Here is a 56908-nt window from a genome sequence, read left to right on the forward strand (position 1 = left end):
TCCTTTTTGCTCAGCGGTTTGCCTGCCGGATCCGGACGCTGTCGCTTTGGTGTTTTCATCCTTAGCCCTCTCACCAGGAGTCCGCACCATTGCCAGGCGCGAAAGGTGCCTGGATAAGCGAACAAACTTAAGGGCCGCAGCGTTACACAGGGACAAGATTAAACAAGTAAGGAAAACCACAAACAGGCATGGCCGACTTATCAACAGGCAACTTCCTACACGTCCTACAGACGTGCGTTGGCCATGATGTTAGTCCGCGATGGAAAGTCGGCTGACCGCGTGGGTTGCAGTCAGCCGTAGCCACTCAGAACGTGGCGGGATCGATTTGCGAGAAGCTGCTGACGTTCAGATGCCCGGCGAGCTCACCGCCTTCGCGTACCAGTCCGCAGGTGGCCATGCCGGCTTCACGGGCGGCATCCAGCTCCTGAACGATGTCGGAGAGAAACAGGATCTGCGCAGGCTCGCAGCCAATGGCTTGAGTAATGCGCTGATAGGACTGCGCCTCACGCTTGGGTCCCGAGGTGGTGTCGAAGTAGCCGCTGAACAGCGGCGTCAGGTCACCGGCCTCGGAACAACCGAAGATCAGCTTCTGGGCCTGGATCGAACCGGACGAGTAAACGAACAGTTGATAACCGGCCTGATGCCAGCGTTTCAGTGCGTCGACCGCATCCGGGTAGACATGGCCCTTCAACTGCCCGGCCTGATAACCCTGCTCCCAGACCATCCCTTGCAACGCCTTGAGTGGCGTGGCCTTGCGGTCTTCGGCAATCCAGCCCAGCAGGATTTCAATCACCCGTTCAACGTCAGCGCCAGGCTCGGCGCTGTCCTGGCGGACCGCGTCGATCTGCCGGGCTACGTCGGCCCGCTGTGCCTGTTGCCGGACAAAGTCCGGCAAATGTCTGGCGGCATAGGGAAACAGCACGTCGAACACAAAACTCACCGCGCTGGTGGTGCCTTCGATGTCGGTGAGAATGGCTTTGATCGTCATGCCATCAGTCCTCGAGACGCGGGAAGCGGCTGGCGATGTCGTCGCCGGTGAAGTTGGCTACCCAGCCTTCGGGATTGTTGAACAGGCGAATCGCCACGAAGTGCGGATGCTCGCCCATGTCGAACCAGTGTGCAGTGCCGGCGGGCACCGAAATCAGGTCGTTTTTCTCGCAGAGCACGGCGTACACGTAGTCGTCGATGTGCAAGGTAAACAGGCCACGGCCCGCGACGAAAAATCGTACTTCGTCTTCGCCATGGCGATGCTCTTCCAGAAACTTGGCGCGCAATTCGGCTTTTTGCGGGTGATCGCTGTTGAGGCTGACCACGTCGACGGTGATGTAACCGCGTTCGGTCATCAACTGGTCGATCTGCACCTGATAAGCGGCAATCACTTCTTCCTGGCTGGCACCCGGCTGGATCTTCGCCGCGGCTTGCCAACGGTCGAAGCGCACACCTTTTTCGGCCAGGGTCGAGGCGATATCGTCGAGATGGGTCAGGACCTTGTTCGGCAGGTCCGGGCTTGAAACGTGGTAAACGGACAGGCTGCTCATGTTGGCAATTCCTCGTTAGCGGCGCAGCCGTCCGGCTTTTACCGGCCGGTCAGGCAACGCGTTTCATCAGGCGGTTGGCGACTTCAGGTGAAGTAGGCCTTAACGGTTAATCAACGCGCGCATTTTCAGCTCGCATTCAAACAGGAACTCAAACGCTTCGATCTGCCGCAATGCATCGCTCATCTTCGGGCCCCACGTGTAGAGGCCATGACCGCGAATCAGGTAACCGACACAGTCGGGATGGTCGTCGAGCCATGGCTGCACTTTGGACGCCAGGCGCCCGATATCCTGATCATTGTCGAAGATCGGCACCCGCACCCTGGATTCATGGGTCGAGATCCCGCTGAAGGCTTTTTGCAGTTCGTAGTCTTCAAACGTAATGACCGGCCCCTGCAACAGCCGCGACAACACCGTGGCATTGACCGAATGGGTGTGCAGCACCGCACCGATGTCGGCACGCCAATTATATAACTGGGTGTGCAGCAGGGTTTCGGCAGACGGCTTCTTGCCGGGTTCCAGGCTGTTGCCCGACATATCCGTGGCCAGCACGTCATCCATCCCCAACTGCCCTTTGTGTTTACCGGAAACGGTCAACAGGGCTTCGGTGGCCGACAGTCGCGTCGAATAGTTGCTGCTGGTGGCGGGCGACCAGCCACGGCCATACAAAAAACGCCCGGCGTCGATGATTTGCTGGGCGAGTTGTTCACGGGTAAGGCTCATGGCCTGTCCTCTTGCATACGTGTGGCAATGATAACGGCTGCAGCGAACGCTGCGAGGCTGGCAATACTAAAGGTCAATGTAGCGCCCAGGGCATTCCAGCTGTAACCGGAATACAACGCGCCCAACGCACCGCCGGTGCCGGCCAGTGCTGCGTACAACGCCTGGCCCTGCCCTTGCTGGCGTGCACCGAAGCTACGTTGCACGAAATGGATGGCCGCGGCGTGAAAGCTGCCGAAGGTTGCTGCGTGCAGAATCTGCGCAAACAGCAGCACCCACAGGAATTCGGCGAACGAGCCGAGCAGCAACCAGCGTAACGCCGCCAGCAGGAAACTCGCCATCAGCACCCGGCGCACCGAGAAGCGCGCCAGGATATTGCTCATGAATATAAACATCACGACTTCAGCCACCACCCCCAACGCCCAGAGCATGCCGATCACACCACGGCTGTAACCCAGGTGTTCAAGGTGCAGGGTCAGAAAGGTGTAATACGGCCCATGGCTCATCTGCATCAATGCCACGCAGCCATAAAATGCCAACACGCCGGGGCTGCGCAGTTGCTTGAGAAAGCCCTCGCCCACCTGCCGGTTGCCTTGCGCCGGCTGGGCGTTCGGCACCCAGAGGCTGCTGACGACTATCCCGCCCATGATCACCACCAGCGTCACCGGGTAGATGTCCAGGCTCAACCATTCGAACAGCCGCCCCAACGCAACCACGGTGATGATGAAACCGATCGATCCCCACAAGCGGATCTGGCTGTAGCGCGAAGTCTGGCCCTGCAAATGCGCGAGGGTGATGACCTCGAACTGCGGCAATACCGCGTGCCAGAAGAACGCATGCAACGCCATGACCATCGCCAGCCAGGCGTAGCTTTTGCTGACGAAGATCAGCGAAAAGGTCAGCAGCGTACAGATCGCACCGAAGCGCACGATGGCCAGGCGCCGGCCGGTGTAGTCACCCAGCCAGCCCCAGATATTCGGTGCGACGCAGCGCATCAGCATCGGGATCGCCACCAGTTCGCCAATGCGCGCGCTGGAAAACCCCAGGTGATCGAAGTACAGCGCCAGGAACGGCGCGGTCGAACCGAGCAAGGCGAAATAGAACAGATAGAAACTGGACAACCGCCAGTATGGAAGCGCCGCCACGGCCGTCAGACCGCGGCGACGTCAGGGCACGGCTTCACAGCTGGCCCAGCACCGGGGTGCTGACGCGCACGTCGGCGTTTTGCCCGCGATTGCGCAGCAGGTGGTCCATCAACACGATGGCCATCATCGCTTCGGCAATCGGCGTGGCGCGGATGCCGACGCAAGGGTCATGACGGCCCTTGGTAACAACGTCCACCGGGTTGCCGTGGATATCGATCGAACGGCCCGGCGTGGTGATGCTCGACGTTGGCTTGAGTGCCAGGTGCGCGATGATTGGTTGCCCCGAAGAGATGCCGCCCAGAATCCCGCCCGCGTTGTTGCTGAGGAAACCTTCGGGGGTCATTTCGTCACGGTGCTCGGTGCCGCGCTGGGCGACGCTGGCGAAACCGGCGCCGATTTCCACGCCTTTCACCGCGTTGATGCTCATCAGTGCATGGGCCAGTTCGGCGTCGAGACGGTCGAAGATCGGTTCGCCGAGCCCCGGTTTCACGCCTTCGGCGACCACGGTGATCTTCGCGCCGACCGAATCCTGGTCGCGGCGCAGTTGATCCATGTAGGCCTCAAGCTCTGGCACTTTGTCCGGGTCGGGGCTGAAGAAGGCGTTTTGCTCGACCGAGTCCCAGGTCTTGAACGGGATTTCGATCGGCCCGAGCTGGCTCATGTAGCCGCGAACGACGATGCCCTGGGTCGCCAGGTATTTTTTCGCAATCGCCCCCGCCGCCACACGCATGGCGGTTTCCCGCGCCGAGCTGCGACCACCGCCACGGTAATCGCGCTCACCGTATTTGTGGTGATAGGTGTAGTCGGCGTGGGCCGGGCGGAACAGGTCCTTGATCGCCGAGTAGTCCTTGGACTTCTGGTCGGTGTTGCGGATCAGCAAACCAATCGCGCAACCGGTGGTGCGGCCTTCGAACACGCCGGAGAGGATTTCGACTTCGTCGGCTTCCTGACGCTGGGTCGTGTGACGGCTGGTGCCGGGCTTGCGGCGGTCCAGATCACGCTGCAAGTCTTCCAGGGACAGCTCAAGGCCCGGCGGGCAGCCGTCGACAATGGCGACCAACGCCGGACCATGGCTTTCGCCCGCGGTGGTGACAGTGAACAGCTTGCCGTAGGTATTGCCGGACATGCAGGGCGCTCCGTGAAATCGCTGAGTGACTCAACCTGAATTCGTAATGCGCGCCAGTATACGCAGGCTATCCAACTAGTTCATCCTCGAACCTTATTGGTGCCTTCGAGTCCAACCGACACCTTCTGAATGATGGCGTGATGATGCTGCGAGTTATTGCCTTGAGCCTTACCCTGTTTACCGGCCTGCTTTCCAATGCAGTCCAGGCCTCTGTTGTTCTGCAACGGCCAATCAGTCTGGATACCGGCAGCGGTGAGCTTTTCGGCTCGATGTTGCTGCCAAAGTCCGACAACCCGGTGCCGGTTGTGCTGATCATTTCCGGCTCGGGCCCTACCGATCGTAACGGCAATAACCCGGAAGGCGGCAACAACGACAGCCTCAAGCGCCTGGCCTGGGTGTTGGCCAAACACAACATCGCCAGCGTGCGTTACGACAAGCGCGGCGTGGCGGCCAGCCTCGCGGCGACCCCGGATGAACGCAATCTGACCCTTGAAGCCTACGTTGCAGACGCGGTGGCCTGGGGTCAAAAGCTCAAGTCCGACCCGCGTATGGGGCCGCTGATTCTGCTCGGACACAGTGAAGGTGCGCTGGTGGCCACACTCGCCGCCCCGCAAGTCGATGCCGCCGCGGTGATTTCCGTGTCCGGCAGCGCCCGACCGGTCGATCAGGTCCTGCGTCAACAATTGAGCAATCGAATGCCACCCGATCTGCTGCTGCGCAGCAATGAGCTGCTGGACAGCCTCAAGGCCGGGCATGTCGATGAACGCGTTCCGACGCCGTTGCAGGTGATCTTCCGTCCCAGCGTGCAACCGTACCTGATCAGCCTGTTTCGCCAGGACCCGGCGGCGGCTTTCGCCAAGCTGAAAATGCCGGCGCTGATCATCCAGGGCAGTAACGACATGCAGGTCGGCGTTGGTGACGCACAGATGCTCAAAGCAGCGAAACCGGATGCCCAACTGGCGCTGATCGAAGGCATGAACCACGTGATGCGTATCGTGCCCAACGACATCAAGCGTCAATTGGCCTCCTACAAAGACCCGCAACTGCCCCTCGCCGTCGAGCTCGGGACTCAGATCTTGAGCTTTATTGACGGACTTCGCGCCAGTTAAGCCGGTGTTACCCTCCAGTCCTGGAAAAAACGGCCGATAAGCCGGTGTCGGCAGCCCATTGGCTGCCGCCAAGCAGGGCTTGGACAGGATCTCGCCGTTATGACTGATACCCAGAATTCACCCGACACCGCGCCGCAAACCTCCGCTACTGAAGTGGTCGACCTGCCGTGGTCGGACGTCCAGGCCGAGCACCACAAGATGCTTCGCCTGGCGCCGCTGAAAACCGATCGAGCGACCGGTGGGCGGCCATTGCGCTTTGTCGAGTTCGGCTATGCCGAGCGCAACAGCAAAGAACGCAGCCTGCTGCGCATGAGCATTTCGCTGCCTGGCCAACGGGTGCGCAAGGAACAGAACCACCTGGACGTCTGGGTCGATCATGAGACCCGTCGTGTGCACTTCGGCCCCGACAGCGGTCTGCAGATTGAACCGCTGAACCGTGGCATTGGCCGTTTCCTGGCGGCTCAAGGCATTACGTGGGCGAAGAAAAAGTGGTCGAGCTACACCGTCGACGGTGCGGACCTGAACAACAAGGACGCCCTCAACGAAGACACCCGCCTGCGCCGCGACCACTTTCTGCGGGTGCACGGCTTTGACGTGGTCTACGCCGACGCCCAGCATTTGAAGGGCAGCGTCAAAGAGGTAAAAGTCGGCGATCTCCTCGGCGACTGGAATTCCGAAAAACTGCAGTTCGTGGAAATACTCGAAGCCGCGCAGATGCTGCAGCAAGCCGAGCAGAATCTGGCGGAGCAGGAAGTCAAACTGCAAAAGCAGGAAGAGAAAGTCAGCAAATACAAACGCGAGGACACCGGGCTACGCTTCACCATCACCTGTCTGGTGGCGTTTTCGGTGTTCCAGGCGGGACTGCTGATCTGGATCGCTACGCACCGCTAAAAACCCGAGTTTGCTCAAGCTCTTGTGGCAAGGGAGTTTGCTGAGGCTCTTGTGGCGAGGGAGCTTGCTCCCGCTCGAGCGCGAAGCGCTCGCAATCCTGTTACCTCATTGTTGAGATAAAAGGTCGGGGGCCGCTGCGCAGCCCAGCGGGAGCAAGCTCCCTCGCCCCGTTCACCACATTAAACCCTGGCGGCGAACAACGCCTGATGCTGGCGGCATTGCTCGGCGCTGAGCATGAACACACCGTGACCGCCGCGCTCGAACTCCAGCCAGGCGAAATCGACTTCCGGGTACAACGCCTCGACGTGCACCTGGCTGTTGCCGACTTCAACGATCAGCAAGCCCTTCTCGGTCAGGTGATCCGCCGCTTCGGCGAGCATGCGCCGCACCAGGTTCAAACCATCGTCGCCGCAGGCCAGACCCAGCTCGGGCTCATGCTGGTATTCGTCCGGCATGTCGGCAAAATCTTCGGCATCAACGTAAGGCGGGTTGGACACGATCAAGTCGAAACGCTGCCCTGGCAAACCGTCGAAGCCATCACCCTGAACGGTGTACACGCGCTCATCGACGCCATGGCGCTCGATGTTCTGATTGGCCACTTCCAGCGCTTCGAACGACAGGTCCGCAAGCACCACTTCCGCGTTCTGGAATTCGTAGGCGCAGGCTATGCCGATGCAACCGGAACCGGTGCACAGGTCGAGAATCCGTGCAGGCTCGGCGCCCAGCCACGGCGCGAAACGTTTTTCGATCAGTTCGCCAATCGGCGAACGCGGAATCAATACACGCTCGTCAACTATGAACGACATCCCGCAGAACCAGGCTTCGCCCAACAGGTAAGCCGTCGGGATACGCTCCTCGATTCGACGTTTGAGCAAGCGCTGCAGGTTGACCAGTTCGTCGTCTTCAAGACGGCAGTCCAGGTAGCTGTCGGCGATTTCCCACGGCAGGTGCAACGCCCCCAACACCAGTTGGCGGGCTTCGTCCCAGGCGTTGTCGGTCCCATGGCCGAAAAACAGATCCTCCCCATGAAAACGGCTGACAGCCCAACGAATGTGGTCGCGCAAGGTGCGCAGGCGGGAAGTGATCACGGGGCAAACTCCTGAAAAAACGACTGGCGATTCTAACAGCCTAAACTCGCCCCGACGACGCAAGAAAGATCACCGGACGAATGTAGGATTGATCCTGATTTTCAGCTTTTGATTGAACATCTGCTCAGCTCTTGACAGGCTGCAGGCCAGCAACGACGGTGCCTACGATGGTAGCGATTCACAGAAGCGCTCAGCCAGAGGACAATGTCGCAAAAGCCCCACTCGAAGGAGCCCCAGAATGTCCGTTCCAAAAACGATGTTTCAACTCAGCGGTCGTGGTTACGCGCCGGCCAATCTGGCCCATGCGACGCTGGTGATCATCGATGCCCAGAAAGAATACTTGAGCGGCCCCCTGGCCCTTTCCGGCATGGACGCCGCTGTCGACAACATCAAGCAATTGCTCGCGGCTGCCCGCAAGGCGGGTCGGCCGATCGTCCATGTACGCCACCTCGGCACCGTCGGTGGCCTGTTCGACCCACAAGGCGAACGCGGTGAGTTCATCCCCGGCCTCGAGCCGCTGGCTGACGAAACCATCATTGGCAAATTGCTGCCCAGCGCTTTCCACGGCACCCCGCTGGAAAAACGCCTGCAAGACCTCGGCTCGCTGGACCTGATCGTCTGCGGTTTCATGAGTCACTCCAGCGTCAGCACCACCGTGCGCGCCGCGAAAAACCTGGGCTTTCGCTGCACCCTGGTCGAAGACGCCTGTGCCACCCGGGACCTGCCTTTCAAAGGTGGCGTCCTCAGCGCCGAACATGTCCAGCAGACTGAAATGGCGATCATGGCCGACAACTTCGCGACCCTCGCCCAGACTCAAGACCTGATCTGATCGAGCGCTTGATGAGCGGCCAACGCAGCCGCTCATCCGCAAAAACCTCTCATTCCCTGCAATTGCCTTAGCCTCAGGAACCACCCGGTCAACTCCCGGTCGAAGGGCCGATACCCATTGAGGAAGGTCGGAATGAAGAAATCCGATGGTTTTGACGCTCGCCGCTTGCGGCCCAAAGGCCCACGCAACTGGCGTTATCGTTTTGGTGCGGCATTTTCCGCGCTGCTGGCAACCCTCGGCGTGTTGCTGATGATGGCCGGTGCAGCCAGCCTGTTGGGCCACCCGCCAGCGCTCGGCGAGTTGAACGCCAGCCCGGCCGGCGCGGCGGTGGTCCTGGCGATTGGCCTGTTGCTGCTGTATGTCGGTGTTGCCTTGTGGCGTCGCTGCCGCCGTCGGATGCGCCAACCGCGTGAGCTGAACCTGGCTCCGCACCTGATGAAAAAACATGACTGAGTGGCGCGCGTTGCGTTTTGACGCGCCCGATTCACCTCGACTTGGGTAAACTGGCCGCCCTTCGCGGAGGCTGACATGCAAGACGACGATTTTTCCCTGTTCAAAAGCGCGATCCAAGGCGTCAAGCCGATCAAGCACGATCGCGCCGAAACCGGCAAGCCCAAGGCTGACCGCGCGCACATCGCCAAGTTGCGCCAGGCCGCCACCGTGCGCACCGATGCCACCACCGTTGACGGCCTGTCCGATCAGTTTGTGATCGATGTCGGCCCGGAAGACGAGTTGATGTGGGCGCGTGACGGCGTGCAGGAAAGTCAGATGCGCAAGCTGAAGGTCGGGCAGATCCCGTTCGAAGGCAGCCTCGACCTGCACGGCATGACCGTCGAAAAAGCCCGCGAGACACTGTGGGCTTTTCTCGCCGAAGCAACAAAATTCGAAATTCGCTGCGTGCGCGTGACTCATGGCAAGGCTGTACGCCTGGACGGCAAGCGGCCGATGATCAAAAGTCACGTCAACACGTGGCTGCGTCAGCATCCGCAGGTGCTTGGCTTCACCTCGTGCCAGGCCAAACATGGCGGTGCCGGAGCAGTTTATGTGATGCTCAAACGGACCATGATGGAAGGTCGCGACGAGTAAAGCTGATGCGCTACGCTTGCAGCGCCGTGTCCGCCACCGTACCCTTGCCCTTTGCGTAAAATCCCACAGGTAGTTTCATGTCTCTGGAACAGAATTACACGGCGATCCTCGGCCAGCTTGGCGAAGACGCCACCCGCGAAGGTCTGCTCGACACGCCGAAACGTGCCGCCAAAGCCATGCAGTACCTTTGCCGCGGTTATGAGCAGACGCTCGAAGAAGTCACCAACGGTGCCTTGTTCAGCTCCGACAACAGCGAAATGGTGCTGGTCAAGAACATCGAGCTCTACTCGTTGTGCGAACACCACTTGCTGCCATTCATCGGCAAGGCCCACGTTGCCTATATTCCGAGTGGCAAGGTGCTGGGCCTGTCGAAAGTCGCGCGGATCGTCGATATGTACGCCCGCCGCCTGCAGATCCAGGAAAACCTCAGCCGGCAGATCGCCGAGGCGGTCCAGCAAGTGACTGGCGCCCTGGGCGTGGCGGTGGTGATCGAAGCCCAGCACATGTGCATGATGATGCGCGGTGTAGAGAAACAGAACTCGTCGATGATCACCTCGGTGATGCTCGGTGAGTTCCGCGAAAACGCGGCGACCCGCAGCGAGTTTCTCAGCCTGATCAAGTAATCCGCTGTACGAAGAAAACCGGCATTCATCGCCGGTTTTTTTTCGCCTGTGAAAAATCAGGTAAGCTGCGCGCCTTTCTTCATTCGCCCGAGAGGCTTATACCGTGTTAGTGAAAGCGCTTCGTGTCGGCCTCGGCCAGCTGATCATCTTCATCGACTTCCTCACCCGCCCGGGCAAAAAGAAGCGCCCCGCCGCTGCTCAGGCCCAGGTCGAAAACGCAGCGAAAGGCCTGACGCTGTATCAGTTCCACGCCTGCCCGTTCTGCGTGAAAACCCGCCGCACTCTGCGCCGCCTGAATGTGCCGGTGGCGTTGCGTGATGCGAAGAACAACGAACAGGATCGCCAGACCCTGCTTGAGCAAGGCGGCAAGATCAAGGTGCCGTGCCTGCGTATCGAAGAGAATGGCCAGACCACCTGGATGTATGAGTCAAAGGTGATCATTGATTATCTGGACAAGCGCTTCGCTGCAGCCTGATGGTTTTGTGGTGAGCGGACTGACGCCTTCGCGAGCAGGCTCGCTCCCACAGTGGTTTTGTGTTGTGGATAAGTTTTGTGTTCAAAACAGATCCCATGTGGGAGCGAGCCTGCTCGCGAAGACGTCGGCACTATCACCACAAATCCCGGACAAAAATAAACCGGCCCATTCGCCGGTTTATTTGCTTTTAGCCTTCCCTTACGCAGCCTGTGCAGCCTGCGCCTGACGCACCACCCCAGCCAATCGTTTAAGCCCTTCGTCCAGCCGCGCCGGATCGATATGGCTGAAGTTCAGCCGCAGATGCCCCGGATTGTTGTCCGGTTCAGAGAAGAACGGCTCCCCCGGCATGAACGCCACGTCCTGCGCCAACGCCTCGTTCAGCAAGGTCCGGGTGTCCAATGGCTGCTTCAGCGTCAACCAGAAAAACAGCCCGCCTTGCGGCACATTCCACTCGGCCAGATCGGAGAAATGGGTTTCCAGTGCCAACTGGAAGGCGTCACGCCGAACCCGGTAGAAGTCCCGCAGCTCACTCAGGTGATCGCGAAACTTCTCGCTGCCAATCCATTGCAACGCCTGCCATTGGCCGACACGGTTGGTGTGCAAGTCAGCCGATTGCTTGAGTCGCAGCAAGTGCGGGAACAGGTCCGGGCTGGCGATCAGATAGCCGACACGCAAGCCCGGCAGCAAGGTCTTGGACACGGTGCCGGTGTAGATCCAGCTGGCCTTCTTCAAGCGACTGACGATGGGCGTCGCGCTGCCGCCATCAAAGGTCAGTTCACGGTAGGGCTCGTCCTCGATCAGGGTCACGCCAAATTCATCGAGCAACGCCGCCACTGCATCGCGCTTGGCTTCGCTGTAGCGCACTGCCGAGGGATTCTGGAACGTCGGGATCAGGTAGATGAACGCCGGGTGATGTTTTTCCAGGCGCGCACGCAGCTCATTCAGGTTCGGACCGTCAGCCGCAAGCGGCACGGTCAGGCAGTCAGCGCCGAACAGCTGGAAGATTTGCAGCGCCGCCAGATAGGTCGGCGCTTCGAGCATGATCTCGGTGCCTTTGTCGATGTACAGCTTGGCCGCCAGATCAAGGGTTTGCTGGGAGCCGCTGACCACCAACACCTGACTCGCCTCACACGGTACGCCCAAGGCCCGGGCTTCAGCCGCCAGCGCTTCGCGTAATGCCGGTTCGCCTTCGCTCATGCCGTATTGGCCCATGGACAATGGCATGTCAGCCCATTCGACCTTCGGCAGCATGGCTTCGGCAGGCAGGCCACCGGCAAACGACATCACTTCCGGGCGCTGAGCCGCGGCAAGGATTTCACGGATCAAAGAACTTTTAAGGCGCGAGACACGTTCGGAAAAAGCCATGGGGGTCACCGGTAGCGAAGGCCAAGGGAATTAAGTCAAACTACTTGACCGAAATTACGACAGCGCGAGCAGATACGTCAATATGCTTGACCTTAAAAACCAGACCACCCAGCAAGCTGCCATGGAAGCGTTCTTCTTCGGCTACCAGGCCTTCACCGCCAAAGCCGACGAAATGCTTGAGCGGCGCGGCTTGAGCCGTGTGCATCAGCGCATCGTGTTTTTCATCGCCCGCTACCCGGCCCTGAGCGTCAAGGAATTGCTCGCGCTACTCGGTGTCAGCAAGCAGGCGCTGAACATTCCGCTGCGTCAGTTGGTGGAGATGCACCTGGTGGACAGCGTGGCGTCAGCGACCGACAAGCGTAAACGCCTGCTGGAACTGACCGTCGACGGCGCGCGGTTCGAGGAGTCGCTGCGGCGTGAGCAAGTGAAATTGCTTGAGCGAGTGTTTGCCGAGGCTGGCGAGGCGGCGGTAGATGGTTGGTTGGCGGTGAACAAGGCGCTGGGGCAAACCCAGGTGAGCGCTGACTAAGCAATCTGTCTGCTGGATGTGTATGAGCCGATCTGGCGCTTTCGCGAGCAGGCTCGCTCCCACACTGGATCGATACCGAACACAAATCCCATCCTCAACGCCAAACAACTGTGGGAGCGAGCCTGCTCCGGGCGGCGATCCGACGATGGCGTCCTTTCTGGCGATATATCCCTATTGCCAATCTTTTCGTCTACAAAATCAAAAACATTATTTGCTTTATTTGTATACAAAAGCATAATCCGTTTCGTGCGAGTTCCTGACCAAGCGGTCAACAAATTCGCAAGTACCTCAAAGAGCCGCTGCCCACCTCATGTGTCCGGCTCTGGAAATAACAATAAAACTCTTGAGGAGTACTCGCTGTGGAAAGCCGCAAATCCGAAGCCTCGACGCTGGAACTCTCGCCGCCATTACGCACTGGCTGGCTGGAGCGCATTTTTAAACTCAGCTTGCATGGCACCACGGTGAAGACCGAGTTGATCGCAGGTATTACCACCTTCATCACCATGGCCTACATCATCTTCGTCAACCCCAACATCATGGCGGACGCCGGGATCGACCACGGCGCGGCCTTCGTCGCGACCTGCATCGCGGCTGCCCTTGGTTGCCTGTTGATGGGTCTGTACGCCAACTGGCCTGTCGGCCTTGCGCCAGGTATGGGCTTGAACGCCTTCTTTACCTACACCGTGGTCGGCACCATGGGCTACCACTGGGAAGCTGCGCTGGGCGCGGTGTTCATTTCCGGTGTGTTGTTCATGTTCCTGACGCTGTCGCGCGTACGGGAATGGCTGCTCAACAGTATTCCGGTGAGCTTGCGCTTCGCCATGGGCGCGGGGGTCGGATTGTTCCTCGGGATCATCGGTCTGAAAACCGCCGGCATCATCGTCGCCAGCCCGGCCACGCTGATCAAGCTGGGCAATCTGCGTGACCCTGGCCCGCTGTTGGCCGCCGTCTGCTTCCTGATGATTGCAGTACTCAGTTACCACCGCGTGTTCGGCGCAATCCTGATCAGCATCATCGCCGTGACTCTCGCCGGTTGGGGCCTGGGCCTGGTGCACTACAGCGGCATCATGTCGACCCCGCCGAGCCTGGCACCGACCTGGATGGCCATGGACATCGCCGGCGTGTTCAACATCAGCATGATCAGCGTGGTGCTGGCGTTCCTCTTCGTGCACATGTTCGACACCGCCGGGACCCTGATGGGCGTTGCGCAACGGGCAGGCCTGGTCGGCGAAGACGGGAAGATCGAAAACCTCTCCCGCGCGTTGAAAGCCGACAGTGCGTCGAGCGTGTTCGGGGCGATGGTCGGTGTACCGCCGGTCACCAGTTATGTGGAAAGCGCCGCCGGTGTGGCCGCCGGTGGTCGTACCGGTCTTACCGCAGTAACCGTAGGTGTGCTATTTATTGCCGCGATGTTCTTCGCGCCTCTGGCTGGCATGATCCCCGCCTACGCCACCGCCGGTGCGCTGATCTACGTGGCCATGCTAATGATGAGCGGCCTGGAGCACATCAAGTGGAGCGAAGCCACCGACAGCATTCCGGCGATCGTCACGGCCATCATGATGCCGCTGACCTTCTCGGTTGCCGACGGTATCGCGCTGGGCTTTATCACCTACGTGGTGCTCAAGGCCGGTACGGGTAAACACAAGGAAATTTCCATCAGTCTTTGGGTGCTCTGCGCGATCTTTATCGCCAAGTTCATTTTCTTGTAAGCGGTACGCGTTTCAAACCAGCCTCACCCCGTCGGGTGGGGCTTTTGCACATAGGGAGGAAAGTGATGAGTCTGGAAACCTGGCTGCTGTTCAGCGGTGCTGCACTGGTGGTAATCCTGATCCCGGGGCCACTGTCGTTGCTGATGATCAGCAACAGTCTGAATTACGGTCTGCGGCGCTCTTACCCGGCGTTTCTTGGCGGCGTGTTCGCCTCGATCTGCCTGCTCAGTGCTTCGGCATTGGGTCTGGGCGCCCTGCTGCTGGCTTCGGAGCAACTCTTCAGTGCGCTGAAGATTGTCGGCGCGCTGTACCTGTTCTACCTCGCCTGGCAAAGCTGGCAGCAATCGCGCCAGCCATCGGTCGGCACCGAAGTGCCCCAGACCGCGCCGACACCGCGCTTTCGTGCACTGTTCGGGCGCGCGTTCGTGCTGGGTGCCAGCAACCCGAAAGACATTCTGTTCTTCGCCGCCTTCCTGCCACAGTTCTTGAGCGCACAGCAGCCCTTTCTGCCGCAGTTGCTGATCATGATCGCCACCTGGACCATGCTGGATCTGTGCTGCAAGGTGGCCTACGGCCTCGGCGCTCATGGTGCAGCGCGGTACCTGCGCAGCGGCAAGGGCCAGAGCTGGTTCAACCGGATCAGCGCCGGGTTGTTCAGTGGTGCCGGGGCAGCCTCCCTGTTGAGCCGCTAAAGAGCAAAAGCTTCGCGAGCAGGCTCGCTCCCACATTGGATTGTGGTGTTCACAAAACCTGTGGGAGCGAGCCTGCTCGCGATAGCGTCGGCACAGACACCACATTTCTCAAGACAAAAAAAAAGCCCGCAGTGTGAGCGGGCGAAAGACCAAAGAAGCTTATGCGCAGGATTCTTGGGGGGAAAAGTCCTAGCTTCCTCTGTAGGTCGAATAGCTGTAGGGCGAAATCAACAACGGCACATGGTAGTGATCCTGCTCTGCCGAGATGCCGAAGCGCAGCACCACCACATCCAGAAAGGCCGGCTCCGGCAGCTGTACACCGCGCGCGCGGTAGTAATCGCCGGCATGAAACTGCAATTGATAAACCCCGGAACGGTAGTCATCGCCTTGCAACAAGGGTGCGTCGCAACGGCCGTCGCTGTTGGTCAGTGCACTGGCAACCAATTCCAGCTGCGAACCCTCAACGCGGTACAACTCGACCTTGATCGAGCTGCCGGGGCAACCGTGTGCTGCGTCCAAAACGTGTGTAGTCAAACGTCCCATTGATTCTGCGCGCCTGCCTGCGTTTGCAGCAGTCAGGCCTTGCGCCTCCCGGAGTCAGTTAAAAAGGAGACCGCACCTTTTCGGAGCACGAAAAGCAGCGGCGAGCGACTGATTAAGACACTTTTCAAAAAAATTGTACACAATAAAAACGACATTTTTTACCACCACCTCCGTCATCCATGGTTTCTCTACACATCCGACGCTGAACCATAAGATCAGAGGACCTCCCATCCATTAGCTGACCACTCAGGCAGGTTTCTTGCTACACACTGAAATGATGACAGCTGATGAAAAATGCAAAAAATCAGGCTTACAAAGTGAATATAAAGTTGTATACAATCAGCCCATCGCTGTGACGCCAGCCTGTCACCTCACCTTCAGGCCGCCACACCCCCCTTATCGCGAATAAGCAACCCGAATAAGAAGGAAGACTGCAGTGAGCGCTGACTACCCACGCGACCTGATCGGTTACGGCAGTAACCCTCCCCACCCACACTGGCCGGGCAATGCCCGAATCGCCTTGTCCTTCGTGCTCAATTACGAGGAAGGCGGCGAGCGCAACATCCTGCACGGCGATAAAGAGTCGGAAGCCTTCCTCTCGGAAATGGTCTCGGCGCAGCCGTTGCAAGGCGAGCGCAACATGAGCATGGAGTCGCTGTACGAGTATGGCAGCCGTGCCGGCGTCTGGCGGATCCTCAAGCTGTTCAAGGAATTCGACATTCCGCTGACCATCTTCGCCGTGGCCATGGCCGCCCAGCGCCACCCGGACGTGATCCGCGCCATGGTTCAAGCCGGCCACGAGATTTGCAGCCATGGCTATCGCTGGATCGACTACCAGTACATGGACGAAGCACAGGAACGCGAGCACATGCTCGAAGCGATCCGCATCCTCACCGAAATCAGCGGCGAGCGCCCACTGGGCTGGTACACCGGCCGTACCGGGCCGAACACCCGTCGGCTGGTGATGGAAGAAGGCGGCTTCCTGTACGACTGCGACACCTACGACGATGACCTGCCGTACTGGGAACCGAATAACCCGACCGGCAAACCGCACCTGGTGATCCCGTACACCCTGGACACCAACGACATGCGCTTCACCCAGGTTCAGGGTTTCAACAAGGGCGACGATTTCTACCAGTACCTCAAGGACGCTTTCGACGTGCTTTACGCCGAAGGTGCCGAATCGCCAAAAATGCTCTCCATCGGTTTGCACTGCCGCCTGATCGGTCGCCCTGCCCGCCTGGCCGCACTCAAGCGGTTTATCGAATACGCAAAAAGCCATGAGCAGGTCTGGTTCAGCCGCCGGGTCGATATCGCCCGCCACTGGCACGAAACCCACCCGTACCCAGAGGCTTCGAAATGACTGCTTTCCAAACCCTGAAGCCATCGACCCTGAGCCGCGACGCCTTCGTCAACGCCTTCGCCGACATCTACGAACATTCGCCATGGGTCGCCGAAAAAGCCTTCGACCTGGGCCAGGACGCGGCGATCGACGAGATTGAAACCCTGCACCAGCGCATGAGCGATATCCTGCTCTGTGCCGATCACGCCAGCCAGCTGGCCTTGATCAACGCTCACCCGGACCTGGCCGGTAAAGCCGCCGTCCAGGGCCAACTGACCGAAGCCAGTACCAACGAGCAAGCTGGCGCCGGTATTCACCAATGCACGAGCGAAGAGTTCCAGCGCTTTACCGAGTTGAACGACGCCTACAAAGCCAAGTTCAAGTTTCCCTTCATCATGGCGGTAAAAGGCAGCAACCGGCATCAGATCCTCGCGGCGTTCGAAACGCGCATTCATAACTCGGCAGACACCGAATTCAAATGCGCGCTGGCGGAGATCAACAAGATCGCGCTGTTCCGATTACTGACTCTTTAGCGAACTTGGCCCGGACGTGAATGAACGTGAAAAACGCCCAGGGTCCTGCAAGCATCCCAAGCCACTTTAATTAAAGGCAGACAAGAAGAATGAAAGCTTACGCCGTACCTTTCGAGAAGTTCGTCAACCTGGCCGACGCCCGCCTGGGCACCAAAATCATCTCGGTCACCGATGACTGGTTCGCTGATGCCAACCGCCTGTTCCAGCCGACCCCGGCGGTGTGGAAAGAAGGCGTGTTCGATGACAACGGCAAGTGGATGGATGGCTGGGAATCGCGCCGCAAGCGCTTCGAAGGCTACGACAGCGCCGTGATCCGTCTCGGCGTGCCGGGCTCGATCAAGGGCGTGGACATCGACACTTCATTCTTCACCGGCAACTACCCGCCATCGGCCTCCCTGGAAGCCTGCTTCCTGGCCTCGGGCGAGCCGGACGAAAACACCCAGTGGACTGAAGTGTTGTCGGCCGTCGAGCTGCAAGGCAACAGCCACCACTACCACGAAATCAACAACGGCCAGGCCTTCAGCCACCTGCGTTTCAACATCTACCCGGACGGCGGTGTCGCCCGTCTGCGCGTGTACGGCATTCCGTACCGCGACTGGTCGGCAGTGGGCGACAACGAGCAAGTGGACCTGGCCGCAGCCCTGAACAGCGGTCGTGCCCTGGCCTGCTCCGACGAGCACTTCGGTCGCATGAGCAACATCCTCAACCCGGGCCGTGGCATCAACATGGGTGATGGCTGGGAAACCGCCCGTCGTCGTACCCCGGGCAATGACTGGGTGATCGTCGCGCTGGGCCACCCGGGCGAGATCGAAAAAATCATTGTCGACACCCTGCACTTCAAGGGCAACTACCCGGACACCTGCTCGATCCAGGGCGCGTTCGTCAAGGGCGGCACCGACAGCCAGATCGAAACCCAATCGCTGTTCTGGCGCGAACTTCTGCCGGCGCAGAAACTGGAAATGCACGCCGAACACACCTTCGCCGAGCAGATCAAGGCCCTGGGTCCGATCACCCACATCCGCCTGAACGTGTTCCCGGACGGTGGCGTGAGCCGCTTGCGGGTACTAGGCAAAGTCGCCAAGTAAGCGCTGAACCTGTGGCGAGGGAGCTTGCTCCCGCGGGGCTGCGAAGCGGCCCCGCTCTTTGTTTAAAAAGAATCGGGACTGCTGTGCAGTCCAGCGGGAGCAAGCTCCCTCGCCACAATAAACAACACAGAATTTTGGACAAGAAGACCAGCATGCGCACATTGACGATTGAACCGCTGACCAAAGAAGCCTTCGCCCCTTTCGGTGACGTGATCGAAACCGATGGCAGCGATCACTTCATGATCAACAACGGTTCGACCATGCGCTTTCACAAACTGGCGACGGTGGAAACCGCCACGCCAGAAGACAAGGCGATCATCAGCATCTTCCGCGCCGACGCGCAGGACATGCCGCTGACCATCCGCATGCTGGAGCGCCATCCGCTGGGCAGCCAGGCTTTCATACCGCTGCTCGGCAACCCCTTTCTGATCGTGGTCGCGCCACTTGGCGATGAACCTGTATCAGGCTTGGTCCGCGCCTTCGTCACCAACGGCAGGCAGGGCATTAATTACCATCGCGGCGTTTGGCACCACCCGGTGCTGACGATCGAAAAGCGGGATGACTTCCTGGTGGTTGATCGCAGTGGCACAGGCAATAACTGCGATGAGCATTTTTTCAAAGAGGATGAGCGTTTGATCCTCGCCCCCCACCAATAAGAGAAGGTCTGATCACTCGACAACAAGAGTGACAGGCGAGAGGTAAAGACTGTGGAAGCACATCTGTTGGAATGGCTGAACCTGAGCGTGCGCTGGGTTCACATGATCACTGGCGTGGCCTGGATCGGCGCGTCGTTCTACTTTGTCTGGCTGGAAAACAACCTTAATCGGGTCAACCCGAAAAACGGCCTGGCCGGCGATCTCTGGGCGATTCACGGTGGCGGGATCTACCACCTGGAGAAATACAAACTGGCTCCACCGACCATGCCGGACAACCTGCACTGGTTCAAATGGGAAGCCTACTTCACCTGGATGTCGGGGATCGCGCTGCTGTGCGTGGTGTTCTACTCCAACCCGACGCTGTACCTGCTGGCACCGGGCAGCAGCCTGAGCGGCCCTGAAGGCGTGGCCATCGGTCTCGGCTCGCTGTTCATCGGCTGGTTCATCTACTCCTTCCTGTGCGACTCGGCCCTGGGCAAACGCCCTGCCCTGCTAGGTGGAATTCTGTTCGTGCTGATCATTGGCGCCGCTTACGGCTTCAGCAAAGTGTTCAGCGGCCGCGGCGCATACCTGCACGTTGGCGCCATGATCGGCACCATCATGGTCGGTAACGTGTTCCGCATCATCATGCCGGCCCAACGGGCACTGGTGGCGGCCATCGCCGAGAACCGCACGCCGGATCCGGCACTGCCAGCCAAGGGCTTGCTGCGCTCACGGCACAACAACTACTTCACCTTGCCGGTGCTGTTCATCATGATCAGCAACCACTTCCCGAGCACTTATGGCAGCCAGTACAACTGGTTGATCCTGGCCGGGATCGCGGTACTCGCGGTGTTGGTGCGTCACTACTTCAACACCCGCCACGAAAGCCACAAGTTCGCCTGGACCCTGCCCGTCGCGGCAGTGGGCATGATCTGCCTGGCCTACGTCACTGGCCCAGCGCCGATGAACACCCCGGAAGTGGCCAAGGCGCCGGCGAAGATCGAGTACCAGCCGCTGCCGGAAACCGCCCTCGGCGGTGGTGCCAAACCCGCGCAAGCAGCGCCTGCTGCCCCGGCCGCCGCTGCTGCACCCGCGCAAGCTTCGACAGCAAGCGGTCCGGACTTCAGCAAGGTACACAGCGTGATTCAGGAACGTTGTGCGGTCTGCCATTCGGCCAAACCGACCAGCCCGCTGTTCAGCGCAGCACCGGCCGGCGTGATGTTCGATACCCCGCAGCAGATCCAGCAATTGGCCCCGCGGATCCAGGCCCAGGCTGTCGCCAGCCAGATCATGCCGTTGGGCAACATCACGCAGATGACCCAGCAGGAACGCGACCTGATCGGCGCCTGGATCAACCAGGGAGCCCGAACCAATTAAGCAATACAAAAGCCTGTGACAAGCGGGCTTTTGTGGCGAGGGAGCTTGCTCCCGCTGGACTGCGCAGCAGTCCCCTTTCTTCCTGGAGAAAAGCGGGGCCGCTTCGCGCCCCAGCGGGAGCAAGCTCCCTCGCCACAGGTCCACCTGATGCACAAAATCACAAGAATAAAAAAGATCCGAGGTGTTGCATGTCCGTGTCATCCGAAGCACGCATCCCCGACGCACCCGCGATTCAACGACTGCCGCTGTTGCAACTGATTCTGGTCGGCCTGCAACACGTTCTGCTGATGTACGGCGGAGCCATCGCGGTGCCGCTGATCATCGGACAGGCCGCGGGCCTGAGTCGTGAAGAAATCGCCTTCCTGATCAACGCCGACCTGCTGGTCGCCGGCATCGCAACCGTCGTGCAATCACTGGGCATCGGCCCCATGGGCATTCGCATGCCGGTGATGATGGGCGCCAGTTTCGCGGCAGTTGGCAGCATGGTGGCGATGGCTGGCATGCCTGGCATCGGCCTGCAAGGGATCTTCGGCGCGACCATCGCCGCCGGGTTCTTCGGCATGCTTATCGCGCCGTTCATGTCCAAGGTGGTGCGTTTCTTCCCGCCGCTGGTGACCGGCACGGTCATCACCTCGATCGGTTTGTCGCTGTTCCCCGTGGCCGTGAACTGGGCGGGTGGCGGCAACGCTGCCGCGCAGTTCGGCTCCCCCGTCTACTTGACCATCGCCGCGCTGGTGCTGGGCACCATCTTGCTGATCCACCGCTTCATGCACGGTTTCTGGGTGAACATTTCGGTGCTGATCGGCATGGGCCTGGGTTACATCCTCTGCGGCCTGATCGGCATGGTCGATCTCAGCGGCATGGCGCAGGCGCCGTGGGTGCAAATTGTCACCCCGCTGCATTTCGGCATGCCGCAATTCCATCTCGCACCAATCCTTTCAATGTGCCTGGTGGTGGTGATCATCTTCGTCGAGTCCACCGGGATGTTTCTCGCCCTGGGCAAGATTACCGGCCAGGAAGTCTGCCCACGGATGCTCCGCCGCGGTTTGCTGTGTGATGCTGGCGCGTCGTTCTTCGCCGGGTTCTTCAACACGTTCACCCACTCCTCGTTTGCCCAGAACATCGGCCTGGTGCAAATGACCGGCGTGCGCTGCCGTTCGGTGACCATCGTTGCCGGTGGTTTGCTGGTGGTGCTGAGCCTGCTGCCCAAAGCGGCCTTCCTGGTGGCATCGATTCCACCGGCGGTACTTGGCGGCGCGGCGATTGCCATGTTCGGCATGGTCGCGGCTACCGGGATCAAGATTCTCCAGGAAGCCGACATCGCCGACCGTCGCAATCAACTGTTGGTGGCGGTGAGTATCGGCATGGGCCTGATCCCGGTGGTTCGTCCGGAATTCTTCGCCCACTTGCCGTTGTGGATGAGCCCGATCACCCACAGCGGCATTGCCATGGCGACCCTCAGCGCCCTCTCGTTGAACCTGCTGTTCAACATCCTCGGCGGCGCAGAACGAGCCGCCAATAACGAGTGCCACGCTCATCAGCACTGACGGATGACCGGACGGTCCGCCCGTCCTTCCATCGTTATCCGGTTTCACCCGTGACACGAAATACCCGCATGACAGACCGGCCGGCGATATGCCCGGTCGCCGTCAGCGGCTGCCTGCGCCTTAACAATAAAAACAATCGAGGAGCAACACGATGACAGACTTGATAGCGGCGCTCCGTTGCGGGGCGCTTGAGCCATGGCCCGGGAGTCAGTATTCTCCGCGGCCGCCTGAATCGGCTCTAAAAAAAAGCCCGGATTTAATTCCTGACCAGATAGCCAGCTTATCCCGGCTCTGGACGGTCACACGGCACACTTCAACAAAAACCGAATGGACGCTTGATCGACTGTTTTCGAACAGCCGAACGGGCGTTCTTTTGCTTTTTAAAAGCTTTGGCTCAGCTCTTTCCGGAGTTTTTACTGACCGATCGGATGATTTTTTACAGCAACGAAAAAGGCGCCACACCAGAGCGCCGATTCAAAAAAACGTGGAATCACTTACTTTGGGAGCAACCGAATGAACCGTACGTGCACTAGCCTGATGCTCGCTGGATCCTTGCTGGCGGGGGGCCAGGCAATCGCCGGCGATCTGCTGCAGTGGCAGAACAACAGCCTGACCTATCTCTACGGCAAAGACTTCAAAATCAACCCGAGTATCCAGCAAACCGTGACCTTCGAGCACGCCGACGCCTGGAAATACGGGGACAACTTCCTGTTCATCGACAAGATTTTCTACAACGGCAAACCTGACGCCTACGTCGGCAATAACACGTACTACGGTGAGTTCAGCCCGCGCCTGTCGTTCGGCAAGATCTTCGACCAGAAACTCGAATTCGGCCCGATCAAGGACGTCCTGCTGGCCATGACCTACGAGACCGGTGAAGGCGACGTCAACTCCTACCTGATCGGTCCGGGCTTCGACCTGGCCATTCCCGGTTTCGATTACTTCCAGCTGAACTTCTACAATCGTCACACCGACGACAAACGCCCGGGTAACAACATCTGGCAGATCACTCCGGTGTGGTCCTACACCATCCCGGTGGGCAGCTCCAGCGTGCTGATCGACGGTTACATGGACTGGGTGGTCGACAACGACAAGAACAGCCAAGGCACCTACCACGCCAACCTGCACTTCAACCCGCAGATCAAGTACGACCTGGGCAAAGCCTTGCATTGGGGCGAGAAGCAGCTGTACGTCGGTGTCGAGTACGATTACTGGAAGAACAAGTACGCCATCGAAGACACGAAGGACTTCACCACCAATCAGAGCGCCACGAGCTTGTTGGTGAAGTACCACTTCTGATCCAGGGTTGAAAGATCGCAGGCTTCGCCAGCTCCTACATAAGCGCATCGAGTGTAGGGGCCGGCGTCGGCTGCGGTCTTTTGCTTTGCCGCCAACACATCGAACTTCCCGATTAAACCACCGCAAAATTCGCAACCATTGATCAGTCCGTCTGGCATAGCATGGCGCCATTCCACTCTGATCAAGGAGTTGCACCGATGACTCAATTTCGCAAAGTGCTTAGCCTGCATACCGGCCAACCCGCGTCCGATGGCGCCGGGGTCAAGCTGACCCGGGTATTTGGTGGCGCAGGCGTCGAACGCTTCGACCCGTTCCTGATGCTCGACGAATTCGGCTCGGAAAATCCCGACGACTACATTGCCGGCTTCCCACCCCACCCGCACCGCGGCTTCGAAACCGTGACCTACATGCTCGAAGGGCGCATGCGCCATGAGGACCATCTGGGTAACGTCGGTTTGCTGGAAGGCGGTGGCGTGCAATGGATGACTGCCGCCAAGGGCATCATTCACAGCGAAATGCCGGAGCAGGAAGAAGGCGTGATGCGCGGCTTCCAGCTGTGGCTGAACCTGCCGGGCAAGCACAAGCTCGATCCGGCCAGCTATCGGGATATTCAGCCGGCGGACATTCCACGACTGAAAACCGCGCAAGGCGTCGAGGTGGTGGTGATCGCCGGTCTGTTCGACGACGGCACAGTCAAGCAAGCAGGCGCGGTACAACGGCCAGACACCGAGCCGTATTACTTTGATTTCCATCTACCGGCCAGCACCCGCATCACGCCGAAACTGCCGGATGGGCATCGGGCACTGCTTTATGTGTATGACGGCAGCGTTGAATTGCCTGGGCAAACCCAGAGTGTCGGCGTCAGCAAACTGGTCCGTTTGTCGGATGAAGGCGAGTTGCAACTGAGCAGCGAGTCCGGGGCCAGAGTGCTGTTGATCGCCGGTAAACCGCTGGGCGAACCGATCGTGCAGTACGGGCCGTTCGTGATGAATACCCGGGAGGAGATCGAACAGGCGTTGCGTGATTTTCGCGATGATCGGTTGACTGCCTGAGTTTTGCATCGTCTGCAAGGACGCCATCGCGAGCAGGCTCGCTCCCACATTTGATCTTCAGTGCACACAGTATTTGTGCACAACAACGATCCCCTGTGGGAGCGAGCCTGCTCGCGATGGCCGCACCATAGATTTCAAGCCAGGATTGCCGGCTCTTCCAGCCCCAGAAACCGGCACAACTCTTCGCGCTTGGCCAAGGCATCGCGGCGGCCAAGCTCGATCAACTCGCTGCAATACCCCGCCTCGAACAGCAGATAACTCAGCACCCCGGCACCGCTGGTCCGGGTCGCACCCGGCCCACGCAAGAACAGTCGCAACGCGGCTGGCAGCTCTTGCCGATGCCGCGCGGCGATTTCATCGATCGGCTGACTCGGAGCAATCACCAACACCTCCACCGGCGCTACGCCGAGGCTACGGGCTGCGGTACTCGCCGGTAACAAGTGACTGAACTGATTCAAGCGTTGCAACAGCTCGATGTCACTCTCAAGGCTGTCAATGAACGTACTGTTGAGCAGGTGCCCGCCAATCTGCGCCAACGAGGGTTGCTGACCGGTGTAGGTGCGCTGCAACGGACTATCGGGGTCAACGCCGCGCGGGTTACCACTGACGCCCACCACCAGCACCCTGCTCGCCCCCAGGTGCAGGGCCGGGCTGATCGGCGCCGACTGACGCACCGCACCATCGCCGAAGTACTCGTTGCCGATCTTCACGGGCGCAAACAACAACGGGATCGCCGAACTCGCGAGCAAATGGTCGACCGTCAATTGAGTCGGCATGCCGATACGCCGATGGCGCAGCCAGGCATCGATACTCCGGCCCCCCTGATAAAAGGTCACGGCTTGCCCGGACTCATAACCGAATGCGGTCACGGCCACCGCATGCAGTTGTTTTTGTGCAATGGATTCATTGATGCCGGACAGGTGCAGGTTATCGTTCAACAGATCGCGCAGCGGGGAACTGTTGACCAGCGCCACCGGCACTTTTGCGCCAATCCCCAACAGGCTGTGACTGACGAACCGAGTGGCCTGGCTGATGACTCCCGGCCAATCGCTGCGCAGCACCAGGTCGCTGCGAAAGCCCTGCCAGAACGCGGTCAACCGCTGGATGGCGGCGGTAAAGTCCGTCGCCCCGCTGGCCAGGCTGACCGCATTGATCGCCCCGGCCGAAGTGCCGACGATCACCGGGAACGGATTGGCGGAACCTGCCGGCAGCAGTTCGGCAATCGCTGCCAGCACCCCGACCTGATACGCCGCCCGAGCCCCGCCGCCGGAAAGAATCAAACCTGTAACCGGCTCAGTTGAACTCATCGCAACGCTCCATGGTGCCTGGGCCTTTCAATCTAGTCTGACGAAATGGATTCAACCGCGCTTGGCATACAATTTCGGCTCGCCAGGCGGACGGCTCTTGAAGCGGCGATGGGTCCAGAGGTATTGCTCGGGGCAATCGCGCACGCAACGTTCAACCCACTGGTTGATCCGGAGGCAATCGACCTCGTCGCTTTCACCCGGAAAGTCGTTCAGCGGCGCATGGATCACCAGACGGTAACCACTGCCATCGGCCAGGCGTTCCTGGGTGAACGGCACCACCAGCGCCTTGCCCAGCTTGGCAAACTTGCTGGTGGCGGGGACGGTTGCCGCCATAATGCCGAACAACGGCACGAAGATACTTTGCTTGGCGCCGTAGTCCTGATCCGGTGCGTACCAGATGGCCCGGCCAGCGCGCAGCAACTTGAGCATGCCGCGTACGTCATCGCGCTCTACCGCCAGCGAGTCGAGGTTATGCCGCTCACGACCACGCCGCTGAATGAAATCGAACAGCGGGTTTTTATGTTCGCGGTACATGCCGTCGATGGTGTGCTGCTGGCCGAGCAACGCCGCGCCGATTTCCAGCGTGGTGAAGTGCAACGCCATCAGGATCACACCCTTGTCGTCGCGCTGAGCCTGCTTGAGGTGCTCCAGCCCTTCGACATGGGCCAGGCGTGCCAGGCGCGCGCGGGACCACCACCAGCTCATGGCCATCTCGAAGAAGGCAATCCCGGTCGAGGCGAAGTTTTCCTTGAGCAGACGCTTGCGCTCGGCAGGTGTCTTTTCCGGGAAACACAGTTCCAGGTTGCGTTGGGCAATGCGCCGACGATCGGTGGCAACCCGATACATCCCGCTACCCAGCAGGCGACCAATGCGCAGCAGCAGCGGATACGGCAGCTGAACGACCAGCCACAACAGCCCTAGACCGCACCATAGCAGCCAAAAACGCGGATGAAAAAATGCAGCTCGAAATTGCGGGCGATCCATTAACGATTCCGGACAGACAACAAGGCCGCGCATTCTACATCGGTTCGACCCGGCTTGCGGCTTACGGGCGTTCTCGTTATAAGTCTCGGCACTTTTAGTGACAAGCCGTTTTATGCCGACCATGAGCCAAACCGAACCGCTAGACCAAGATCCCGTGTTCCAGTTGAAGGGCAGCATGCTCGCCATTACGGTGCTGGAACTGGCCCGCAATGACCTTGAAAGCCTCGACCGACAGTTGGCTGCGAAGGTCGCCCTGGCGCCTAATTTTTTCAGCAATGCGCCGCTGGTGCTGGCCCTGGACAAACTCCCGGCCACTGAAGGCGCGGTCGACCTGCCTGCGCTGATGCGTGTTTGCCGCCACCATGGCTTGCGCACGCTGGCCATCCGCGCCAGTCGTATCGAAGACATCGCCGCCGCCATTGCCGTCGACCTGCCGGTGCTGCCACCGTCTGGCGCACGCGAGCGTGCACTTGACCCGCACGAAGGCGAAATCAGGAAAAAGCCGGAAAAACCGCCTGAACCGACCATCAAACCGACCCGAATAATCACTTCGCCAGTACGTGGTGGCCAGCAGATTTATGCCCAGGGTGGCGATTTGGTAGTGGTTTCCTCGGTCAGTCCAGGGGCGGAACTTCTCGCCGATGGCAACATCCATGTATACGGACCGATGCGCGGTCGTGCGCTGGCCGGTGTAAAGGGTGACTCCAAGGCACGGATTTTCTGCCAGCAATTGAGCGCTGAACTACTCTCCATCGCCGGTCACTACAAGGTTTCCGAAGATCTGCGCCGCGATCCGCTGTGGGGCGCCGGTGTACAAGTCAGCCTGTCGGGTGACGTGTTGAACATCATTCGGCTTTAACGGATACTGCCGCATTTTCCAAGCATCTCTAAAACGTAGCGAAAACGGCTCAAACGAAGTAGGAAAATGGCGCAAGGCAGCGTTTACCCGAGGTAAACCCCGCCCAACACCGGATTCCAGCCAAGGCTGTCCGACTGCAGTAGTTTTCAGGAGATGTTTTTCAGGGGCTAAAAGTCCTTTTTCCTTAGGGGTGAAACACCTTGGCCAAGATTCTCGTGGTTACATCCGGCAAGGGTGGTGTGGGTAAGACCACCACCAGCGCCGCTATCGGTACCGGCCTCGCTTTGCGCGGTCACAAAACAGTTATCGTCGACTTCGACGTCGGCCTGCGTAACCTCGACCTGATCATGGGTTGCGAGCGTCGCGTGGTGTACGACTTCGTCAACGTGGTCAACGGCGAAGCCAACCTGCAGCAAGCCCTGATCAAAGACAAGCGCCTGGAAAACCTCTACGTGCTGGCCGCCAGTCAGACCCGCGACAAAGACGCGCTGACCCAGGAAGGCGTGGAAAAGGTCCTGATGCAGCTCAAGGAAGACTTCGAATTCGTGGTCTGCGATTCTCCGGCGGGCATCGAGAAAGGCGCTCACCTGGCCATGTACTTCGCGGATGAAGCGATCGTCGTGACCAACCCGGAAGTCTCCTCGGTTCGTGACTCGGACCGCATGCTCGGCCTGCTGGCGAGCAAGTCGCGTCGCGCCGAGAACGGCGAAGACCCGATCAAGGAACACCTGTTGCTGACCCGCTATAACCCAGAGCGCGTAAGCAACGGCGAAATGCTCGGCGTCGAAGACGTCAAAGAGATTCTGGCGGTCACCCTGCTGGGTGTGATTCCAGAGTCGCAAGCCGTACTTAAAGCTTCCAACCAAGGCGTGCCAGTGATTCTCGACGACCAGAGCGACGCCGGTCAGGCGTACAGCGATGCCGTCGATCGTCTGCTGGGCAAAACCGTGCCACACCGGTTCCTTGACGTTGAGAAGAAGGGATTCTTCGAGCGCCTGTTTGGAGGTAGATAATGAATCTTTTTGACTTCTTTCGTGCCAACAAGAAAGTAAGCACCGCGTCGGTAGCGAAAGAGCGTCTACAGATCATCGTGGCGCATGAACGCGGCCAACGCAGTACCCCTGATTACTTGCCGGCCTTGCAGAAGGAGCTGGTCGAGGTGATTCGCAAGTACGTCAATATCGGGTCCGATGACGTGCACGTCGCACTGGAAAACCAGGGCAGCTGCTCGATTCTGGAACTCAATATCACCCTGCCTGATCGCTGAGTCGATCCGGCTGGAGCCACGGCGGCTCAGGTCCTTTCCAGCAACGGAGAGGACCTGAGCCGCCGTTGGCGTTTGTTACGAGGCTGTTTTAATGCCGCTGTCGAATATCCGCATCATCCATCAGGACGCCGCCGTACTGGTGGTGGACAAGCCTACCCTGCTGCTCTCCGTGCCCGGTCGCGCCGATGACAACAAGGACTGCCTGATCACCCGCCTGCAAGAAAATGGCTACCCGGAAGCGCGCATCGTCCATCGACTGGACTGGGAAACCTCCGGGATCATCCTGCTGGCCCGCGATCCCGATACCCATCGCGAGCTGTCTCGACAGTTTCACGACCGCGAAACCGAAAAAGCCTACACCGCACTGTGCTGGGGCCAGCCGGAACTGGACAGCGGCAGCATTGATTTGCCGTTGCGCTACGACCCGCCGACCAAACCCCGCCACGTGGTAGACCATGAATTCGGCAAGCATGCGCTGACCTTCTGGCGCGTGCTGGAACGTTGCGGCGACTGGTGTCGGGTGGAACTGACGCCGATTACCGGCCGCTCGCATCAGTTGCGCGTGCACATGCTCTCCATCGGCCATCCGCTGTTGGGTGACGGGCTTTACGCTCATCCGCAAGCCCTGGCGGCCTGGCCGCGCCTATGCCTGCACGCCAGCATGCTCAGCTTCACCCACCCGCAAAGTGGCGAACGCTTGCGCTTCGAGTGCCCGGCACCGTTTTAACGGTTGCGACAGCCCTTGTGGCGAGGGAGCTTGCTCCCTCGCCACAGATTCCGCACCTGACGCACTTTATTCGATCAATACGTTAAACTCGCGGCACTGCTGTCTGGAGCTACTTATGCGCGAAGAGTTGAACCAAGGCCTGATCGACTTCCTCAAGGCCTCCCCTACCCCATTCCATGCCACCGCCAGCCTTGTTCAGCGCCTGGAAGCGGCGGGTTATCAGCGCCTTGACGAGCGCGAGCCCTGGACCACCGAAGCCAATGGTCGCTACTACGTCTCGCGCAACGACTCCTCGATCGTTGCGATCAAGATGGGCCGCAATTCCCCTCTGTACGATGGCATCCGCCTGGTTGGCGCTCACACCGACAGCCCATGCCTGCGGGTCAAGCCACAACCTGAACTGCAGCGTCAGGGTTTCTGGCAGTTGGGCGTCGAAGTCTATGGCGGTGCATTGCTCGCCCCCTGGTTTGACCGTGACCTGTCGCTGGCCGGTCGCGTGACCTTTCGCCGCGACGGCAAGGTCGAAAGCCAGCTGATCGACTTCAGGGCACCGATCGCCACCATTCCCAACCTGGCCATTCACCTCAACCGTGAGGCCAACATGGGCTGGGCGATCAACGCACAGACCGAGCTGCCGCCGATCCTTGCGCAATTTGCCGGTGACGAACGCGTGGACTTCCGCGCCGTGCTCACCGATCAGCTGGCCCGGGAACACGGCCTGAACGCCGACGTGGTGCTCGATTACGAGCTGAGCTTCTACGACACCCAAAGTGCTGCCGTCATTGGCCTGCACGGCGACTTCATTGCCGGTGCGCGCCTGGACAACCTGCTGTCGTGCTACGCCGGCCTGCAAGCCTTGCTGACGGCTGAAACCGATGAAACCTGCGTACTGGTGTGCAACGACCACGAAGAAGTCGGCTCCTGCTCGGCGTGCGGTGCCGACGGCCCGATGCTCGAACAAACCCTGCGTCGCTTGCTGCCTGAAGGTGACGAGTTCGTCCGCACCATTCAGAAATCGCTGCTGGTCTCGGCCGACAACGCCCACGGCGTACACCCCAACTACGCCGACAAGCACGACGCCAACCACGGCCCGAAACTCAATGCGGGTCCGGTGATCAAGGTCAACAGCAACCAGCGCTACGCCACCAACAGCGAAACCGCAGGGTTCTTCCGTCACCTGTGCATGGCCGAAGAAGTCCCGGTGCAAAGCTTCGTGGTGCGCAGCGACATGGGCTGTGGCTCGACCATCGGCCCGATCACCGCCAGCCATTTGGGCGTGCGCACCGTGGACATCGGCCTGCCGACGTTTGCCATGCACTCGATCCGCGAACTGTGTGGCAGCCATGACCTGGCGCACCTGGTCAAAGTGTTGAGCGCTTTCTACGCGTGCCGCGAATTGCCGTAACGCAATCCCTGTGGCGAGGGAGCTTGCTCCCTCGCCACTGTAATGACGGGATGCTGCTGAACCATTTCTGATCCCCATCAACCCCGATCGAACAAAAGCCACCTAGACTTACATCACTTTCCCCGACAAGGCTGTCGTCATGATCTCGATGTCTGTGTTCAACTCCATGCTCATTCCGATTCTCTCGGGAATGATCCTGCTGGCCATTGGCTTCAACTTTCGTGACAAGAACGCCGGGGTGCTCTCGATGTGGATCGGCATGCTGCTGATCCTCGCCACCGTGATTTACAAAATCCTCGCCAAGCTGAACGAATAAAAGCACTGACTGCGCTCGCATTGGTTTTGCCCCGCTCGTACACTCGCTCGACCTGTACCCGTTGAGGTTGACCGCCTAGTGTTCGCTCGTCTTTTTGCCCTGCCGTCTACGCTGTTCATCTGTCTGTTGATGCTGCTTCCTGTTGCGCCTGCCCAGGCCGTCGGCCTGCCGGGCCTGCTCAACGGCTCACCAAAAGCCCAACCGGAAGCGACCGCACCGCTGGGGCAATCGCTGGACGAAGTGATCAAATCACTGGAAAACGATCAGCAACGAGCCAGGTTGCTGGCTGACCTGAAGAAACTGCGCGACACCACTAAAAAGGCCCAGGTCCCCGAAGAAGACGGTGTGCTTGGCTTGATCGGCGGCACCCTGGCCAGCCTCGAAAAACAGTTTTCCGGTGCCGACAGCCCGCTCACTCGCTGGTCCGACGAGTTCGACCTGGCCAAGGACGAACTGAGCGCGCTGATGCTGCCGGCCAGCGAATGGCTGCCGATGCTCTTTGCCTTCGCCCTGATCCTGATGCTCTGGAGCCTGCTCGCCGCTGCGCTGATCTGGCTCGGTCATCGTGTTCGAACGCGCTTCGGCCTGACTGAAGAACTGCCGCAACACCCCAAGACCTGGGACATGCTGCGCTTTGCCCTGCGTAAACTCGGCCCCTGGCTGATCGCGCTGCTGATTACCGTCTACATGAGCTATGCCTTGCCCTCATCACTGGGTAAATACCTGGCCATGGTGCTGGCTTATGCACTGGTGGTCGGTACCTGTTTCTCGGCGATCTGCGTGATCGCGTTCTCGGTGCTCGACGGCCCGCACCGCCATCGCGCCCTGTACATCCTGCGGCACCAGGCCTTTCGCCCACTGTGGCTGATTGGCAGTTTTGCAGCTTTCGGCGAAGCCTTGAACGACCCACGGCTGGTGACCAGCCTCGGCATTCACCTGGCCCACATCACCGCGACCATCGCCAATGTGCTGGCAGCGATTTTCACCGGTCTGTTCATCCTGCGATTCCGTCGGCCCATTGCCCACCTGATCCGCAACCAGCCGCTGTCGCGGCGACTGACCCGCCGTGCGCTGAGCGACACGATCGAGATTCTTGGGACCTTCTGGTTCTTGCCTGCGCTGGTGCTGGTGGGGATCTCGCTGTTCGCCACCTTCGTCTCCGCCGGCGACACCAGCACCGCGCTGCGCCAATCACTGATCTGCACCGTGCTGCTGGTGTTGTGCATGGTCATCAACGGCCTGGTCCGCCGCCACGCGCTCAAGCCGCAACGCGGGGCAAAGCGCCACGCACTGTACTCGGACCGCCTCAAGAGTTTCTTCTATACCCTCGCACATCTGGCGGTGTGGCTGGTGTTCATCGAACTGGGCTTGCGGGTCTGGGGCATGTCGCTGATCCGCTTCACCGAAGGCGAAGGCCATGAAGTCAGCGTCAAACTGTTCAGCCTGGGCGGTACGCTGATCTTCGCGTGGCTGATCTGGATCCTCAGCGACACCGCCGTGCACCACGCCCTCACCCGCTCACGCAAAGGCCAGGCCAATGCCCGGGCGCAAACGATGATGCCGCTGATTCGCAACGTGCTGTTCGTGGCGATCTTCATCATCGGGCTGATCGTCGCCCTGGCCAACATGGGCATGAACGTCACGCCGCTGCTGGCAGGTGCCGGCGTGATCGGCCTGGCCATCGGTTTTGGCGCACAGTCGCTGGTTGCGGACCTGATCACCGGGCTGTTCATCATCATTGAAGACTCACTGGCCATCGACGACTACGTGGACGTTGGCGGCCACCTGGGCACCGTCGAAGGCCTGACCATCCGCACTGTGCGCCTGCGGGACATCGACGGCATCGTGCACACCATCCCGTTCAGTGAAATTAAAAGCATCAAGAACTACTCACGGGAATTCGGCTACGCGATCTTCCGCGTGGCAGTCCCGTACAACATGGAAATCGATGACGCGATCAAATTGATGCGCGACGTCGGCCAGAAGATGCGCACCGACCCGATACAACGTCGCAACATCTGGTCGCCGCTGGAGATCCAGGGCGTCGAGAGTTTTGAATCCGGCAGCGCGATTCTGCGCGCACGGTTCAAGACCGCACCGATCAAACAGTGGGAAGTGTCGCGTGCCTTCAACCTGTCGCTCAAACGCCATCTGGATGAAGCCGGGCTGGATCTGGCAACGCCGAGGATGAGTATTCAGGTGGTGACGGCGGCGGGTGGTGGATTGGAGAAGGAATAGCAGACAAATGCAGCTCGGGTTCCTCCCGAGCTGCATTCACTTCAAAATGCTTGATATCAGTCGAGCAGATGGCGACGAAAAGACCGACAACCTGCGCTGACGATTATTTGATATTCAATACGATAGGCACCGGCTTATGTGCAAAGGGCTTATCGGCGGGGTGTTTCTTCCACGACCCGTCACCTGCTGGCACCAAATAATAAGCATCACCATGCCTATCTACACTTTTGACTTTGCGTCCGGCGATCAAGAAATTGTAGAGTGTATCCGGATCATCAAAAGCCTCGTCCCCGCCAAACTGCAGAACGGCTGCGGAATAGGACGCATACATTTTAATCACCACCTCGCCTTGAGGGCGGTTGTTCTGTAGAGGCTTACCATTGGAATCCAACAGGGTAAACGGTTCGGCACGCCCCCCAATACACAGGTAGCCTTCTTTATCCAGGGCAACATATTTTTTATCTGCGATATCCCCAACAGAGATGCTGTATTCACCTTCACCGCCATAAAAATAAAACAGGGTCGGTTCAACATAAGACCGCTGAGTTCCAATTTCACTTGAATGAATGACTGAAATCGGCTTCCCCAAAATACTCATGGTACCTCTGAGGTTTTCATTGCGATCATCGTACCCGTATCCAAACATACCAATATCCTTATATAAGTAAACATCCAAAAGCCGCAACACAAGAGCGACTCAGGACCACCTTACATAAAATCGGCACTTCCACATAGAACAACTAACAAACTTATAATTTCAGAATATTTAGTTAGTACCCATAACGCTTCACCAGCGTTACCAACCGCACCTCATTAAAAGCAGAACTCAGGCAACATCCACCCCGACATGAATCGCGTCATGCCGCCAGAACTCCAGATCACAATCGATCAACCGCCCATGCTGATCATAATTGACCCGCGCAATCCGCAACCCCGGACTGCCCACGGACACCCGAAGTGCGGCCGCCGCATCCACCGACAACGCCGTCGGCACAATCTCGAAGCGCACCCGCCCATAGTGCAAATCGTAATGCCGCGCATACAACTCGGTAATCGACTGATTCAGATCGAACGCCAGAATCCCCGGAAAAAACTGCGGATTCAAATAGTGCTCGACATACAAAACCAACCGCCCATCAATGCGCCGCGAACGGCAGATCTGAATCACGCTCGACAACGCCGGCAACTGCAACCAGGCACACACCGCCGCTGACGCCGGTTGCAACCGCGCCGAAATCACCTCGGTCGACGGCACCCGCCCCTGCGCACTGACCATCGCGTGAAAGTGGCTGCGTTGCATCAGGTTGTACGCCAGACGCGGTGGCGAAACGAACCAGCCACGCCGCTCCTCGCGATAAATCTGACCCTGCGCTTCCAGTTGCAACAACGCCTCACGCACGGTGATCCGCGTGGTCCCGAACAACTCACTGAGTTTGCGCTCGGCCGGCAGCTTGCTCGCGGGCGCCAGCAGACCGTGGTCGATCTGCTCCTGGAGCACCTGACCGATGGCTGTCACCGCTTTCGTTGCCTCTTCACGCATCAACGTTACCTATCTGGACTAGACCAGCACTGTTTCGGGGCAGGACGGCGCCAAAAAACGCGTCCTGAAACGTATTGCAAGCCTAGGCAATACATATGACTGATCAATGACAAAGCCGCCGAACGGCTGATCCAGACCTGTGCAAATAAGCGGCCAAGTCCTTGCAAACCGGCCTTCCGGCCATGGTCTACGCTTACTTCGCAGCCACCACTACCGAGCGAAAAGAATGCGAGCGCGCCTGATACCGACATCAAAGTGTCATCCAGCTCACCTAAATTGGCTCAGGTATTGCTGACCTAGACCAACCCAACTGCAAACGTAGATAAAAGCGCAGCGTTGAATACGCCCAAAGGAGCTTCGGATGAAACAGCTTTTCCTGGCATCACTGTTAGGCTCGACCATTGCCATGTGCACCGCAGCCATGGCGGCTGATACCGATTTAAAAGCCTTGGAAACCGCTGCAAAAGCGGAAGGCGCCGTCAACAGCGTCGGCATGCCCGATGACTGGGCCAACTGGAAAGGCACCTGGGAAGACCTCTCCAAAAAGTACGGCCTCAAGCACATCGACACTGACATGAGCTCGGCTCAGGAAATCGCCAAGTTCGCTGCCGAAAAAGACAACGCCAGTGCTGACATCGGCGACGTCGGCGCGGCCTTCGGCCCGATTGCGGTCAAGCAGGGCGTGGTTCAACCGTACAAGCCAAGCACCTGGGCGCACGTTCCGGACTGGGCCAAGGACAAGGACGGTAACTGGGCACTGGCCTACACCGGCACCATCGCGTTCATCGTCAACAAGAAGCTGCTGCATGGCTCCGAAGCCCCGACAAAGTGGGCTGACCTGAAAACCGGTAAATACAAGGTCTCCATCGGTGACGTGAGCACCGCTGCACAAGCCGCCAACGGTGTGTTGGCCGCCGCCATCGCCAACGGTGGTGATGAAAAGAACATTCAGCCAGCACTGCTGATGTTCGCCGAGATCGCCAAGCAAGGTCGCCTGTCGCTGGCCAACCCGACGATTTCCACCATGGAAAAGGGTGAAGTCGAAGTCGGTGTGGTCTGGGACTTCAACGGCCTGAGCTATAAAGCCAAGATGGTCAACCCGGATGACTATGTCGTACTGATCCCGTCCGATGGTTCGGTGAAATCCGGTTACACCACCATCATCAACAAATACGCCAAGAATCCGAACGCTGCCAAACTGGCCCGCGAGTACATCTTCAGCGACGCCGGCCAAATCAACCTGGCACGCGGTAACGCCCGCCCGATTCGTGCTGAAACAGACCTGAAACTACCGGCGGATGTGGTGAAAAACCTGATCCCGGCCGCGCAGTACGAAGCCGCCAAGCCCAAGCCGATCACCGACGCCGATGCCTGGGAAAAAACCTCCAAGGCCCTGCCGCAGAAGTGGCAGGAAGAAGTCATCATCAATATGCAGTAATGCTGTAGCTCCCCACGGGGTGTTCTGATGAGGATCCCTGTGGGAGCGAGCCTGCTCGCGATGGCTGCTTAACATTCGACACATGTGTTGAATGTCAGACAGCGATCGCGAGCAGGCTCGCTCCCACAGTAGATTGAGTTGATTTCAAGATTTCTGTTTTGCGGAGTTTTTGCCCCCATGAAGCACAACGTCATCCTTGTGGTGCTCGATGGCCTGAACTACGAGGTCGCGCGGCATGCCATGGGACATCTTCAGGCYTATGTCGGCGCAGGACGCGCAGCCTTTTACAAACTCGAATGCGAACTGCCGTCCCTGTCGCGCCCGCTCTATGAATGCATCCTGACCGGCGTCACACCGATCGACAGCGGCATCGTCCACAACAACGTGTCGCGCCTGTCCAGCCAACGCAGCGTGTTCCACTACGCCACCGCCGCCGGGCTCAGCACCGCCGCTGCGGCCTACCACTGGGTCAGCGAGCTGTATAACCGTTCGCCATTCGTGGCGGCCCGCGACCGCCATACCGACAACACTGAACTACCGATCCAGCACGCGCATTTCTACTGGTCCGATCACTACCCCGATTCGCACCTGTTCGCCGACGCCGAGAACCTGCGCCTGCGTCATGCGCCGAACTTTCTGCTGGTCCACCCCATGAACATCGACGACGCCGGACACAAGCACGGCCTCGACACGGCGCAGTACCGCAACAGCGCCCGCTCGGCGGACATCATTCTCGCCGACTACCTGCAAGGCTGGCTCGACGCCGGCTATCAGGTGCTGGTGACCGCCGACCACGGCATGAACAACGACCGTTCCCACAACGGCCTGCTGGCCGAAGAACGTGAAGTACCGCTGTTCGTCATCGGCGATGCCTTCAGCTTCAATCCCCATGCAGCCCCGAAACAAACCGAACTGTGTGGCACTGTCTGCGAGTTGCTGGGTATTGCCCACGACAAGCCTGTTTGCCGGGAGCTGCTCAAGTGAATTCAATCACCCGCGGCAAGTGGCTGGCGGCGTTGTGCCTGGTGCCCTTCGCCATTTTCTTTATCGTGTTCCAGATCGCCCCGCTGTGCTGGGTGCTGATCAACAGTGTGCAATCGGAAGAGTTCGGTTGGGGCCTGGCCAACTTCAACAAGATCTTCAGCTCGAAGTTCTACATGCAGGCGATCCAGTACAGCCTCGAGATCAGCTTCTGGTCCAGCGTGTTCGGCATCGTTATCGCAATCCTCGGCAGTTACTCGCTGCGCCGGGTCGATTCGAAGCTGCGCAACTTCGTCAACGCCTTCGCCAACATGACCAGCAACTTTGCCGGTGTCCCGTTGGCCTTTGCGTTCATCATCCTGCTGGGGTTCAACGGCAGCTTCACCATCATGCTCAAGCAGGCCGGGATTATTCAGGACTTCAACCTGTACTCGAAAACCGGGTTGATCATCCTCTACACCTACTTCCAGATTCCCCTCGGCGTGTTGCTGCTGTACCCGGCATTCGACGCCCTACGTGAAGACTGGCGCGAATCGGCGTCCCTGCTCGGCGCCAATGGCTGGCAGTTCTGGCGACATATCGGTTTGCCGGTACTGACCCCGGCCTTGCTCGGCACCTTTGTGATCCTGTTGGCCAACGCCCTCGGCGCCTATGCCACGGTCTACGCCCTGACCACCGGCAACTTCAACGTGCTGCCGATCCGCATCGCGGCGATGGTTTCGGGCGACATTTCCCTGGACCCGAACATGGCCAGTGCCCTGGCCGTTGTGCTGGTGACGTTGATGACCCTGGTGACCGTGGTCCATCAGTTGCTGTTGAAGAGGAGCTACCATGTCTCGCGCTGAACTGGGCCCCGTCGGTGTCTATCACCGGGTCGTGGTTTACCTGCTGTTCGCCATTCTGTTGCTGCCGCTGGCCGGGACGCTGATCTACTCGATCGCCAGCAGTTGGTCGGCCACCGTTCTGCCCAGCGGCTTTACCTTCAAGTGGTACATCCAGCTGTGGAGCGATCCGCGTTTTCTCGGTGCCTTTGGCCAGTCACTGCTGGTCTGCGTGGGTGCGCTGATTCTGTCGGTGGTGTTGATCCTGCCGCTGCTGTTCGTGGTGCATTACCACTTCCCGAAGCTCGACGCGCTGATGAACATCCTGATCCTGCTGCCGTTCGCGGTGCCGCCCGTGGTGTCTTCGGTGGGGCTGTTGCAGCTCTACGGTTCGGGACCGTTCGCGATGGTCGGTACACCGTGGATTCTGGTCGGTTGCTACTTCACCGTGGCGCTGCCGTTCATGTACCGGGCAATCACCAACAACCTGCAAGCGATCAACCTGAGTGACCTGATGGACTCCGCCCAACTGCTCGGTGCCAGCACCTGGCAAGCGGCGTTCCTGGTGGTGCTGCCGAACCTGCGCAAGGGCTTGATGGTCGCGTTGCTGCTGTCGTTCTCATTCCTTTTCGGTGAGTTCGTGTTCGCCAACATCCTCGTCGGTACGCGCTACGAAACGCTGCAGGTCTACCTCAACAACATGCGTAACAGCAGCGGTCACTTCACCAGCGCGCTGGTGATTTCCTACTTTTTCTTTGTGCTGGTTCTGACCTGGGCTGCCAATATCTTGAACAAGGACAAAAGCCAATGAGCTATGTCAGCGTCCAACACCTGCAAAAAAGCTACTCGCAAACGGGCTCCGCCGGCACTCCGGTGTTCAGCGATATCAATTGCGAAATCCAGAAAGGCGAGTTCGTCACCCTGCTCGGCCCGTCCGGTTGCGGCAAGTCGACCCTGCTGCGCTGCATCGCCGGGCTGACCGCAGTGGATGGCGGCAAGATCCTGCTCGATGGCCATGACCTGGTGCCGCTGAGTCCGCAGAAACGCGGAATCGGCATGGTATTCCAGAGCTACGCGTTGTTCCCCAACATGACCGTGGAGCAGAACGTCGCCTTCGGATTGCGCATGCAAAAGGTCAACGCCGACGACAGCCGCAAGCGCGTGCTCGAAGTGCTGCAATTGGTTGAACTGACCGACTTCGCCAGCCGCTACCCGCATCAACTGTCGGGCGGCCAATGCCAACGCGTGGCCCTCGCCCGCTCGCTGGTCACCCGCCCCCGCTTGCTGCTGCTCGATGAGCCGCTATCGGCACTCGATGCTCGAATCCGCAAACACCTGCGTGAGCAGATCCGGCAGATCCAGCGCGAGCTGGGGCTGACCACGATTTTCGTGACGCACGATCAGGAAGAAGCCCTGACCATGTCCGACCGGATCTTCCTGATGAACCAGGGCAAGATCGTCCAGAGCGGCGATGCTGAAACGCTCTACACCGCACCGGTCGATGTGTTTGCCGCCGGCTTCATCGGCAACTACAACCTGCTCGATGCCGCCAGCGCCAGCAAGCTGCTGCAACGTCCGATCAATGGCCGCATCGCGATTCGCCCGGAAGCTATCGAACTGAGCCGCAATGGCGAACCGGATGCGCTTATCCGCAGCCACAGCCTGCTGGGCAACGTGATCCGCTATCGGGTCGAGGCCCGTGGTGTGGAATTGGTGGTAGACGTGCTGAACCGTTCGGCGGCTGACCTGCATGCCGACGGTCAGCGACTGGCACTTTCCATCGATCCGACGGCCCTGTGTGAGGTAGCCTGATGTTTTCGCTGTGCACACTGTTAAAGAGAGAGCAGCACTGATGGCTTTGGCAATTTTTGATCTGGACGAAACCCTGATCCATGGCGACTGCGCCTCACTGTGGAGCGAGCAGATGGTCCGCCTCGGTTGGGTCGACGGCGAATCGTTCCTGCGCCGCGACAAGGAATTGATGGATTCCTACGGCAGGGGTCACCTGGCCATGGAGGACTACATGGCCTTCAGCCTGGAGCCGATGGCCGGACGCACCCCGGAAGAAGTCGAGCACCTTGTGGCGCCGTGGGTCGAAGATTTCATCGAGCCGATCATCTTCAGCGACGCCTGCAAAGCCATTGCCGAGCACCGCAAGGCCGGCGACCGGATACTGGTGATCTCCGCTTCGGGCACACACCTGGTCAAACCCATCGCCGAACGCCTGGGCATCGACGAGATCCTCGCTATAGAGCTGGAAGTGACTCACGGGGTCTACAGCGGCAACACGGTCGGCACCCTGACCTATCGCGAAGGCAAGATCACGCGCTTGCTGGAGTGGCTGGACGCCGAAGAGGAGAACCTTGAAGGCGCAAGTTTCTATTCCGATTCACGCAACGATCTGCCGTTGCTGATCAAAGTCGACTATCCGCATGTGGTCAATCCGGACCCGGTGCTGCTCGAACACGCCGAAAAGGCCGGCTGGCCGATCCATCTCTGGAAGTAGCGCCACCGCGTCAACTTCATCGCGAGCAAGCTCGACGCAATCCTTGTGGGAGCGAGCCTGCTCGCGATGAACGATAACGCGGTCTCACAGGTAGACCGCGTCGCCTGAATCGCGAGCAGGCTCGCTCCCACGGTTCAGTGAAGCCCTTTAGACCAGGCTTTCGTCGATCACCAGCACCAACTTGCCCGACACCCGATTGGTCGCAAGCTCGGCAAACGCCGCTTCAGCGTCCCTGATCGGGAAGGTCCTGGCCAGTTGCGGGCTCAGGCGCCCTTCGGCGAACAGCGGCCAGACATATTGGCGCAGATCACTCAACAGATCGGCCTTGAACTGTTCGTCACGGCTGCGCAGGGTCGACCCCAGCAACTGAATCCTTTTGGCCAGCACCTGCGCCAGATCCAGCGGCGCTTCACGGCCGCCCATCAGGCCGATCAACACCCAACGCCCGTCGAGCGCCAGCAACTTCAGGTTCAGCGCGGCGTAGTTGGCGCCGACCGGGTCGAGGATCACATCGAATGGCCCCAGGTCACGCAGCCCCTCCAGCCCATCGGTGCGTATCACCCCGCCTTGTGCCCCCAGCGCCTCGCAGTAGGCCAGTCGATCAGCCGAACCGACGCTGACCCAGCACGGGTTGCCGAATGCCTTGCACAGCTGAATGGCAGCTGAACCAACCCCACTCGCCCCGGCGTGCAGGAGAACTTTCTCACCCGGTTTGAGCGCAGCCAATTGGAACAAATTCAGCCAGGCGGTGCTGTAGACCTCAGGCAACGCTGCCGCTTCGACCAGCGACAAGCCTTCGGGCGCAGGCAATACGTGACGGCCATCGACCACCACCTCTTCGGCCATCCCGCCACCCGCCAGCAGTGCGCAGACCCGGTCTCCGACCTGCCAGGACGACCCGGCACCGACCTCGCTGATCACGCCTGAACACTCAAGGCCCAGCACCTGGCTGGCGCCCGGTGGTGGCGGATAGAGTCCTGCCTTCTGTAACAAATCGGCTCGATTGAGGCCCGCTGCCGCCACTCGAATGCGAACTTGTCCTACGTCACACGTCGGACTGGGCTCTTCAACCCACTCCACTCGACCTTCAACGCCTTGCAATGCTTTCACAGTGCCTCCATAGTGAGTCTGGACTGAGCCCGATGCTGTAGCGCCGGGTTTTTTGCATTATGCGACCGGCCCAGGGTCGTACGAAAATTCGCCGAGTGGCGATCAGACGGTTTTAACCCAGCCTGATCGATACGCGAGCAGTTTGCGTAGAGCCTTGTGGAACCGGCGACTTTAAAGACGGCCTAATATGCGTTATCAATTGCCCCCGCGTCGAATCAGCATGAAGCATTTGTTCTCCAGCACCGCACTTGCGCTTTCCATTGGCCTGGGCAGCTTGTCGCTGTCGCCCACTACGTTCGCAGCCAATAGCTGGGACAACCTTCAGCCCGATCGTGACGAGGTGATTGCCAGCCTTAACGTCGTCGAGTTGCTCAAGCGCCACCATTACAGCAAGCCGCCGCTCGATAACGCCCGTTCCGCGATCATCTACGACAGCTACCTGAAGCTGCTCGATCCGTCGCGCAGTTATTTCATGGCCAGTGACATCGCCGAATTCGACAAATGGAAAAACCAGTTTGACGAGTTCCTCAAAAGCGGCGACCTGAACGCCGGGTTCACCATCTACAAGCGCTATCTGGACCGCGTCAAGGCGCGCCTGGACTTCGCCTTGGTCGAGCTGAGCAAAGGCGTCGACAAGATGGACTTCACCACCAGGGAAACCTTGCTGGTCGATCGCAAGGACGCCCCGTGGCTGAAGACCACTGCCGAGCTCGACGACCTGTGGCGCAAACGCGTCAAGGACGAAGTGCTGCGGATGAAGATCGCCGGTAAAGACCCCAAGCAGATTCAGGACACCCTGACCAAGCGCTACAAGAATCAGCTGTTGCGCCTGGACCAGACCCGTCCGGAAGACATCTTCCAGGCGTACATCAACAACTTCGCCATGTCCTACGACCCGCACACCAACTATCTGTCACCGGATAACGCGGAGAATTTCGACATCAACATGAGCCTGTCGCTGGAAGGCATCGGCGCCGTGTTGCAGAGCGATAACGACCAGGTGAAAGTCGTGCGCCTGGTGCCGGCAGGCCCGGCGGACAAGACCAAACAGGTTGCACCGGCCGACAAGATCATCGGCGTTGCCCAAGGCAGCAAGGAAATGGTCGACGTCGTCGGCTGGCGCCTGGACGAAGTGGTCAAGCTGATCCGTGGACCGAAAGGCACTGTGGTACGCCTGGAAGTGATCCCGGCCAGCAATGCGCCAAACGACCAGACCACCAAGATCGTCTCGATCACCCGCGAAGCGGTGAAGCTTGAAGATCAGGCGGTGAAGAAGTCGGTCCTCAACCTCAAACAGGACGGCAAGGACTACAAGCTCGGCGTCATCGAGATCCCGGCCTTCTACCTGGACTTCAAGGCGTTCCGCGCCGGTGATCCGGACTACAAGAGCACCACCCGCGACGTCAAGAAACTGCTGACCGAACTGCAAAAAGACAAGGTCGACGGTGTGGTCATCGACTTGCGCAACAACGGCGGCGGTTCCTTGCAGGAAGCCACCGAGCTGACCAGCCTGTTCATCGACAAAGGTCCGACCGTGCTGGTACGTAACGCCGACGGCCGGGTCGATGTACTGGAAGACGAAAACCCGGGCGCCTTCTACAAAGGCCCGATGGCGTTGCTGGTCAACCGTCTGTCTGCTTCGGCTTCGGAGATTTTTGCCGGCGCCATGCAGGACTACCACCGCGCGCTGATCATCGGCGGCCAGACTTTCGGTAAAGGCACCGTGCAAACCATCCAGCCGCTGAACCATGGCGAGCTGAAACTGACACTGGCCAAGTTCTACCGGGTTTCCGGACAGAGCACCCAGCATCAGGGCGTGCTGCCGGATGTCGACTTCCCGTCGATCATCGACACCAAGGAAATCGGCGAGAGCGCCCTGCCGGAATCCATGCCGTGGGACACCATTCGCCCGGCCATCAAGCCGGCAGTCGACCCGTTCAAACCGTACCTGGCACAGCTCAAGTCCGAGCATGATGCCCGTTCGGCCAAGGACGCGGAGTTTGTGTTCATTCGCGACAAGCTGGCACTGGCCCAAAAGCTGATGGCGGAAAAAACCGTCAGCCTCAATGAAGCCGAACGTCGCGCGCAACACGCCGATATCGAAGCCAAGCAGCTGGTGATGGAAAACATCCGCCGCAAGGCCAAGGGCGAAGATCCGCTCAAAGAACTGAAGAAAGAAGACGAAGACGCCATCGCGGCCGAGCCAGAAAAGACCAAACCGGAAGACGATGCCTACCTGAGCGAAACCGGGCGCATCCTGCTGGATTACTTGAAGCTGAACACCGCGGTCGCCAGCAACAAAAAGTGATGGCAATTTAATGCTGACGATCCCCGGATCGTCATCAAACAGTCATCATTCTGTCGTGAAATAAAGGACTGGGCCCGCTCTCTGAAAAAGAGCGGGCCCGGTCCTTTTTTTATCGCCAGAGATCGCCATGACCACGACCGAACAGCTGAGTGCCTTGAGTTCAATCCTGGCTCAAAGTGGTTTGCACAGTCTGTTCCAGCCGATCGTTTCGCTGTCCGAACGACGCATCCTCGGTTACGAAGCCCTCAGTCGCGGTCCCTCCAACAGCCCTCTGCATTCGCCCATCGCGTTGTTCGCTGTGGCCCGCCAGGCTGGCCGTCTCAGCGAACTGGAAATGGCCTGCCGACACAGCGCCTGCCGCCGCTTCAATGAACAACAGTTACCGGGCAAACTGTTTCTCAACGTCTCCCCCGAATCGTTGCTCGAAGCCGACCATCAACCGGGTAGAACCCTGCAAATGCTCCAGGACTTCGGCATTCCACCAAGTCAGGTGGTGATCGAGCTGACCGAGCAAACCCCGACCGACGATTTTCAGTTGCTGCAAAACGCACTGCATCACTACCGCGCCATGGGCTTTTCGATTGCACTGGATGACCTGGGGGCCGGGTACTCGAGCCTGCGACTCTGGTCGGAACTGCGTCCGGACTATGTGAAGATCGATCGGCATTTTATCGATGGTATTCATCAGGACGCGCTCAAGCGCGAATTCGTCGGCTCGATCCTGCAGATCGCCAAAGCTTCGCGGGCACAGGTCATTGCCGAAGGTATCGAACTTCCGGAGGAACTCGCGGTGTTGACCGAGATGGGGGTCGACCTGGTGCAGGGCTATCTGTTGTGCCGTCCGCAGGAGCACCCGCCACGGGACGCCCGGACGATGATGCCCAAGCACGACAGCAGTGCAGTGGCACTCAACGATGAAGGCAGCGACCTCAGCGCCCTGCTCAACGAACATCCGGCTGTACACCGCGATACCCCTACCGCTGACGTGCTGGAGGCTTTCCGTCGTCAGGCCAACCTGAACTCGCTGGCAGTGCTCGACGAACTCGGTCAGCCCTGTGGCATCGTCCACCGTCACTCGCTGTCCGATGCGCTGCTCAAGCCGTTTGCTACCGATCTGTTCGCGCGCAAGCCGATCAGCCGGTTGATGAGCGATGACTTCCTCGCCGTCGAGCTCAGCCAGTCGCTGCAACAGGTCAGCCGGCTGATCACCAGCCGCGCCCGGCAGCGCATCGAAGAGGATTTCATCATCACCCTCAACGGCGGCTATCTGGGCCTGGGTCGGGTGATCGATGTGCTCAAACTGATTACCGAACTGAAAATCCAACAGGCCCGCTACGCCAACCCGCTGACCCTGTTGCCGGGCAACGTGCCGATCCAGCAGTGCCTGACTCGCTTGTTGCAGCAGAGCCGCGAGTCGGTGATCTGCTACGTCGACATCGACAGTTTCAAGCCTTTCAACGATATCTATGGCTACGGCCGCGGTGATGAAGTCCTGCTGTGTCTGGCGCAATGCCTGAACGACCGCGTCGACCCCAGCCGCGATTTCGTCGGCCATATCGGCGGCGATGACTTCCTGCTGGTCCTCGGCCCGGAAGACTGGCACAAGCGCCTGAACCAGCTGCTCGAGGACTTCCACGGCCAATGCCGACGCTTCTACCGCAGCGAACACCTGGAAGCCGGCTGCTTCATCGCGCCCAATCGTCAGGGCGTCCGCCAGGAATTTGCGCTGCTGTCGCTGTCGATTGGCGTGGTGCATCTACACCCGCAGGCCTGTGGACAACTCGACGCCAGCCAACTCGCGGAAATGGCCTCACAGGCCAAGCATCATGCGAAGAATGTGCAGGGGGGGAGTATTCATGTGATTGATAGTTTGGGGTTGGCGAAGCAAGCTTAAACTGTTTAGCGGCGAGAGAAATGAACTGACCGTTTATTTACCCAACAACATCATCACACATAACGCTCTCGCCGCTGACAAGCCAGCGAATGAAAGCGACGAACTCATAAACATAAAGCCGTTAAATCAAGCTCACTCATCATCAATGGGCTTCTCTGACTTTATCCAGCGCATATAAAACTCTCTCTGAACACTATAGTCATTCGTGAGCTCACCTTCAGCATAATCAAATATATATACAACATCATCTAGCGAAGGCGCTTTCCCTAAAGTCAGCTCATAGGCTTTCAAACCAAGTGACATCTGAGAAGACATACTCGACGTATGAACATTAACTTTCGCCCCCTCGCAGTAAAAAATAAAATCAGGATGACCTTCTCTGACCCTCGCAAAACACTTGTAAAAATCATGATCAGAATAGACCTTGCGATAGCCGTTCCGCATTAAGAACTCTATCGTCACTTTCTTTTTATCGCAGATAAGCTGAGCGCCTTCCTTGCCACCATTAACACCAACAACTATATCCACAATAATTGTAGAGCTCATTTTTTTATCTTCCTATTTGGATTAGGTATGGAGTATCCGAACTCGCGACCGTTGTCTATGATCAACGTTGCACCAAGAACATCCTCACCCTTGATTCTAGAGGGTATTGCGATTTCTTTCTCTGCACCAAACAGATAATCCGCTCCCAATTCTTTTTTTAAATCATGGCCTGGAATTTTTCGCAGGGTATACAAATACCCTACCCGTGTATGGTCATTCGTAGCAAACTTCTTCCCCACATCCCTTGAGGTAGAGGTACTAATAAAGTTGCTAGGCGGATAATCGCTATCCATTGAATGAAGAAATAAATCATTGCTTTTCCCTTTGCTCTTGAATCCATTTTCAAACACATCATCGGGTTCTCGTTCGTCTCCGCGATATAGATAATCACCTTCCCCTTTTGGCGGTTTTGGCTCGCCTCTGTCTACCGAGGCCTTCCCCGCCGGATTTTCCGCCTCCCCCGGTTTCTTGCACTTACCCGCCCCCGGGCAGTCATTCAACCCCAGCGGATCAACCCACCCCGTCGGATTCAGGGTGTACTGATACCCGTTTAACCCACCCGCCAGCTTGCTCGGATCCGGTGTCAGGTAGCGGCCAATATCCGGATTGTAGTAGCGATGGCGGTTGTAGTGCAGACCCGATTCAGCATCGAAGTACTGCCCCTGAAAGCGCAACGGCTGCTCGAGCTGTTCTTCGCCAAAGTGCTTCAGGCTGGCGAGTTTTCCGTAGGCTTTGTAGGTCGCCGACCAGACGATTTCGCCGCTGTAGTCGGTGAGCTCTTGCGGGGTGCCGAGGTGGTCGAGTTGGTAGTAGAACGGGCAGGCCTTGCGTGGGCCTTTGCCATCGAGCATGGCCAGCGGGCGGAAGCTGCCGGGTTCGTAGAGGTAGCTGCGGTAGTGTTTTTTGCTGCTTTCGGCGACGAGGTTGTCGCCTTGCCAGAAAAACTCGGTGGTGTGGCCGTCGACGGTTTTGCCGATGCGCCGACCGAAGGCGTCATAGCGGTAGCTGGCGGTTCTGCCATCCGGCAGCGTGATGCCGATCAACCGGTGCTGGCAGTCGTAGCGGTATTCGGTGACGAGTTTTTGTGCGGTGCCGCGGCGCTCAAAGATCAGGTTGCCGAAGGCGTCGTAGTCGTAATGGCGGTCGCCTTGCAGCAGCAGGCGGTTGCCTTTGATCGTCGCCAGGCCCGGGCGATCGTGCATCTGCAGGTTGCCGGCAGGGTCATGGGCGAAGCTTTCCTGCTCTGGGTTGCGAGAGTGGCGGACGCGAACCAGACGGTTCAGCAGATCGTAGTGATAGTTGCGTTGGCCGTGACGACTGTCGGCAATGAAGTCGAGGTTGCCGTTGGCGCTGTAGGCGTAATCGCGACGATGGCGTGGCTGCTCGGCATGAGAAACCGCGTGGGCGTGCAATCGACCCTGCTCATCGTAGTGATACCGACTGAGCAATTGGCCCTGCTGGCGTTGCCGCTCGCGCCCCGCGTCAAAGACGTGCGTGGTCAGCCGCGTGCCGTTGAGGTCGATAGCGCTGAGCGCGCCACCCTTGGCGTGGTGGTAGTCGAGGGTGCTGTTGTCCGGCAGGCGCAGGTGATCGAGTTGACCGCAAGCGTTGTAGCGATAACGCAGGGTGCCCCAACCCTGATGTTCGGTGATCAGTCGGTCCTGCTGGTCGTACTCGAACTCCAGCGGGTGGTCGCGACCGTCATCGACGCTGACCAGACGACCAAGGCTGTCGTAGCGATAGTCGACCTTCTGGCCATCGGGCAAGGTCTTGACCAGCAAGCGCCCCGCCGCATCGCGCTGGTAAGCGGTGATCAGCGCTGAGCCGTCATCGCCAAATTCGGTTTTCTCCAGCAGATGGCCGTTGAGGTCATAGCGGTACGCCGTGCGCCGACCATCAAAACCGGTTTCTTGCTCGATCAGCCCGTTGGCGCCGTACGCCAACTGATACTTTTCGCCCACCTCGTTTTCGATTTCGCTGAGCAACAACCGCGCGTTGTCGTAGCGATAGTGCAACTGGCTGCCGTCGGCATTGATGCGACGGCTGACCAGATGCAGGTCATCGGCGTATTCGTAGCGCGTGACCTGGCCCGACTCATCGCGTTCGGCGATGAGTTTTCCGTAGGCGTTGTAGCTGAAGGCGCGGGTGACACCTCCAGGCAAAGTGGTCTGGATCAGCCGGCCGAGAACGTCCCATTGATACTGGGTGACCGCACCGTGTGCGTCCTGACGACGACTAAGCCGGCCCAATGCGTCGTAAGCGAAACACCGCCGACCACCGTCCGGCAGTTGCTCTTCGGTCAGTTGCCCGAGGTTGTTCCAGACAAGGAGGTGGCAACTGTTATCCGGATAGCGGATCGACAGCAGTCGCCCTTGATCATCGTACTGGTAATGGGTGATGTGCCCATCAGGGTCGATCTGTTCGGTGATATCGCCCTGGATGTTTCGCTGGTACTTCCAACGCGCCTTGCCCCGACGCATCGCCCGAACGAAACCGTTGTGATACTCGTAGTAAGTTGGTTCGTCTTCTGGCGGAATGACCGCCAGCAGCCGCCCGGCGTCGTCATAGGTGTATTGGGTGACACCACCGAGAGGATCTTTCTCGGCCACCAACTGACCGTTATCGTCGTAAGCCTTCAGGTGTTCGGCACCGTCCGGCTCGACCTTGCGCACCAGCCGTGCCTGCTGGTCGTGGACGTAAACCTCTTGGCTGCCATCGGCGTTGTGCAGCGTGACGCTGCCGTTATCGTCCCAGGCATAACGGGCGTCCATCTGCGCAAAACTCGCCCAGTGCCGCACGCATCGGGCGGCTTTGCCTTCGCGCTCCCACTCCCAGAAAAAACTCGCGCCGCCGGCCAGTTGCCGCTGGAGTATCACCGCCTGATTGTCGTAGTCGTAGCGCTCGCTTTCCCCCGCGGCGTTGACGGCTTCGATCAGTCGGTGGCAGTCGTCATAGCGATAGGCGACCAGCGTTTGCTCGGTTTGCCAGGCATCATCGGCACTCGCCGCCGCGCGATAGACTTGATAGTCGACGGCAATCAGATGTCGCCGGTCGTAACACAACAGCAAGGCGCGACCGGCGCCGTTGTCCAGACGTTTGATGCGCGCCTGGCGATCGCGGGTGATACGCAGGCGGTTGTTGTAAGGGTCGCTGATGGCCGTGAGGTTACCGTCACGAAAATGGTAGAACCGTGTCGCCTCACCGGCCTGGGCGAGGATCAGTTCCTCGGGCTCGTCACCCAGATAAATCGCTGCACGGGACAAACTGTTATGGATCGCCGGACGCTCGGCACTGGGTCTTGGGAAGCGCGTGCGGCGGTTTTCGTGGTCGATCCAGACGACATTGTCGCCTTCGATTTCCAGGCGATGCGCCAACGAGTGGCTCCAGCCAAAACCCAATCCACTATCGATTTCGACTGCACTGGTGCGGTACAACCGGGTGAAGGCGAACGGCAGCACACCATCGAGCTCGCCATCGGTGAGGGTCAGCAGTTCTTCGCCAGTAACCATCGACACCGGGCAGTTGTGGGTGGCGGTTTTATCTGCCGAATCGGCGCTGTCGCCGTTGGGGTTTTTCGCCTGATCCGGGGCGTTGTCGTGATGCTCCTGCTTGCTCAGGCTGGTCTTGGGCCCAGACTTGTCGCGGGCGATGGCCGCAGGGTTTTTCACGTAAAGGATCGACGCTTCGCCAGGGGTAATCTTCAGCGGCCCCCGGGGTGTTGGCGCCAACGACGCATTTCGGGCACTCACCATCAGCGGCTTGAGCGCATCGGCGTGACTGCTGAAACGCTGATTGCTCGACACTTGCGCCAACCGGATGCTCAAGGCTGCCAGCCACTGTCGAGCACGCTGTGACTTGATCTTCCCCAACACTTTGGCGCCCACACCGGCCCCAACGCCCATCGGTCCGGTCACGCAGGCCAGGAGCAATCCGACCAACACGCCTGTACGAATTTCGGCCATTACTTCGGCTTCGTACTGCGGCGGCAGCATCCGCAACCAACTGGTGACGGCCGTCAGATAGATGAACAGCAACGGTTCATCGCTGAGCACCAGCAACCCATTGGCAATCGCTTCTGTGGAAGCGTTGAGCAGGGTTTCGAGTTCGGCCTGGGTCAGGTACTCGAGAAGTTTTTCACTGTTGGCTTGCAGGTCGGCCAGCAGTTGATAGAGCTGCTGGACATCGTCCCAGAGGTCGAGCAAAGCACTTTCGACACCCCGCCGATCAGCCTGCTGCAACGCGTTGTAGCGCTCAAGAAAACCACTTTGCGAAAAGCTCGCCCACAGCGGTTGAAACTCGTTCGTCCACTCGCTTTGCAGCCAGTCCTCTAGTTCGGCAATGGTGGTTTGATAGGAGGCGTAGAGCGCCTTGACGTGGTCTTGAGAGACGTTGGGGTAAAAGGTGATTCGGTGCCGCTGGCCACGCCAGCATTCGGGGACTTCAAGGATGCCGCCAGGGCCGATAACTGCGTGGACCGGCTCGCCGACTACCTCATCTCCTCCCGGCCCGTCGACCAATGCTTCGAGCATCACCGGGGTATTGCCGATCGGCACGAAACGCGCAGTGTCGAACATGTGCACCAGGGTCAACGATCCGCCAGCCGGACAGGACGCAACGGTGGCACTGATCGGTGTGGTCGAGTTTTTCGGGGCGCTGAGGCTGACGTCGTTGCCGACCTTGAACACCTGTTCGACATCCAGCGCTGCGCCCGTCCAGAAACTTTCGGCCCAGGAATCGTAGTCGCTAAGGCAGTGCCGAAAGTCATTGAAGACCGCCGTAATGTCCGGATCTTTCGGGTTCAGCGCAGCAATGACCAGATGGCCAATGGCAGTGTTCAAGGCCTGCAGTTTTTTTGGATCGAGCATTCGCAATCTTCGCGCGGTCGCTGTGGGACGCGAGACTGTGCGGGGATTGCGCGGGGAATGAAGTCAGGACAAACGGAGGAGGATGTAGGGTATTTCGCTAAAGCGGAGGGAATGGCTCAATCAAGCAGAACGGGCACTGCTTGGTCGGCGAATAGGTCGCAAACGCCTGTAGGAAAGAGGTTTACCCGCGATCGCGGGCAAACCGGATCAGCCCGCGTGAGAGTGGCCGTCAAGCATCACGTGACGCCAGCTCCTTGAGCTTGATCTCGGCCAGCGGATGTCCGGCCTTGGCCGCCATCTGCCACCAACGCGCTGCCTCGGCAGCATCAGGGGCCTTGCCCGGTGTTCCGGCAAGGCTGATCACCCCGACCTGATAAGCCGCTTTACCGTCCCCCGCCAATGCGGCAAGGCGCAACAAACGTACGCCCTCTTCACGGGCACCGAGGCCTTGGCCACGAAACGTCAGGATGTGGCCGTAGAAGCTTTGCGCACCGACATCACCGAGGTTCGCCATGCGCGCGAACTGGCCTTCAAGCCAGCTCCAGCCACGTGGCTGACGGACAAACCATGACCAATGAAACAGCCTGCGTGCCAGCCAGTAACTGGCACGAGCCTTGAGTCGCCAGAGCATTCAGGCCTCCGCTGATTCGGGGTATTCGTACTCAAATACCCGCACCACTTCCGACGCATGCCAGGACGCGGCAGCCACGCCATCGGAAGGTCCGGAGAAACGCCCCAGTCGCTCGACGCATTCGAAGAACCCGGTGCGCGGCAGACGGCTGGCGCCCTGGCTGATGACCAGCGAACTGCGCAGCGGCTGCTCGGCCCGTGCATCCAGAGCCGCCAGGTGCTCAAGGGCCGCAGTCAGGGTTTGCATGGCCGGGCTTGGCAACTGCAAACGTTCAAGCAAAGCGCGATAAGTCAGAAGATGACGCTGGCGGCGGGCCTGATCCAGCTCGCCGATTAATCCGTCCCAATGTTGACGACTGATGCGTACGCTCACGATTCATCCCTCCATCCCGGCACCGTCAATTCCCAGGCCAGGCTGCGGCGAATCGCTGCGTCAGGTTGACGCTCGCCACTTTCAATCAAGGCCAGGTAAGACGGGCTGATGCCTACCGTGCGGGCCAGCGCCTCGATGGCGATGCCCTTCCCTTCGCGCAAACTGCGTAGTTGATCCAGACCCGGAAGAACCTGGTCTGCTGCGGCCGCGTGACGGACTGTCGCTTCACGCGGTGGTTGTTCAGTGACGCCTGCTGCTTTCAATAACGCTTGATACTGAGCCCACGGCAGAACCGCATATTCGGGTTCGCCATCACGTGCAATTATCTGAATATCCATGACTACCCCGTAGGACAACAACACTTAGCGAGTCAGCACTTTTCCTTAGAAGTGTAATCCTAACAGCCGCCAAGGTCGCGAGGGGCGATCAATCTATGGATGAACCTGATTCAAATCAGGTTTTTTTCGGGCCTTGCAGTTGTAATTGCTCCGGCGTATCCGGCAAGCGCTCCACGACCGCAAGCTTTTCTGGACTCTGGCGGTCGCGCCAGGCACGGAAAGCGTTCAGTTCGTCATCGAGGGTTTTCATCACCCAGGCCAGCACGGCGATGTCATCGAGCATGCCAAATACCGGGATGAAATCCGGGATCGCGTCGAGCGGGCTGAGAAAGTACATCAGCCCCGCCACCACGGTCAGCATCGACTTGCGACTGATGTCCCGATACTCACCGCGCCAGTACGCAAGGCACAATGCCTGCAGCAATCGCAGGTCGTCTTTAAGCTTGCCCAAACGGTTACCCTGGCTCGCGCCTTTCCTGGCGACGGCAAACAACAGGGCCGGTAATCGCCCACGACTGAGCAACCTTCCCGCCAAGGGTAGAAATCGAGCGAAATTCCAGGGTGCTTTCATCATCTCTCTCGCTGAAATGTTATCCACACAAATTGTGGATAACCTTGTGAACAGAGCCGCTTTTCACGCCTGAAGGCCCCGTCTTACAAGGGCCCGGCTCAGATCGGGCGTTTTTTACTCACATAAAAAAACCCCAATATTTCATTGACTTGGCAACCTGCTGCGTTTAGCTGCGGCACCCTCAATGCTGTGACTCCACTCCACTGCGTCCGTTCGCTTGAATTGTCGACCACTGAACGCCAGATGCAACAACGCCCCGCATGAACGGGGCGTTGTTTTTATAACAGACGCTGATTACTTGGCGGCGTCTTGTTTTGCCGGATCTTTGATCGCCAGCAGTTCCAGGTCGAATACCAGCACCGAATTGGCCGGGATTGCCGGGCTAGGGCTTTGTGCGCCGTAGGCCAGGTCGCTAGGGATGTACAGTTTGTACTTCTCGCCAACGTGCATCAGTTGCAGACCTTCAACCCAACCCGGGATCACGCCGCTGACCGGCAGATCGATCGGGCTGCCGCGCTCGACGGAGCTGTCGAAAACGGTGCCGTTGGTCAGCTTGCCAGTGTAGTGAACAGTCACTACGTCAGTCGGCTTAGGCTGTGGGCCGTCGGCTTTCTTGACCACTTCGTACTGCAGACCCGAAGCCGTGGTAACGACACCCGGCTTCTTCGCGTTGTCTTCGAGGAATTTCTTGCCGGCAGCTGCCGACTCTTCGCTCATCTTGGCCAGACGCTCTTCAGCGCGCTTTTGCAGCGCAGCGAAAGCTTCGACCAGTTCGTCATCCTTCAGTTTCTGTTCTTTCTTGCCAACGGCATCTTCGATGCCTTGGGCTACGGCTTTGGAATCCAGGTCATCCATACCTTCCTGAGCCAGGCTCTTGCCCATGTTCAGGCCAATACCGTAGGAAGCTTTTTGCGCCGGGGTTTTCAGCTCGACGCTGGACTGCGAGTCACAACCCGCAAGTACCAGGCTAACCAGGGCCACCGCCGCCGCCAACCGATGCTGTTTCATGCTATTTCCTTGTTCATGCGCCTAAAGGGCAATCGAATAAAGCCGCGAGCTTATCAGGCCGCCACGACCAATGGCTACCGGCATGAGAGCAGGAAAGCTCCGATAAGTTCAGGTCTTTTAACGCATTTTGCGAGGGGTGGTCATGAAGCTTCTGTCAGCTTCTTCTCAGCGTAATAAACGTCGGTTCCTACAGCGTCCGGCGTAATGGCCACTTGCCGCGCATCCGAAGCTAAGGCATAACAACGCTATAAATCGACAAGGAAGTCTAACTTGCGCCTCTTGATCCGTGTGCTGTTACTGATAATCACCCTGCTGGCAGTCGCTCTGGCGGTGGTCCTGTATTACGTCGCCAACCCGAAGCTGCCGGCCTATACGCCAGTCGAGCAGGTGAACTACCTCGAGCAGTGGGACGCCGCCGACCGCCAGACCTACTACTTCACGCCGCAGGGTACGCAGGTCAAAGGCCTGCGCTACAACTGGTTCACAGCACYTGAACTGCCGTTCTCGGAGCAACGCTTTGCCACGCCCGAATACCTCGCGCGTTTTGGTTTTCTGGTGGATCCCGCCCAGAAAGCCACGCCGAACAACCCCGGCAACCTGCCCGTCGGCTTCGCCCGTCATCAGAATCCAGGCAGTAAAGAAGAGTTTCTGGATGTTACCTGCGCCGCCTGCCATACCGGCGAGCTGCACTTTAAAGGCCAGGCAGTACGCATCGACGGTGGCTCGGCCCAGCACGTATTGCCTTCCAGTGTCCCCACTCTGCGCGGCGGCAGTTTCGGTCAGGCATTGGTCGCAAGCCTCGCCTCGACCTACTACAACCCCTGGAAATTCGAACGCTTCGCACGCAATGTACTCGGTCAGGACTATGACGCCCAGCACTCACAACTGCGCCAGGACTTCAAAACGTCGCTGGATACCTTCTTGCGCGCTGCCTGGAATGACACCCACCGCGGCCTCTACCCCACCGAAGAAGGCCCGGGCCGTACCGACGCTTTCGGTCGTATCGCCAATGCCAGTTTCGGCGACGCCATTTCGCCGAACAATTATCGAGTGGCCAATGCGCCCGTGGACTACCCCCAGCTATGGGATATCTGGAGTTTCGACTGGGTGCAATGGAACGGCTCAGCCCAGCAACCCATGGCACGCAACATCGGCGAAGCCCTGGGTGTCGGCGCGACTCTGAGCTTCTTCGATGCCGCCGGCCAGCCGCTCAAGGGCGACGATCGCTACCCTTCCAGTGTGCGAGTACGTGACCTGCAACTGATCGAAGAAACCCTGAAGCGACTCAAACCTCCGGCCTGGCCCGAAGCATTGCTCGGCAGCATCGACAAGCCGCTGGCCGCCAAGGGCCGCACGCTGTTCGCCGAGAACTGCGCCGGTTGCCATGTACCGAACGTGACGGTAACCAACGGCCGGCCAGAACAGAAACTGAAGATGTTGCCGGTGGACGTCATCGGCACCGACCCGGGGGCCGCCAACAACATCGCCGACCACCGTTTCGACCTGAGCGCGCTCAAATGGGACCTGGCCGAACTGGCGAAACTGGACGTCAAACTGCACCCGGCGCCTGCCGGACCACTGGACCTGAGCAAACTCTCGGTTGCCAAAGGGTTGGCTTACGTAACGGCCTTCGTCGAAAACCGCGCTTACCGTGACGCCAACGTCACACCTGAAGAGCGCCCTGCCATGGATGGATTCGGGCTGCCGATTGGCGTTCGTGAACTACGCGCCTACAAGGCACGACCGCTGGCGGGCGTCTGGGCGACGCCACCGTTTCTGCATAACGGTTCGGTGCCGAATATCTACCAACTGCTCTCGCCGCAGGATGAACGTGCAGCCACCTTCTATAGAGGCACGTTCGAATACGACCCGCAGCACCTGGGTTATCGCACTGAAGCCTTCAGCAACGGTTTTGAGTTCGACACGCGAATCACCGGCAACCACAACGGCGGTCACGAATTTCGTGCAGGCGAACGAGGCAACGGGGTCATCGGCCGTCTGCTGCAAGCACAAGAGCGCTGGGCGCTACTGGAATACCTGAAAGTGCTTGGCGGTCCTTTGGAATCGCAACTGCCATGACCATCACCTCAGCCAAAAGGACTTGCGTATGTTGATCACTCTTTGGCTGCGCATTGGCGTACTACTAGGCAAAGCCCTGCTGCTCCTGTTGGGACTCGGCTTGCTGGGCTGGGCAGTGGCGACAGCCTGGTTCGCCTGGCATCACAGCGGCCCGGTCTCCGCAAACGAGCGCATTCCGGCCGGTGAAGCGGCAATGACGCAGGAGATCATCCAGACCGCCGTGCGCATCGTCGACCAGCACCGCGAAAACACTCGCTTCCTGCGCGATGCCCACGCCAAGGCGCATGGCTGTGTAAAAGCCGAGGTTCAAGTGCTGGCCGACCTGGCGCCTGAACTGCGCCAAGGTGTCTTTAGCGAAGCCGGCAAGACCTGGCAAGCTGTCTTGCGCCTGTCCAACGGTAACGCCTATCCACAATTCGACAGCGTCCGCGATGCCCGAGGCATGGCGATCAAATTGCT

The 56908-nt window shown here is 59.2% G+C and carries 57 protein-coding genes (2 of these 57 only partly in view); 36 read left to right on the plus strand and 21 right to left on the minus strand.

Features of this window, described 5'->3' with window-relative positions:
- The 6 genes from AC1DIH_RS20660 to aroC all read right to left on the minus strand — a co-directional run.
- On the minus strand, window positions 1–59 hold the 5' portion of the coding sequence (locus AC1DIH_RS20660; protein WP_477773088.1) for a response regulator transcription factor. Its footprint begins 175 nt before the window's first position; 59 of the gene's 234 nt are visible here — the first part of the coding sequence; it begins with the start codon at window positions 57–59; the stop codon falls past the left edge of the window.
- 245 nt (window positions 60–304) lie between these two features.
- Window positions 305–988, minus strand: a complete 684-nt coding sequence (gene mtnC, locus AC1DIH_RS20665) for an acireductone synthase (protein WP_427532208.1) — start codon at window positions 986–988, stop codon at window positions 305–307.
- Between the two features lie 4 nt (window positions 989–992).
- The gene (locus AC1DIH_RS20670; protein WP_477773089.1) at window positions 993–1538 is read right to left on the minus strand and encodes a 1,2-dihydroxy-3-keto-5-methylthiopentene dioxygenase; all 546 of its coding nucleotides are present in this window, start codon (window positions 1536–1538) and stop codon (window positions 993–995) included.
- A gap of 99 nt (window positions 1539–1637) precedes the next feature.
- Window positions 1638–2258: a methylthioribulose 1-phosphate dehydratase gene (locus AC1DIH_RS20675; RefSeq protein ID WP_477773090.1), complete on the minus strand. Its 621-nt coding sequence runs from the start codon at window positions 2256–2258 to the stop codon at window positions 1638–1640.
- Window positions 2255–3400 carry an MFS transporter gene (locus AC1DIH_RS20680; protein WP_477773091.1) on the minus strand — a complete coding sequence of 382 codons (1146 nt, stop codon included), beginning with the start codon at window positions 3398–3400 and terminating at the stop codon, window positions 2255–2257. Before AC1DIH_RS20680 ends, AC1DIH_RS20675 begins: the two co-directional genes overlap by 4 nt.
- A 34-nt stretch (window positions 3401–3434) precedes the next feature.
- On the minus strand, window positions 3435–4526 hold the full coding sequence (gene aroC / locus AC1DIH_RS20685) for a chorismate synthase (protein WP_477773092.1): 1092 nt from the start codon (window positions 4524–4526) through the stop codon (window positions 3435–3437).
- Between the two features lie 95 nt (window positions 4527–4621).
- Between aroC and AC1DIH_RS20690 the strand changes: the two genes are divergently transcribed.
- Window positions 4622–5635, plus strand: coding sequence for an alpha/beta hydrolase (locus tag AC1DIH_RS20690; RefSeq protein WP_477773127.1), 1014 nt, complete (start codon window positions 4622–4624; stop codon window positions 5633–5635).
- A 99-nt stretch (window positions 5636–5734) separates the two neighbouring features.
- Window positions 5735–6526, plus strand: coding sequence for a hypothetical protein (locus AC1DIH_RS20695; protein WP_427532217.1), 792 nt, complete (start codon window positions 5735–5737; stop codon window positions 6524–6526).
- 179 nt (window positions 6527–6705) lie between these two features.
- Here the strand turns inward: AC1DIH_RS20695 and prmB are convergent, their stop codons facing one another.
- Entirely contained in the window at window positions 6706–7614 is a 909-nt protein-coding gene (gene prmB, locus AC1DIH_RS20700; RefSeq protein WP_477773093.1) for a 50S ribosomal protein L3 N(5)-glutamine methyltransferase, read from the minus strand.
- A gap of 238 nt (window positions 7615–7852) precedes the next feature.
- Here prmB and AC1DIH_RS20705 point away from each other — a divergent pair, with 238 nt between their 5' ends.
- The 5 genes from AC1DIH_RS20705 to AC1DIH_RS20725 all read left to right on the plus strand — a co-directional run bounded on the left by AC1DIH_RS20705 (window position 7853) and on the right by AC1DIH_RS20725 (window position 10627).
- Window positions 7853–8443: a cysteine hydrolase family protein gene (locus AC1DIH_RS20705; protein ID WP_477770029.1), complete on the plus strand. Its 591-nt coding sequence runs from the start codon at window positions 7853–7855 to the stop codon at window positions 8441–8443.
- A gap of 132 nt (window positions 8444–8575) precedes the next feature.
- Window positions 8576–8896 (plus strand): hypothetical protein, encoded by a 321-nt coding sequence (locus AC1DIH_RS20710; protein ID WP_427532222.1) that lies wholly within the window; start codon window positions 8576–8578, stop codon window positions 8894–8896.
- 75 nt (window positions 8897–8971) lie between these two features.
- Window positions 8972–9529: a Smr/MutS family protein gene (locus AC1DIH_RS20715; RefSeq protein WP_477773094.1), complete on the plus strand. Its 558-nt coding sequence runs from the start codon at window positions 8972–8974 to the stop codon at window positions 9527–9529.
- Between the two features lie 77 nt (window positions 9530–9606).
- A complete protein-coding gene (gene folE, locus AC1DIH_RS20720) occupies window positions 9607–10152 on the plus strand; it encodes a GTP cyclohydrolase I FolE (protein WP_019693029.1) in 546 nt (181 codons plus the stop codon).
- Between the two features lie 103 nt (window positions 10153–10255).
- Complete coding sequence (locus tag AC1DIH_RS20725) at window positions 10256–10627, plus strand: glutathione S-transferase N-terminal domain-containing protein (RefSeq protein WP_103315804.1); 372 nt, start codon at window positions 10256–10258, stop codon at window positions 10625–10627.
- A gap of 198 nt (window positions 10628–10825) precedes the next feature.
- Here the strand turns inward: AC1DIH_RS20725 and AC1DIH_RS20730 are convergent, their stop codons facing one another.
- Entirely contained in the window at window positions 10826–11992 is a 1167-nt protein-coding gene (locus AC1DIH_RS20730) for an aminotransferase-like domain-containing protein (RefSeq protein WP_477773095.1), read from the minus strand.
- An 82-nt stretch (window positions 11993–12074) separates the two neighbouring features.
- Here AC1DIH_RS20730 and AC1DIH_RS20735 point away from each other — a divergent pair, with 82 nt between their 5' ends.
- The 3 genes from AC1DIH_RS20735 to AC1DIH_RS20745 all read left to right on the plus strand — a co-directional run bounded on the left by AC1DIH_RS20735 (window position 12075) and on the right by AC1DIH_RS20745 (window position 14922).
- Window positions 12075–12521 (plus strand): MarR family winged helix-turn-helix transcriptional regulator, encoded by a 447-nt coding sequence (locus AC1DIH_RS20735; protein WP_477773096.1) that lies wholly within the window; start codon window positions 12075–12077, stop codon window positions 12519–12521.
- A gap of 359 nt (window positions 12522–12880) precedes the next feature.
- Complete coding sequence (locus AC1DIH_RS20740; RefSeq protein WP_427532230.1) at window positions 12881–14230, plus strand: NCS2 family permease; 1350 nt, start codon at window positions 12881–12883, stop codon at window positions 14228–14230.
- Between the two features lie 65 nt (window positions 14231–14295).
- Entirely contained in the window at window positions 14296–14922 is a 627-nt protein-coding gene (locus tag AC1DIH_RS20745; RefSeq protein WP_477773097.1) for a LysE family translocator, read from the plus strand.
- A gap of 189 nt (window positions 14923–15111) precedes the next feature.
- Here AC1DIH_RS20745 and uraH read toward each other — a convergent pair whose 3' ends face one another.
- Window positions 15112–15465, minus strand: coding sequence for a hydroxyisourate hydrolase (uraH, locus tag AC1DIH_RS20750; protein ID WP_095078352.1), 354 nt, complete (start codon window positions 15463–15465; stop codon window positions 15112–15114).
- 436 nt (window positions 15466–15901) lie between these two features.
- On the opposite strand from uraH, the gene puuE reads away from it, so the two are divergent.
- The 9 genes from puuE (at window position 15902) to AC1DIH_RS20795 (ending at window position 24338) form a co-directional block, all read left to right on the plus strand.
- A complete protein-coding gene (gene puuE, locus AC1DIH_RS20755) occupies window positions 15902–16828 on the plus strand; it encodes an allantoinase PuuE (protein WP_427532234.1) in 927 nt (308 codons plus the stop codon).
- Window positions 16825–17340, plus strand: coding sequence for a 2-oxo-4-hydroxy-4-carboxy-5-ureidoimidazoline decarboxylase (uraD, locus tag AC1DIH_RS20760; RefSeq protein WP_427532236.1), 516 nt, complete (start codon window positions 16825–16827; stop codon window positions 17338–17340). The genes puuE and uraD overlap by 4 nt, the downstream gene beginning before the upstream one ends.
- Before the next feature lie 89 nt (window positions 17341–17429).
- Window positions 17430–18425 (plus strand): allantoicase, encoded by a 996-nt coding sequence (alc, locus tag AC1DIH_RS20765; protein ID WP_477773098.1) that lies wholly within the window; start codon window positions 17430–17432, stop codon window positions 18423–18425.
- Between the two features lie 152 nt (window positions 18426–18577).
- Entirely contained in the window at window positions 18578–19081 is a 504-nt protein-coding gene (locus AC1DIH_RS20770; RefSeq protein ID WP_477773099.1) for an ureidoglycolate lyase, read from the plus strand.
- A gap of 51 nt (window positions 19082–19132) precedes the next feature.
- Window positions 19133–20440, plus strand: a complete 1308-nt coding sequence (locus tag AC1DIH_RS20775; protein WP_477773100.1) for a urate hydroxylase PuuD — start codon at window positions 19133–19135, stop codon at window positions 20438–20440.
- A 188-nt stretch (window positions 20441–20628) separates the two neighbouring features.
- Entirely contained in the window at window positions 20629–21987 is a 1359-nt protein-coding gene (locus AC1DIH_RS20780) for a nucleobase:cation symporter-2 family protein (protein ID WP_477773101.1), read from the plus strand.
- 151 nt (window positions 21988–22138) lie between these two features.
- Window positions 22139–22504: a hypothetical protein gene (locus AC1DIH_RS20785; RefSeq protein ID WP_477773102.1), complete on the plus strand. Its 366-nt coding sequence runs from the start codon at window positions 22139–22141 to the stop codon at window positions 22502–22504.
- The gene (locus AC1DIH_RS20790; RefSeq protein WP_477773103.1) at window positions 22501–23286 is read left to right on the plus strand and encodes an outer membrane protein OmpK; all 786 of its coding nucleotides are present in this window, start codon (window positions 22501–22503) and stop codon (window positions 23284–23286) included. Before AC1DIH_RS20785 ends, AC1DIH_RS20790 begins: the two co-directional genes overlap by 4 nt.
- 197 nt (window positions 23287–23483) lie before the next feature.
- Window positions 23484–24338 carry a pirin family protein gene (locus tag AC1DIH_RS20795; RefSeq protein WP_477773104.1) on the plus strand — a complete coding sequence of 285 codons (855 nt, stop codon included), beginning with the start codon at window positions 23484–23486 and terminating at the stop codon, window positions 24336–24338.
- Window positions 24339–24472: 134 nt separating this feature from the next.
- On the opposite strand, the gene AC1DIH_RS20800 is transcribed toward AC1DIH_RS20795, so the two are convergent.
- Both AC1DIH_RS20800 and AC1DIH_RS20805 read right to left on the minus strand, forming a co-directional pair.
- The gene (locus tag AC1DIH_RS20800; protein ID WP_477773105.1) at window positions 24473–25645 is read right to left on the minus strand and encodes a patatin-like phospholipase family protein; all 1173 of its coding nucleotides are present in this window, start codon (window positions 25643–25645) and stop codon (window positions 24473–24475) included.
- A 51-nt stretch (window positions 25646–25696) separates the two neighbouring features.
- Window positions 25697–26629 (minus strand): lipid A biosynthesis lauroyl acyltransferase, encoded by a 933-nt coding sequence (locus AC1DIH_RS20805; RefSeq protein WP_477773106.1) that lies wholly within the window; start codon window positions 26627–26629, stop codon window positions 25697–25699.
- 121 nt (window positions 26630–26750) lie between these two features.
- Here AC1DIH_RS20805 and minC point away from each other — a divergent pair, with 121 nt between their 5' ends.
- The 7 genes from minC to AC1DIH_RS20840 all read left to right on the plus strand — a co-directional run bounded on the left by minC (window position 26751) and on the right by AC1DIH_RS20840 (window position 33441).
- Window positions 26751–27488: a septum site-determining protein MinC gene (gene minC / locus AC1DIH_RS20810; RefSeq protein WP_477773128.1), complete on the plus strand. Its 738-nt coding sequence runs from the start codon at window positions 26751–26753 to the stop codon at window positions 27486–27488.
- 200 nt (window positions 27489–27688) lie between these two features.
- Window positions 27689–28501, plus strand: a complete 813-nt coding sequence (minD, locus tag AC1DIH_RS20815) for a septum site-determining protein MinD (protein ID WP_427530447.1) — start codon at window positions 27689–27691, stop codon at window positions 28499–28501.
- Window positions 28501–28755 (plus strand): cell division topological specificity factor MinE, encoded by a 255-nt coding sequence (gene minE / locus AC1DIH_RS20820; RefSeq protein WP_019693048.1) that lies wholly within the window; start codon window positions 28501–28503, stop codon window positions 28753–28755. The genes minD and minE overlap by 1 nt, the downstream gene beginning before the upstream one ends.
- A gap of 91 nt (window positions 28756–28846) precedes the next feature.
- Window positions 28847–29482, plus strand: a complete 636-nt coding sequence (locus AC1DIH_RS20825) for an RluA family pseudouridine synthase (protein WP_007940846.1) — start codon at window positions 28847–28849, stop codon at window positions 29480–29482.
- Window positions 29483–29597: 115 nt separating this feature from the next.
- A complete protein-coding gene (locus AC1DIH_RS20830; RefSeq protein WP_477773107.1) occupies window positions 29598–30887 on the plus strand; it encodes a M18 family aminopeptidase in 1290 nt (429 codons plus the stop codon).
- Between the two features lie 139 nt (window positions 30888–31026).
- Window positions 31027–31203 (plus strand): hypothetical protein, encoded by a 177-nt coding sequence (locus AC1DIH_RS20835; protein WP_173860023.1) that lies wholly within the window; start codon window positions 31027–31029, stop codon window positions 31201–31203.
- Between the two features lie 78 nt (window positions 31204–31281).
- Window positions 31282–33441: a mechanosensitive ion channel domain-containing protein gene (locus AC1DIH_RS20840; RefSeq protein ID WP_477773108.1), complete on the plus strand. Its 2160-nt coding sequence runs from the start codon at window positions 31282–31284 to the stop codon at window positions 33439–33441.
- A 103-nt stretch (window positions 33442–33544) separates the two neighbouring features.
- Here the strand turns inward: AC1DIH_RS20840 and AC1DIH_RS20845 are convergent, their stop codons facing one another.
- A complete protein-coding gene (locus AC1DIH_RS20845; RefSeq protein ID WP_477773109.1) occupies window positions 33545–34087 on the minus strand; it encodes a hypothetical protein in 543 nt (180 codons plus the stop codon).
- A gap of 180 nt (window positions 34088–34267) precedes the next feature.
- The gene (gene phnR, locus AC1DIH_RS20850; protein WP_427530436.1) at window positions 34268–34981 is read right to left on the minus strand and encodes a phosphonate utilization transcriptional regulator PhnR; all 714 of its coding nucleotides are present in this window, start codon (window positions 34979–34981) and stop codon (window positions 34268–34270) included.
- Between the two features lie 361 nt (window positions 34982–35342).
- On the opposite strand from phnR, the gene AC1DIH_RS20855 reads away from it, so the two are divergent.
- The 6 genes from AC1DIH_RS20855 (at window position 35343) to AC1DIH_RS20880 (ending at window position 40727) form a co-directional block, all read left to right on the plus strand.
- Window positions 35343–36419 carry an ABC transporter substrate-binding protein gene (locus AC1DIH_RS20855; protein WP_477773110.1) on the plus strand — a complete coding sequence of 359 codons (1077 nt, stop codon included), beginning with the start codon at window positions 35343–35345 and terminating at the stop codon, window positions 36417–36419.
- A 177-nt stretch (window positions 36420–36596) separates the two neighbouring features.
- Entirely contained in the window at window positions 36597–37403 is an 807-nt protein-coding gene (locus AC1DIH_RS20860) for an alkaline phosphatase family protein (RefSeq protein WP_477773111.1), read from the plus strand.
- Complete coding sequence (locus AC1DIH_RS20865) at window positions 37400–38245, plus strand: ABC transporter permease (protein WP_123580274.1); 846 nt, start codon at window positions 37400–37402, stop codon at window positions 38243–38245. Before AC1DIH_RS20860 ends, AC1DIH_RS20865 begins: the two co-directional genes overlap by 4 nt.
- Complete coding sequence (locus AC1DIH_RS20870; RefSeq protein WP_216742609.1) at window positions 38232–39032, plus strand: ABC transporter permease; 801 nt, start codon at window positions 38232–38234, stop codon at window positions 39030–39032. Before AC1DIH_RS20865 ends, AC1DIH_RS20870 begins: the two co-directional genes overlap by 14 nt.
- Window positions 39029–40033 carry an ABC transporter ATP-binding protein gene (locus AC1DIH_RS20875; RefSeq protein WP_103319899.1) on the plus strand — a complete coding sequence of 335 codons (1005 nt, stop codon included), beginning with the start codon at window positions 39029–39031 and terminating at the stop codon, window positions 40031–40033. Before AC1DIH_RS20870 ends, AC1DIH_RS20875 begins: the two co-directional genes overlap by 4 nt.
- A gap of 40 nt (window positions 40034–40073) precedes the next feature.
- Entirely contained in the window at window positions 40074–40727 is a 654-nt protein-coding gene (locus AC1DIH_RS20880) for an HAD family hydrolase (protein WP_477773112.1), read from the plus strand.
- A 147-nt stretch (window positions 40728–40874) separates the two neighbouring features.
- Here the strand turns inward: AC1DIH_RS20880 and AC1DIH_RS20885 are convergent, their stop codons facing one another.
- Window positions 40875–41837, minus strand: a complete 963-nt coding sequence (locus tag AC1DIH_RS20885) for a zinc-binding dehydrogenase (RefSeq protein WP_477773113.1) — start codon at window positions 41835–41837, stop codon at window positions 40875–40877.
- 220 nt (window positions 41838–42057) lie between these two features.
- On the opposite strand from AC1DIH_RS20885, the gene AC1DIH_RS20890 reads away from it, so the two are divergent.
- Together AC1DIH_RS20890 and AC1DIH_RS20895 are read left to right on the plus strand one after the other, a co-directional pair.
- Window positions 42058–44145, plus strand: a complete 2088-nt coding sequence (locus tag AC1DIH_RS20890) for a carboxy terminal-processing peptidase (RefSeq protein WP_477773114.1) — start codon at window positions 42058–42060, stop codon at window positions 44143–44145.
- Window positions 44146–44272: 127 nt separating this feature from the next.
- A complete protein-coding gene (locus tag AC1DIH_RS20895; RefSeq protein ID WP_477773115.1) occupies window positions 44273–46039 on the plus strand; it encodes a bifunctional diguanylate cyclase/phosphodiesterase in 1767 nt (588 codons plus the stop codon).
- A gap of 132 nt (window positions 46040–46171) precedes the next feature.
- Here AC1DIH_RS20895 and AC1DIH_RS20900 read toward each other — a convergent pair whose 3' ends face one another.
- The 7 genes from AC1DIH_RS20900 to AC1DIH_RS20930 all read right to left on the minus strand — a co-directional run bounded on the left by AC1DIH_RS20900 (window position 46172) and on the right by AC1DIH_RS20930 (window position 54370).
- Window positions 46172–46585, minus strand: a complete 414-nt coding sequence (locus tag AC1DIH_RS20900; protein WP_477773116.1) for a hypothetical protein — start codon at window positions 46583–46585, stop codon at window positions 46172–46174.
- Window positions 46582–51450 (minus strand): RHS repeat-associated core domain-containing protein, encoded by a 4869-nt coding sequence (locus tag AC1DIH_RS20905; RefSeq protein ID WP_477773117.1) that lies wholly within the window; start codon window positions 51448–51450, stop codon window positions 46582–46584. The genes AC1DIH_RS20900 and AC1DIH_RS20905 overlap by 4 nt, the downstream gene beginning before the upstream one ends.
- Before the next feature lie 229 nt (window positions 51451–51679).
- Window positions 51680–52081 carry an SEL1-like repeat protein gene (locus AC1DIH_RS20910; protein ID WP_477773118.1) on the minus strand — a complete coding sequence of 134 codons (402 nt, stop codon included), beginning with the start codon at window positions 52079–52081 and terminating at the stop codon, window positions 51680–51682.
- Entirely contained in the window at window positions 52082–52453 is a 372-nt protein-coding gene (locus AC1DIH_RS20915; RefSeq protein WP_019693066.1) for a hypothetical protein, read from the minus strand.
- Window positions 52450–52791, minus strand: a complete 342-nt coding sequence (locus tag AC1DIH_RS20920) for a helix-turn-helix domain-containing protein (RefSeq protein ID WP_019693067.1) — start codon at window positions 52789–52791, stop codon at window positions 52450–52452. Before AC1DIH_RS20920 ends, AC1DIH_RS20915 begins: the two co-directional genes overlap by 4 nt.
- 115 nt (window positions 52792–52906) lie before the next feature.
- Entirely contained in the window at window positions 52907–53362 is a 456-nt protein-coding gene (locus tag AC1DIH_RS20925) for a YkvA family protein (RefSeq protein WP_145021842.1), read from the minus strand.
- Between the two features lie 294 nt (window positions 53363–53656).
- A complete protein-coding gene (locus AC1DIH_RS20930) occupies window positions 53657–54370 on the minus strand; it encodes an FKBP-type peptidyl-prolyl cis-trans isomerase (RefSeq protein WP_427530414.1) in 714 nt (237 codons plus the stop codon).
- A gap of 270 nt (window positions 54371–54640) precedes the next feature.
- Here AC1DIH_RS20930 and AC1DIH_RS20935 point away from each other — a divergent pair, with 270 nt between their 5' ends.
- Window positions 54641–56449 (plus strand): di-heme-cytochrome C peroxidase, encoded by a 1809-nt coding sequence (locus tag AC1DIH_RS20935; RefSeq protein ID WP_477773119.1) that lies wholly within the window; start codon window positions 54641–54643, stop codon window positions 56447–56449.
- Window positions 56450–56477: 28 nt separating this feature from the next.
- Window positions 56478–56908, plus strand: the 5' portion of a protein-coding gene (locus AC1DIH_RS20940; RefSeq protein ID WP_477773120.1) for a catalase family protein. 706 nt of this gene lie beyond the right edge of the window; 431 of the gene's 1137 nt are visible here — the first part of the coding sequence; it begins with the start codon at window positions 56478–56480; the stop codon falls past the right edge of the window.

Source organism: Pseudomonas sp. 05N36 (assembly GCF_056397385.1).

Excerpts from the sequence above, each read along its gene's own strand:
- AC1DIH_RS20905 (WP_477773117.1), bottom strand. The coding sequence starts at position 51,450 with ATGCTCGATCCAAAAAAACTGCAGGCCTTGAACACTGCCATTGGCCAT.
- alc (WP_477773098.1), top strand. The coding sequence starts at position 17,430 with ATGAAAGCTTACGCCGTACCTTTCGAGAAGTTCGTCAACCTGGCCGAC.
- AC1DIH_RS20835 (WP_173860023.1), top strand. The coding sequence starts at position 31,027 with ATGATCTCGATGTCTGTGTTCAACTCCATGCTCATTCCGATTCTCTCG.
- AC1DIH_RS20730 (WP_477773095.1), bottom strand. The coding sequence starts at position 11,992 with ATGGCTTTTTCCGAACGTGTCTCGCGCCTTAAAAGTTCTTTGATCCGT.
- phnR (WP_427530436.1), bottom strand. The coding sequence starts at position 34,981 with ATGCGTGAAGAGGCAACGAAAGCGGTGACAGCCATCGGTCAGGTGCTC.
- AC1DIH_RS20705 (WP_477770029.1), top strand. The coding sequence starts at position 7,853 with ATGTCCGTTCCAAAAACGATGTTTCAACTCAGCGGTCGTGGTTACGCG.
- AC1DIH_RS20845 (WP_477773109.1), bottom strand. The coding sequence starts at position 34,087 with ATGTTTGGATACGGGTACGATGATCGCAATGAAAACCTCAGAGGTACC.
- AC1DIH_RS20870 (WP_216742609.1), top strand. The coding sequence starts at position 38,232 with ATGTCTCGCGCTGAACTGGGCCCCGTCGGTGTCTATCACCGGGTCGTG.
- AC1DIH_RS20920 (WP_019693067.1), bottom strand. The coding sequence starts at position 52,791 with ATGGATATTCAGATAATTGCACGTGATGGCGAACCCGAATATGCGGTT.
- AC1DIH_RS20890 (WP_477773114.1), top strand. The coding sequence starts at position 42,058 with ATGAAGCATTTGTTCTCCAGCACCGCACTTGCGCTTTCCATTGGCCTG.
- AC1DIH_RS20735 (WP_477773096.1), top strand. The coding sequence starts at position 12,075 with ATGCTTGACCTTAAAAACCAGACCACCCAGCAAGCTGCCATGGAAGCG.
- AC1DIH_RS20830 (WP_477773107.1), top strand. The coding sequence starts at position 29,598 with ATGCGCGAAGAGTTGAACCAAGGCCTGATCGACTTCCTCAAGGCCTCC.
- AC1DIH_RS20855 (WP_477773110.1), top strand. The coding sequence starts at position 35,343 with ATGAAACAGCTTTTCCTGGCATCACTGTTAGGCTCGACCATTGCCATG.
- AC1DIH_RS20805 (WP_477773106.1), bottom strand. The coding sequence starts at position 26,629 with ATGGATCGCCCGCAATTTCGAGCTGCATTTTTTCATCCGCGTTTTTGG.
- AC1DIH_RS20875 (WP_103319899.1), top strand. The coding sequence starts at position 39,029 with ATGAGCTATGTCAGCGTCCAACACCTGCAAAAAAGCTACTCGCAAACG.
- AC1DIH_RS20925 (WP_145021842.1), bottom strand. The coding sequence starts at position 53,362 with ATGAAAGCACCCTGGAATTTCGCTCGATTTCTACCCTTGGCGGGAAGG.
- AC1DIH_RS20930 (WP_427530414.1), bottom strand. The coding sequence starts at position 54,370 with ATGAAACAGCATCGGTTGGCGGCGGCGGTGGCCCTGGTTAGCCTGGTA.
- folE (WP_019693029.1), top strand. The coding sequence starts at position 9,607 with ATGTCTCTGGAACAGAATTACACGGCGATCCTCGGCCAGCTTGGCGAA.
- AC1DIH_RS20745 (WP_477773097.1), top strand. The coding sequence starts at position 14,296 with ATGAGTCTGGAAACCTGGCTGCTGTTCAGCGGTGCTGCACTGGTGGTA.
- minE (WP_019693048.1), top strand. The coding sequence starts at position 28,501 with ATGAATCTTTTTGACTTCTTTCGTGCCAACAAGAAAGTAAGCACCGCG.
- AC1DIH_RS20910 (WP_477773118.1), bottom strand. The coding sequence starts at position 52,081 with ATGCTCTGGCGACTCAAGGCTCGTGCCAGTTACTGGCTGGCACGCAGG.
- AC1DIH_RS20715 (WP_477773094.1), top strand. The coding sequence starts at position 8,972 with ATGCAAGACGACGATTTTTCCCTGTTCAAAAGCGCGATCCAAGGCGTC.
- AC1DIH_RS20795 (WP_477773104.1), top strand. The coding sequence starts at position 23,484 with ATGACTCAATTTCGCAAAGTGCTTAGCCTGCATACCGGCCAACCCGCG.
- uraD (WP_427532236.1), top strand. The coding sequence starts at position 16,825 with ATGACTGCTTTCCAAACCCTGAAGCCATCGACCCTGAGCCGCGACGCC.
- mtnC (WP_427532208.1), bottom strand. The coding sequence starts at position 988 with ATGACGATCAAAGCCATTCTCACCGACATCGAAGGCACCACCAGCGCG.
- AC1DIH_RS20710 (WP_427532222.1), top strand. The coding sequence starts at position 8,576 with ATGAAGAAATCCGATGGTTTTGACGCTCGCCGCTTGCGGCCCAAAGGC.
- AC1DIH_RS20790 (WP_477773103.1), top strand. The coding sequence starts at position 22,501 with ATGAACCGTACGTGCACTAGCCTGATGCTCGCTGGATCCTTGCTGGCG.
- AC1DIH_RS20785 (WP_477773102.1), top strand. The coding sequence starts at position 22,139 with ATGACAGACTTGATAGCGGCGCTCCGTTGCGGGGCGCTTGAGCCATGG.
- uraH (WP_095078352.1), bottom strand. The coding sequence starts at position 15,465 with ATGGGACGTTTGACTACACACGTTTTGGACGCAGCACACGGTTGCCCC.
- minC (WP_477773128.1), top strand. The coding sequence starts at position 26,751 with ATGAGCCAAACCGAACCGCTAGACCAAGATCCCGTGTTCCAGTTGAAG.
- AC1DIH_RS20770 (WP_477773099.1), top strand. The coding sequence starts at position 18,578 with ATGCGCACATTGACGATTGAACCGCTGACCAAAGAAGCCTTCGCCCCT.
- AC1DIH_RS20780 (WP_477773101.1), top strand. The coding sequence starts at position 20,629 with ATGTCCGTGTCATCCGAAGCACGCATCCCCGACGCACCCGCGATTCAA.
- AC1DIH_RS20670 (WP_477773089.1), bottom strand. The coding sequence starts at position 1,538 with ATGAGCAGCCTGTCCGTTTACCACGTTTCAAGCCCGGACCTGCCGAAC.
- AC1DIH_RS20825 (WP_007940846.1), top strand. The coding sequence starts at position 28,847 with ATGCCGCTGTCGAATATCCGCATCATCCATCAGGACGCCGCCGTACTG.
- AC1DIH_RS20675 (WP_477773090.1), bottom strand. The coding sequence starts at position 2,258 with ATGAGCCTTACCCGTGAACAACTCGCCCAGCAAATCATCGACGCCGGG.
- AC1DIH_RS20695 (WP_427532217.1), top strand. The coding sequence starts at position 5,735 with ATGACTGATACCCAGAATTCACCCGACACCGCGCCGCAAACCTCCGCT.
- AC1DIH_RS20895 (WP_477773115.1), top strand. The coding sequence starts at position 44,273 with ATGACCACGACCGAACAGCTGAGTGCCTTGAGTTCAATCCTGGCTCAA.
- AC1DIH_RS20900 (WP_477773116.1), bottom strand. The coding sequence starts at position 46,585 with ATGAGCTCTACAATTATTGTGGATATAGTTGTTGGTGTTAATGGTGGC.
- AC1DIH_RS20880 (WP_477773112.1), top strand. The coding sequence starts at position 40,074 with ATGGCTTTGGCAATTTTTGATCTGGACGAAACCCTGATCCATGGCGAC.
- AC1DIH_RS20800 (WP_477773105.1), bottom strand. The coding sequence starts at position 25,645 with ATGAGTTCAACTGAGCCGGTTACAGGTTTGATTCTTTCCGGCGGCGGG.
- aroC (WP_477773092.1), bottom strand. The coding sequence starts at position 4,526 with ATGTCCGGCAATACCTACGGCAAGCTGTTCACTGTCACCACCGCGGGC.